The sequence below is a fragment of the Rhodococcus sp. NPDC056506 genome (assembly GCF_042794945.1).
Taxonomy (GTDB): Bacteria; Actinomycetota; Actinomycetes; order Mycobacteriales; family Mycobacteriaceae; genus Rhodococcus_F.
This window is the reverse complement of record NZ_JBHTSW010000009.1, coordinates 1-57,027: the sequence shown is the minus strand read 5'-3', so window position 1 is coordinate 57,027 and position 57,027 is coordinate 1. Positions and strand designations below refer to the sequence as shown.

The 57,027-nt window shown below is 62.6% G+C and carries 54 protein-coding genes; 39 read left to right on the top strand and 15 right to left on the bottom strand.

All coding sequences use genetic code 11. The annotated features are described in order from the left end of the window. The first annotated feature begins 62 nt into the window (after positions 1-62). From ACFQ6H_RS10925 to ACFQ6H_RS10915, 3 genes are all read left to right on the top strand, one after another. Positions 63-1,592, top strand: coding sequence for an LCP family protein (locus ACFQ6H_RS10925; protein ID WP_378546201.1), 1,530 nt, complete (start codon positions 63-65; stop codon positions 1,590-1,592). A 133-nt stretch (positions 1,593-1,725) separates the two neighbouring features. Then, entirely contained in the window at positions 1,726-1,932 is a 207-nt protein-coding gene (locus ACFQ6H_RS10920) for a hypothetical protein (protein WP_124568973.1), read from the top strand. A 46-nt stretch (positions 1,933-1,978) separates the two neighbouring features. After that, the gene (locus ACFQ6H_RS10915; protein ID WP_007727023.1) at positions 1,979-2,809 is read left to right on the top strand and encodes a crotonase/enoyl-CoA hydratase family protein; all 831 of its coding nucleotides are present in this window, start codon (positions 1,979-1,981) and stop codon (positions 2,807-2,809) included. A 90-nt stretch (positions 2,810-2,899) separates the two neighbouring features. Here the strand turns inward: ACFQ6H_RS10915 and ACFQ6H_RS10910 are convergent, their stop codons facing one another. Beyond that, complete coding sequence (locus tag ACFQ6H_RS10910; protein ID WP_378546204.1) at positions 2,900-3,391, bottom strand: inorganic diphosphatase; 492 nt, start codon at positions 3,389-3,391, stop codon at positions 2,900-2,902. A gap of 103 nt (positions 3,392-3,494) precedes the next feature. On the opposite strand from ACFQ6H_RS10910, the gene dacB reads away from it, so the two are divergent. From dacB to ACFQ6H_RS10875, 7 genes are all read left to right on the top strand, one after another. Continuing rightward, positions 3,495-4,904 (top strand): D-alanyl-D-alanine carboxypeptidase/D-alanyl-D-alanine-endopeptidase, encoded by a 1,410-nt coding sequence (gene dacB / locus ACFQ6H_RS10905; RefSeq protein ID WP_378646027.1) that lies wholly within the window; start codon positions 3,495-3,497, stop codon positions 4,902-4,904. Then, positions 4,904-5,977 (top strand): zinc-dependent metalloprotease, encoded by a 1,074-nt coding sequence (locus ACFQ6H_RS10900; protein WP_378639565.1) that lies wholly within the window; start codon positions 4,904-4,906, stop codon positions 5,975-5,977. The genes dacB and ACFQ6H_RS10900 overlap by 1 nt, the downstream gene beginning before the upstream one ends. Beyond that, the gene (gene tilS, locus ACFQ6H_RS10895) at positions 5,978-6,955 is read left to right on the top strand and encodes a tRNA lysidine(34) synthetase TilS (RefSeq protein ID WP_378646025.1); all 978 of its coding nucleotides are present in this window, start codon (positions 5,978-5,980) and stop codon (positions 6,953-6,955) included. A gap of 3 nt (positions 6,956-6,958) precedes the next feature. Then, positions 6,959-7,513, top strand: coding sequence for a hypoxanthine phosphoribosyltransferase (gene hpt / locus ACFQ6H_RS10890; RefSeq protein WP_019746778.1), 555 nt, complete (start codon positions 6,959-6,961; stop codon positions 7,511-7,513). A gap of 123 nt (positions 7,514-7,636) precedes the next feature. Continuing rightward, positions 7,637-8,311 carry a DUF4190 domain-containing protein gene (locus ACFQ6H_RS10885; RefSeq protein WP_378646023.1) on the top strand — a complete coding sequence of 225 codons (675 nt, stop codon included), beginning with the start codon at positions 7,637-7,639 and terminating at the stop codon, positions 8,309-8,311. Positions 8,312-8,333: 22 nt separating this feature from the next. After that, a complete protein-coding gene (locus ACFQ6H_RS10880; protein ID WP_378646021.1) occupies positions 8,334-10,658 on the top strand; it encodes a PQQ-binding-like beta-propeller repeat protein in 2,325 nt (774 codons plus the stop codon). Between the two features lie 46 nt (positions 10,659-10,704). Further along, a complete protein-coding gene (locus ACFQ6H_RS10875; RefSeq protein ID WP_378646019.1) occupies positions 10,705-13,362 on the top strand; it encodes an RDD family protein in 2,658 nt (885 codons plus the stop codon). 32 nt (positions 13,363-13,394) lie between these two features. Here the strand turns inward: ACFQ6H_RS10875 and ACFQ6H_RS10870 are convergent, their stop codons facing one another. Both ACFQ6H_RS10870 and ACFQ6H_RS10865 read right to left on the bottom strand, forming a co-directional pair. Beyond that, positions 13,395-14,804: an acyl-CoA synthetase gene (locus ACFQ6H_RS10870; protein WP_378646017.1), complete on the bottom strand. Its 1,410-nt coding sequence runs from the start codon at positions 14,802-14,804 to the stop codon at positions 13,395-13,397. A gap of 28 nt (positions 14,805-14,832) precedes the next feature. Next, positions 14,833-16,173, bottom strand: a complete 1,341-nt coding sequence (locus ACFQ6H_RS10865; protein WP_054187898.1) for an SLC13 family permease — start codon at positions 16,171-16,173, stop codon at positions 14,833-14,835. Positions 16,174-16,272: 99 nt separating this feature from the next. Between ACFQ6H_RS10865 and ACFQ6H_RS10860 the strand changes: the two genes are divergently transcribed. The 14 genes from ACFQ6H_RS10860 (at position 16,273) to ACFQ6H_RS10795 (ending at position 28,258) form a co-directional block, all read left to right on the top strand. Further along, the gene (locus tag ACFQ6H_RS10860) at positions 16,273-16,920 is read left to right on the top strand and encodes a FadR/GntR family transcriptional regulator (RefSeq protein ID WP_003945418.1); all 648 of its coding nucleotides are present in this window, start codon (positions 16,273-16,275) and stop codon (positions 16,918-16,920) included. Positions 16,921-17,187: 267 nt separating this feature from the next. Next, a complete protein-coding gene (gene ftsH, locus ACFQ6H_RS10855) occupies positions 17,188-19,734 on the top strand; it encodes an ATP-dependent zinc metalloprotease FtsH (protein ID WP_378646014.1) in 2,547 nt (848 codons plus the stop codon). Between the two features lie 59 nt (positions 19,735-19,793). Continuing rightward, positions 19,794-20,411, top strand: a complete 618-nt coding sequence (gene folE / locus ACFQ6H_RS10850) for a GTP cyclohydrolase I FolE (protein WP_019746783.1) — start codon at positions 19,794-19,796, stop codon at positions 20,409-20,411. A 5-nt stretch (positions 20,412-20,416) separates the two neighbouring features. After that, positions 20,417-21,277, top strand: coding sequence for a dihydropteroate synthase (gene folP, locus ACFQ6H_RS10845; protein WP_378646134.1), 861 nt, complete (start codon positions 20,417-20,419; stop codon positions 21,275-21,277). 1 nt (position 21,278) lies between these two features. Beyond that, positions 21,279-21,644, top strand: a complete 366-nt coding sequence (gene folB / locus ACFQ6H_RS10840) for a dihydroneopterin aldolase (RefSeq protein WP_378448165.1) — start codon at positions 21,279-21,281, stop codon at positions 21,642-21,644. Continuing rightward, complete coding sequence (gene folK, locus ACFQ6H_RS10835; protein WP_378639034.1) at positions 21,641-22,144, top strand: 2-amino-4-hydroxy-6-hydroxymethyldihydropteridine diphosphokinase; 504 nt, start codon at positions 21,641-21,643, stop codon at positions 22,142-22,144. The genes folB and folK overlap by 4 nt, the downstream gene beginning before the upstream one ends. Before the next feature lie 17 nt (positions 22,145-22,161). Further along, positions 22,162-22,629, top strand: coding sequence for a DUF3180 domain-containing protein (locus ACFQ6H_RS10830; protein WP_378646132.1), 468 nt, complete (start codon positions 22,162-22,164; stop codon positions 22,627-22,629). Positions 22,630-22,697: 68 nt separating this feature from the next. Then, positions 22,698-23,789, top strand: coding sequence for a DUF6779 domain-containing protein (locus ACFQ6H_RS10825; protein ID WP_378646011.1), 1,092 nt, complete (start codon positions 22,698-22,700; stop codon positions 23,787-23,789). A 110-nt stretch (positions 23,790-23,899) separates the two neighbouring features. Next, positions 23,900-24,841: a Rossmann-like and DUF2520 domain-containing protein gene (locus tag ACFQ6H_RS10820; RefSeq protein ID WP_378534888.1), complete on the top strand. Its 942-nt coding sequence runs from the start codon at positions 23,900-23,902 to the stop codon at positions 24,839-24,841. Then, positions 24,834-25,766 carry a pantoate--beta-alanine ligase gene (gene panC / locus ACFQ6H_RS10815; protein WP_378646009.1) on the top strand — a complete coding sequence of 311 codons (933 nt, stop codon included), beginning with the start codon at positions 24,834-24,836 and terminating at the stop codon, positions 25,764-25,766. Before ACFQ6H_RS10820 ends, panC begins: the two co-directional genes overlap by 8 nt. Positions 25,767-25,793: 27 nt before the next feature. Then, positions 25,794-26,240 carry an aspartate 1-decarboxylase gene (gene panD / locus ACFQ6H_RS10810; RefSeq protein WP_003945761.1) on the top strand — a complete coding sequence of 149 codons (447 nt, stop codon included), beginning with the start codon at positions 25,794-25,796 and terminating at the stop codon, positions 26,238-26,240. 3 nt (positions 26,241-26,243) lie between these two features. Continuing rightward, positions 26,244-27,059: a type III pantothenate kinase gene (locus ACFQ6H_RS10805; protein ID WP_230816726.1), complete on the top strand. Its 816-nt coding sequence runs from the start codon at positions 26,244-26,246 to the stop codon at positions 27,057-27,059. A 219-nt stretch (positions 27,060-27,278) separates the two neighbouring features. Next, entirely contained in the window at positions 27,279-27,839 is a 561-nt protein-coding gene (locus ACFQ6H_RS10800) for a cysteine dioxygenase (protein WP_378536149.1), read from the top strand. Then, entirely contained in the window at positions 27,836-28,258 is a 423-nt protein-coding gene (locus ACFQ6H_RS10795) for a rhodanese-like domain-containing protein (protein ID WP_003945445.1), read from the top strand. Before ACFQ6H_RS10800 ends, ACFQ6H_RS10795 begins: the two co-directional genes overlap by 4 nt. A 21-nt stretch (positions 28,259-28,279) precedes the next feature. Here ACFQ6H_RS10795 and ACFQ6H_RS10790 read toward each other — a convergent pair whose 3' ends face one another. After that, positions 28,280-29,239, bottom strand: coding sequence for an AraC family transcriptional regulator (locus ACFQ6H_RS10790; RefSeq protein ID WP_378646007.1), 960 nt, complete (start codon positions 29,237-29,239; stop codon positions 28,280-28,282). An 80-nt stretch (positions 29,240-29,319) separates the two neighbouring features. On the opposite strand from ACFQ6H_RS10790, the gene ACFQ6H_RS10785 reads away from it, so the two are divergent. The 3 genes from ACFQ6H_RS10785 to lysS are packed head-to-tail and all read left to right on the top strand — an operon-like array spanning position 29,320 to position 32,176. Next, the gene (locus tag ACFQ6H_RS10785) at positions 29,320-30,153 is read left to right on the top strand and encodes an NAD(P)H-binding protein (protein WP_378646005.1); all 834 of its coding nucleotides are present in this window, start codon (positions 29,320-29,322) and stop codon (positions 30,151-30,153) included. Next, positions 30,150-30,653 (top strand): DUF1772 domain-containing protein, encoded by a 504-nt coding sequence (locus ACFQ6H_RS10780; protein WP_378646003.1) that lies wholly within the window; start codon positions 30,150-30,152, stop codon positions 30,651-30,653. Before ACFQ6H_RS10785 ends, ACFQ6H_RS10780 begins: the two co-directional genes overlap by 4 nt. 11 nt (positions 30,654-30,664) lie before the next feature. Next, on the top strand, positions 30,665-32,176 hold the full coding sequence (lysS, locus tag ACFQ6H_RS10775; protein ID WP_116057298.1) for a lysine--tRNA ligase: 1,512 nt from the start codon (positions 30,665-30,667) through the stop codon (positions 32,174-32,176). Between the two features lie 48 nt (positions 32,177-32,224). On the opposite strand, the gene ACFQ6H_RS10770 is transcribed toward lysS, so the two are convergent. From ACFQ6H_RS10770 to ACFQ6H_RS10760, 3 genes are read right to left on the bottom strand one after another with little or no spacing between them, the layout of a single operon-like run. Continuing rightward, positions 32,225-32,602: a hypothetical protein gene (locus ACFQ6H_RS10770; RefSeq protein ID WP_378534900.1), complete on the bottom strand. Its 378-nt coding sequence runs from the start codon at positions 32,600-32,602 to the stop codon at positions 32,225-32,227. Continuing rightward, positions 32,599-33,819, bottom strand: coding sequence for a hypothetical protein (locus ACFQ6H_RS10765; protein WP_378639066.1), 1,221 nt, complete (start codon positions 33,817-33,819; stop codon positions 32,599-32,601). Before ACFQ6H_RS10765 ends, ACFQ6H_RS10770 begins: the two co-directional genes overlap by 4 nt. Then, positions 33,812-34,624 carry a hypothetical protein gene (locus ACFQ6H_RS10760; RefSeq protein WP_378646001.1) on the bottom strand — a complete coding sequence of 271 codons (813 nt, stop codon included), beginning with the start codon at positions 34,622-34,624 and terminating at the stop codon, positions 33,812-33,814. Before ACFQ6H_RS10760 ends, ACFQ6H_RS10765 begins: the two co-directional genes overlap by 8 nt. Positions 34,625-34,810: 186 nt before the next feature. On the opposite strand from ACFQ6H_RS10760, the gene ACFQ6H_RS10755 reads away from it, so the two are divergent. The 5 genes from ACFQ6H_RS10755 to ACFQ6H_RS10735 all read left to right on the top strand — a co-directional run bounded on the left by ACFQ6H_RS10755 (position 34,811) and on the right by ACFQ6H_RS10735 (position 40,490). Then, positions 34,811-35,149, top strand: a complete 339-nt coding sequence (locus tag ACFQ6H_RS10755) for an Lsr2 family protein (protein WP_378546685.1) — start codon at positions 34,811-34,813, stop codon at positions 35,147-35,149. Positions 35,150-35,254: 105 nt separating this feature from the next. Then, a complete protein-coding gene (locus tag ACFQ6H_RS10750) occupies positions 35,255-36,196 on the top strand; it encodes an esterase/lipase family protein (protein ID WP_378645999.1) in 942 nt (313 codons plus the stop codon). Between the two features lie 5 nt (positions 36,197-36,201). After that, complete coding sequence (locus tag ACFQ6H_RS10745; RefSeq protein ID WP_378645997.1) at positions 36,202-37,092, top strand: esterase/lipase family protein; 891 nt, start codon at positions 36,202-36,204, stop codon at positions 37,090-37,092. Between the two features lie 297 nt (positions 37,093-37,389). After that, positions 37,390-39,933 (top strand): ATP-dependent Clp protease ATP-binding subunit, encoded by a 2,544-nt coding sequence (locus tag ACFQ6H_RS10740; protein WP_003945604.1) that lies wholly within the window; start codon positions 37,390-37,392, stop codon positions 39,931-39,933. A gap of 77 nt (positions 39,934-40,010) precedes the next feature. Then, positions 40,011-40,490 carry a nucleoside deaminase gene (locus tag ACFQ6H_RS10735; RefSeq protein ID WP_378534912.1) on the top strand — a complete coding sequence of 160 codons (480 nt, stop codon included), beginning with the start codon at positions 40,011-40,013 and terminating at the stop codon, positions 40,488-40,490. A 55-nt stretch (positions 40,491-40,545) separates the two neighbouring features. On the opposite strand, the gene fadD5 is transcribed toward ACFQ6H_RS10735, so the two are convergent. From fadD5 to ACFQ6H_RS10720, 3 genes are all read right to left on the bottom strand, one after another. Then, complete coding sequence (fadD5, locus tag ACFQ6H_RS10730) at positions 40,546-42,135, bottom strand: fatty-acid--CoA ligase FadD5 (RefSeq protein WP_378534914.1); 1,590 nt, start codon at positions 42,133-42,135, stop codon at positions 40,546-40,548. A gap of 95 nt (positions 42,136-42,230) precedes the next feature. Next, complete coding sequence (locus tag ACFQ6H_RS10725; RefSeq protein WP_378645995.1) at positions 42,231-43,010, bottom strand: enoyl-CoA hydratase; 780 nt, start codon at positions 43,008-43,010, stop codon at positions 42,231-42,233. After that, complete coding sequence (locus tag ACFQ6H_RS10720; RefSeq protein ID WP_378645993.1) at positions 43,007-43,996, bottom strand: NAD(P)H-dependent flavin oxidoreductase; 990 nt, start codon at positions 43,994-43,996, stop codon at positions 43,007-43,009. Before ACFQ6H_RS10720 ends, ACFQ6H_RS10725 begins: the two co-directional genes overlap by 4 nt. Before the next feature lie 340 nt (positions 43,997-44,336). Here ACFQ6H_RS10720 and ACFQ6H_RS10715 point away from each other — a divergent pair, with 340 nt between their 5' ends. Both ACFQ6H_RS10715 and ACFQ6H_RS10710 read left to right on the top strand, forming a co-directional pair. Then, positions 44,337-45,560, top strand: coding sequence for a TetR/AcrR family transcriptional regulator (locus ACFQ6H_RS10715; RefSeq protein ID WP_378645991.1), 1,224 nt, complete (start codon positions 44,337-44,339; stop codon positions 45,558-45,560). A 98-nt stretch (positions 45,561-45,658) separates the two neighbouring features. Then, the gene (locus ACFQ6H_RS10710; protein ID WP_003945839.1) at positions 45,659-46,093 is read left to right on the top strand and encodes an OsmC family protein; all 435 of its coding nucleotides are present in this window, start codon (positions 45,659-45,661) and stop codon (positions 46,091-46,093) included. Here the strand turns inward: ACFQ6H_RS10710 and ACFQ6H_RS10705 are convergent. Next, entirely contained in the window at positions 46,068-46,550 is a 483-nt protein-coding gene (locus tag ACFQ6H_RS10705) for a hypothetical protein (protein ID WP_378534924.1), read from the bottom strand. The two genes, ACFQ6H_RS10710 and ACFQ6H_RS10705, sit on opposite strands and share 26 nt — an antisense overlap. Beyond that, entirely contained in the window at positions 46,547-47,062 is a 516-nt protein-coding gene (locus ACFQ6H_RS10700) for a DUF4352 domain-containing protein (protein WP_378645989.1), read from the bottom strand. Before ACFQ6H_RS10700 ends, ACFQ6H_RS10705 begins: the two co-directional genes overlap by 4 nt. Before the next feature lie 24 nt (positions 47,063-47,086). Here ACFQ6H_RS10700 and ACFQ6H_RS10695 point away from each other — a divergent pair, with 24 nt between their 5' ends. The 3 genes from ACFQ6H_RS10695 to ACFQ6H_RS10685 all read left to right on the top strand — a co-directional run bounded on the left by ACFQ6H_RS10695 (position 47,087) and on the right by ACFQ6H_RS10685 (position 49,843). After that, a complete protein-coding gene (locus tag ACFQ6H_RS10695) occupies positions 47,087-48,442 on the top strand; it encodes a sensor histidine kinase (protein WP_378645987.1) in 1,356 nt (451 codons plus the stop codon). A 47-nt stretch (positions 48,443-48,489) separates the two neighbouring features. After that, a complete protein-coding gene (locus ACFQ6H_RS10690) occupies positions 48,490-49,143 on the top strand; it encodes a response regulator (RefSeq protein ID WP_378645985.1) in 654 nt (217 codons plus the stop codon). A 70-nt stretch (positions 49,144-49,213) separates the two neighbouring features. Then, on the top strand, positions 49,214-49,843 hold the full coding sequence (locus ACFQ6H_RS10685; RefSeq protein ID WP_378645983.1) for a DsbA family protein: 630 nt from the start codon (positions 49,214-49,216) through the stop codon (positions 49,841-49,843). Here ACFQ6H_RS10685 and ACFQ6H_RS10680 read toward each other — a convergent pair. Beyond that, positions 49,822-51,090, bottom strand: coding sequence for a GAF domain-containing protein (locus tag ACFQ6H_RS10680; protein WP_378536151.1), 1,269 nt, complete (start codon positions 51,088-51,090; stop codon positions 49,822-49,824). The genes ACFQ6H_RS10685 and ACFQ6H_RS10680 overlap by 22 nt on opposite strands. Positions 51,091-51,185: 95 nt before the next feature. Beyond that, entirely contained in the window at positions 51,186-51,965 is a 780-nt protein-coding gene (locus tag ACFQ6H_RS10675; RefSeq protein WP_378534928.1) for an acetoin reductase, read from the bottom strand. Between the two features lie 220 nt (positions 51,966-52,185). Between ACFQ6H_RS10675 and ACFQ6H_RS10670 the strand changes: the two genes are divergently transcribed. After that, on the top strand, positions 52,186-53,331 hold the full coding sequence (locus ACFQ6H_RS10670; RefSeq protein ID WP_378645981.1) for a hypothetical protein: 1,146 nt from the start codon (positions 52,186-52,188) through the stop codon (positions 53,329-53,331). A gap of 40 nt (positions 53,332-53,371) precedes the next feature. Here the strand turns inward: ACFQ6H_RS10670 and ACFQ6H_RS10665 are convergent, their stop codons facing one another. Continuing rightward, on the bottom strand, positions 53,372-54,835 hold the full coding sequence (locus ACFQ6H_RS10665; RefSeq protein WP_378645979.1) for an MFS transporter: 1,464 nt from the start codon (positions 54,833-54,835) through the stop codon (positions 53,372-53,374). Between the two features lie 211 nt (positions 54,836-55,046). On the opposite strand from ACFQ6H_RS10665, the gene ACFQ6H_RS10660 reads away from it, so the two are divergent. After that, a complete protein-coding gene (locus ACFQ6H_RS10660) occupies positions 55,047-56,918 on the top strand; it encodes an NAD(P)-binding domain-containing protein (RefSeq protein ID WP_378645977.1) in 1,872 nt (623 codons plus the stop codon). Positions 56,919-57,027 lie beyond the last annotated feature (109 nt).

The following is a 57,027-nucleotide window of genomic DNA, read 5'->3' as shown; positions in this document are numbered from 1 at the left end:
AATGACCAGCCGTCTCCGGTATCGACAGGTTTTACTCAGGAACGGTGGATAGCGTGTCGGCCGTGGAACCGCGACCTCGACACTCGGCAACCAGGCACAGACGTAGGCGTCCACCGCAGCGGTCGACGCTCTCGGTGGGGCGCAAGCTGGCGGCCGCCTCCTTGTCGACGACGATTCTGGTCGGCGTCGGAATCGGGTGGTACGTGCAGTCGGATCTGACGTCGGGGCTGTACCGATCGGACGCGCTCTCCGCCCTCGGTGACGACGCCGGCAGTTCGCTCGACGGGGATACCAACATCCTGTTGATCGGGCTCGACAGTCGCAAGGCGATGGACGGCAGCGACCTGCCGGCAGAGTTCGTCACCGACAAGCTGCACGCGGGGGACAGCGACGTGGGTGGATACAACACGAACACGCTTATCCTGCTCCATGTTCCGGGCGACGGCGGTAAGGCCAGTGCGGTGGCGATCCCACGCGACGATTACGTCGCGGTACCCGGCTACGGAATGGCCAAGATCAAGGAAGCCTACGGAATGGCGAAGGCTGATGCGGACGCCAAACTCGTAGCAGACGGTGTGACGGATCCTGCTGCACGAGAACAACAAGCACGCGAAGTCGGAAGGCGCTCGACGCTGACCACCGTGCAGAATCTGCTCAAGGTCCCGATCGATCACTTTGCCGAAGTGAACCTGATGGGCTTCTACGACGTCGTCTCGGCCATCGGCCCCGTTCAGGTGTGTCTCAACAATCCGGTGCAGGACGACTTCTCGGGTGCCAACTTCCCCGCGGGGGTCCAGACTCTCGATGCGTCACAGGCACTTTCGTTTGTCCGTCAACGCCACGGTCTGGACAACGGGGACTTGGATCGCACGCACCGGCAGCAGGCATTCATCAGCGCGGTGATTGCCAACCTGAAGGGCTCAGGAGTCATCGGCAACATTCCGAAGATGACGGCACTGGCCGACGTGGTGAAGAAGGACGTGGTGATCGATTCTGCCATGGATCCCGTCCGATTCGCTTCTCAGGCAAGCGCTCTCGCGGGTGGCAACATCGATTTCTACACCCTGCCCATCGAGGGTTACGAGACCGTCGATGGTCAGGACGTCAACACTGTCGATCCGGCACGTCTGCGTAGTGAAGTGTCGAGAATCTTCGCGGGAGGTGACTCGGCATCTGCACCTGCGATGGACACCGCGATCTCGACCGGGAACGAAGTTGTGGACATCCGCAACGGAACCGCGACGGACGGGTTGGGCGCCGCGTTGGCGTCGGCGATGAAAGCGTCGGGCGTCGAAGTCGGGGAGGTGAGCACCGCAGCTCCGACGGCAAAGTCGGTGGTCAGCTATGGGGTCGGAGCCAAAGCCGTCGCAGAGGCGCTGGCCGAGCAGTTGGGTGTGGTCGCGGTGTCGAACGAGCAGGCAGCGGCCGAATCAGTGTCTGTACTGATCGGTGAGGACAACGCGAAGACCGCGTTCTCGACCGCTCCGGTGCAACCCGGTCCGTCGGTATCGGCCGGCACGGTTCCCGATACCGGAGCGCAGGGATCACCCATCCGAACCGACTCGAATGGCGGCATCCCCTGTGTGGACTGACTCTCAGGTAATTCGCACGAAACTCACGCTGATTTCTTCGGTCTGCGGGTCTACATTGGAGAAGTCGAACTCAGTCGGGTACTTCACCTTTGGGGTACCTGACTGAGATTGCGTAGTTGAAAGGATCACCGACATGGCTACAACAGCAGCGGTACAGAATCCGACACGCTCACGTGCCAGGACCATGTCCTTGTCCGAGTACGTGGCCGAGCATCCCGCCCAGCGCGTTTTCCCGCCGACCAGTGAGCGGGCGGCCAGGATGGCGATGCTCATCATGTTCGCCCTGATGGCCGTCACCCTCGTCGTACTGGTACTTGACGAGGCAGGAATCTTCGGATGAAGGCAGCGGTCTTCGGCTGAGCCCGACCTTTAGTTACTCTTGAGTAATGACTGAACAGAAGAGCTGGAATGCGTTCACCGTCGAGCGCGAAGACAACATCGCCCAGGTGACGCTGATCGGGCCGAGCAAGGGCAACGCGATGGGGCCGGATTTCTGGAGTGAACTCCCTGAAATCTTCGCCGACCTCGACGCCGACCCTGAGGTGCGTGCAATCGTCATCGCCGGTTCCGGCAAGCACTTCTCGTTCGGACTGGACTTGCCGGCGATGAGCGGTGAATTCGGTGCCGTCCTCGCAGACAAGGCTCAGGCAGGTCCGCGCACCAAATTCCACGACATGATCAAGCGCATGCAGTCGGGCATCAATGCCGTCGCGGACTGCCGCAAGCCCGTCGTCGCAGCTGTGCAGGGTTGGTGCATCGGCGGCGGCGTCGACCTCATCACGGCGGCGGACATCCGCTACGCAAGTGCCGACGCCAAGTTCAGCATCCGCGAGGTCAAGGTCGCGATCGTCGCAGACATGGGCAGCCTCGCGCGACTGCCCGCGATTATCGGCGACGGACACCTGCGTGAATTGGCTCTGACCGGCAAGGACATCGACGCAGCGCGCGCCGAGAAGATCGGTCTCGTCAACGACGTTTTCGAAGATGCCGACGCGGTACTGGCCGCGGCGCGCGCGACCGCCAAGGAGATTGCGCTCAATCCGCCGCTCGTCGTCCACGGCATCAAGGACGTGCTCGATCACACCCGCAGCGCGAGCGTGAACGACAGCCTTCGCTACGTCGCAGCCTGGAACGCGGCGTTCCTGCCTTCGCAGGATCTGACCGAGGCCATCACCGCCGTCTTCCAGAAGCGCCCGCCCGTCTTCCAAGGTGAGTAGAAACTTCCAGGGCGAGTAATAAACAGCACAAAAAATCCCCGCGCATCTTCCGATGTGCGGGGATTTTCGTAAGGCCTGAGAACTTAAAGCTCAGTGCCCGCCGTCGGCGGCGAGACGCTTGATCGAAGCCTCGATCTCGGCCTCTGCCTCGGCGCGGCCGACCCAATTTGCAGCCTCGACGTGCTTGTTCGGCTCCAAGTCCTTGTAGTGGACGAAGAAGTGCTTGATCGCATCGAGCTCGAACTGTGAGATGTCACCCAGGTCCTGGATGTGATCCCAGCGGGGGTCACCGGCCGGAACGCAGAGGACCTTGTCGTCCCCGCCAGCCTCGTCGACCATCTTGAACATCGCGACTGCGCGAGCCTCGACGACGACGCCGGGGAAGACCGACTCGGGGAGCAGGACCATGGCGTCGAGCGGATCGCCGTCCTCACCCAGGGTGTTTTCGATGAAGCCGTAGTCGGCCGGGTAGCCGAAAGCTGTGTAGAGGTAGCGATCGAGTTTGACGCGACCGGTTACGTGGTCGACCTCGTACTTGTTGCGCTGACCCTTGGGGATCTCGATGGTGACGTCGAACTCCACGCCGATTCCTCGCTGTCGTGTCGGTAATGATTCGTCGGAAGGATATCGGGTCAAGGATAAGGTTGCCTGACCACCCAGTAGGCAGAGCACAGACGGAGGGGCGTTGGCGGGCCAAGGAAAGAAGAAGATCGGCTCGTTAGAAGAGAGTCGACGGCGTAACTTCCGCATCCTTCTGGCGGTCGGTGCAGTGGTTGTACTGGCCGTCGCCGGAGTTGTCGTCGTGAAACTCGGTACGTCGAACGACACTGCCGGCAGTGCGACCGTGACTACGTCGCCGCAGCCTGCGCTCGTGACACCGTCACCTCAGGTAGTGCCCGTCCCGACGGACGCACCGATTCCGAGTGCGTCGGGAATCGCCGCGGCGATCGGCCCGGCTGTGGCCAACCCGGATCTGGGGAAGTTCACCGGAGTTGTCGCTGATGCGATCACCGGAAACATTCTGTGGAGCGCAGACCCGTCGACGCCGATGACGCCTGCGTCCACGACGAAGGTGCTCACCGCATCGGCGGCACTGCTGAAGTTGCCGCTCGACCACCGGCTGGCCACGACGGTGGTGCCCGGAGCGAGTCCCGGCCAGGTCGTTCTGGTCGGCGGCGGTGACCCGACGCTGACGGCGACGCCGAAGGGGCAGAGCGGGTACTACGCCAACGCCGCTCACATCGCGGATCTCGTCGACCAGATCAAGGCTGCCGGTACGCCGGTGACCAGCGTCGTGGTGGACTCGAGCTTGTTCAAGGGTGACAACATGGCCACCGGCTGGTTTCCCGCGGACATCGCGGCGGGCTACATCACGCCGATCGAATCGGTGATGATCGAAGGCGGTCGGTACGACGGCACTCAAGACGAGTCACCGCGCTCGGAAACTCCTGCATTGGACGCGGGCAAGGTTCTCGCTCAGGCGCTCGGTGTCGATCCCGCCAACGTGAGTCTCGGCGCGGCGCCTGCCGGTGCCAAGCCGATCGCGACCGTGCAGTCGGCACCGCTGAGCGACCGGTTGCTGCAGATGATGGAACATTCCGACAACGTGCTCGCCGAGACCATCGGGCGTGAGGTTGCGATCGCCTCCGGAATCGAAGCGTCGTTCACCGGAGCAGTCGACGCGACCGGCAAGACCCTGCAGGCCGCCGGGTTCGACTACACCGGAGTTTCGCTGCACGATTCCAGCGGGTTGTCCGTCGACGATCTCATTCCCGCTCAGGTACTCGATCGCGTCATGACCGCTGCGGCCGGTGACGGTGATCCGAAACTGCGTCCCCTGCTGGACTACCTTCCGGTGGCCGGCGGAACAGGAAGTTTGTCCGACCGCTACGCGTCCGGAAACCGAACCGGTGCGGGTTGGGTACGGGCCAAGACGGGAACTCTCTCGACGGCCAGTGCGTTGTCAGGGTTCGTGGTCGATCAGAACGGGCGAGTGCTCACCTTCGCACTGATGTCCAATGACCGGCCGCCAGAAGTGAGCCGTCCTGCCCTGGACGCGATTGCCGGAGCATTGAGGAATTGCGGGTGCCAATAGTGGCCGAAAAGACTCCACAAGATGATGAAGCCTCGGCTCCGCTCGGTGGTGCCGTCGACTGGAGTCTGGCCGCCAAAGCCGGGATAAAGCTGGCGCGTGGCGGCCCCGCGATGTCTCGCTACACGGCCGAGACTGCGACGGCAGAACTCGCCGAAGCGTCCAAGCGTGCAGAACTGCCGGTTCGTGAAGTGACCGGTTTGGCCGACGGTCTACCGGTCCCAGCCGCTGACGTGTTGGACCGGGCTGGATGGATCACGGCAGCCTCGCGGTCGATGGCGCATCTCACCGGCGCCGACCCCGACGGCAGTGGCAATCTCATTGTCGGAAAGCCGGCGGGCCTGCAGGCCGGCGCAATGCTGGCGTACCTGTCTTCGGCGATCCTCGGCCAGTACGACCCATTCACCGGTGAACACGGCACGCTGCTTCTGGTCACACCGAACATCGTCTCCGTCGAACGGTCCCTTCGGCTGAACCCGAGCGACTTCCGGTTGTGGGTCTGCCTGCACGAGGTCACGCACCGGGTCCAGTTCTCGTCCTCGCCGTGGCTCGCGGACTACATGAAGGAATCCGTCGAAACGCTCGGTGCGACGGTGGACGAGTCGATGACCGACGTTGTCGGGCGCCTCGCCGCAGAGCTTCGCTCGCGGAAGGAACCCGACTCCAGTGACGGCGCGACGGCGGGCGGCATCATCGGCCTGCTGCGCGCCTCACAGGCAGAACCCCAGCGTGACGCGCTGGATCGGATGCTCGTACTCGGCACCCTCCTCGAAGGGCATGCAGACCACGTGATGGACGCCGTCGGTCCCGCTGTGGTGCCGTCGGTGTCAACTATCCGCGCGGCCTTCGACAAGCGTCGGCAGCGCAAGTCCAACCCCGTGCAGCGGATCATCAAGATGCTGCTCGGCATGGACGCCAAGATGGCGCAGTACGTACGCGGCAAGGCCTTCGTCGACGCGGTGGTTCTCACGGTCGGCATGGAGCAGTTCAACACCATCTGGACCGGGCCGGAAACCCTGCCGTTGCTCGACGAGATCGACAACCCCGACGCGTGGGTGAAGCGCGTTCTCGGCTAGATGCTGCTGCCCGAGACGCCTGCCCTGCTGGCGCTGCGACAGGCCGTGCGGGCGTGGACAGTCGCATACGAACCACGACGCCGGGTGATCGTCGCCCTGTCCGGGGGAGCCGATTCGCTGGCGCTCACCGCAGCAGCCGTGGCGGAAACCGAATCGGTCGACGCATTGATCGTGGACCATCGCCTGCAAGTCGGTTCCGATGCCGTCGCACGCTCGGCCGCAGACCAGGCGCTGGCGCTGGGTTGCCGGACCGCGACGGTCCTGACCGTCGACGTAGCCGATGGTGGGAGTCTCGAAGCCGCCGCACGTGAGGCTCGGTACAACGCCCTGCGCGGCGCCAGAACTGACCTCCCGGTTCTACTCGGACACACACTCGACGATCAGGCCGAGACCGTGCTTCTCGGACTCTCCCGCGGGTCCGGTGGGCGATCGATTCAAGGTATGACGGCATTCGACGCCCCCTGGGGGCGGCCGCTACTCGGCATCCGTCGATCGGTGACCAGGGCGGCCTGCGTCGACCTGGAAATCACGCCGTGGGAGGACCCGCACAACAACAATCCCGAGTTCACTCGCGTGCGTCTGCGGCACGAGGCGTTGCCGCTGCTCGAAGAAATTCTCGGCGGGGGAGTTCCCGAAGCGTTGGCCCGAACCGCGACGCAGTTGCGTGAGGACGGCGAGGCGCTCGACGAGTACGCCGAGGCCCTACTCCTACGGGTTGTCGTCGACGGGGAAGTGGAAGTGGACACACTTGCCGAAGCGCCTACCGCAATCCGTCGACGCGCTCTGCGCGCCTGGCTGCTGCAGGGCGGCGCAAAAGCATTGACGGACAAACAGTTACGCGCAGTCGACGCCCTGGTGACCGACTGGCGGGGGCAAGGCGGCGTCGCGATCGGCGGCGGAACACCGGAGGCGAGGTTGGTGGCGGCCCGGCGACGTGGCAGGCTGATCCTCGGATTCGAAGACCGACGAAGGGTTTGACGCGTGTACGAGGGCGACATCGCATCGGTACTGATCTCCGAAGAACAGATCCGTGCGCGAACGGCGGAACTGGCTGAGGAAATCGCCAAGCGTTACCCGGCAGGCGCCCCCGAAGGGGATCTCCTGCTGATCGGCGTCCTCAAGGGAGCGGTCTTCTTCATGACCGACTTCGCCCGCGCCCTGCCGATCCCGTCGCAGATGGAATTCATGGCCGTCAGCTCCTACGGATCCTCGACCTCGTCTTCGGGCGTCGTCCGCATCCTCAAGGACCTCGACAAGGACATCGCCGGTCGCCACGTGCTGATCGTCGAAGACATCATCGACTCCGGTCTCACGCTGTCCTGGTTGATGCGCAACCTCAAGACGCGTAACCCCGCTTCGCTCGAGGTCGTCACCCTGCTCCGCAAGCCTGACGCGGTCAAGATCGACGTCGACGTCCGCGACGTGGGCTTCGACATCCCCAACGAGTTCGTCGTCGGTTACGGCCTCGACTACGCCGAGCGGTACCGCGATCTGCCGTACATCGGCACCCTGGACCCCGAGGTTTACGGCGGCTGAGCCTGCTCGCCGGTTAACACTCTTCACACTTCAGCCTCTTCTGCATCAATCCTCCGAACGGACGACAGACAGGTCTGTGAGGCCTCGCTAGATTCACGGAATGCGCTATCGACGGCCTATTCGGTGACTCTTCCGCCACCGCCTCCTCCACCGCCGCCCCCTCCGCCACTGCCGCCCGAGGGCGAGCAGCAGTACTGGAATGCGCAACCGCAAGGCGTTCTGTACCAACCGCCGACCACCAACGGTTTCGCAATTGCAGCCCTGGTTGGGGCGCTCGTACTGGCGCCGGTCGGAATCGTGCTCGGCCACATTTCGCTGGCGCAGATCAAGCGAACCGGTGAGCAGGGGCGAGGACTCGCAATCGCCGGTCTGGTGATCGGCTACATCTTCACCGCACTTCTGGTGTTGTCGATCGTGTGGATGTTTCTCATTGCCAACGCCTTCACCCGTGCGTTCGACGACTACGACAGCGCGTCTTCTCTCTACTACACATCTGAAACGTCGAGTACGACGTATTCGACCTATTCGACCACCACATCCAGGACGGTAGCGCCGACGTACAGCGGAAGCGACACGGCGACGGTCATCGCAAATGCCTCGGTAGGCGACTGCATCGTCCGAAGGCTCGGAGCGGACAAGGGCGACGGGACAAGCGAGACGTATGTCAGTCCGGTCTCGTGCAGCTCGAGCAGCGCCACCCACCGAGTAGTCAGCCGCGGCACGTCCACGTCTGCGTGCGCCGCCGATTGGGTTCGTAAAGAGAGTCCGGTCGTAGTGCTTTGCCTGGCGGACGAATGATCGACAGAGGAAGTCACGGCCGATGACGTTGCCGCCCCCGCCCCCGCCCCCGCCCCCGCCGCCCCCGCCACCGCCAATGCAGGCTCCGGCTACCGGACATCCGCCGGCCGCTCGCTCTCGTGGCCGGGGATGGATTGTTGCCGTTACGGCTCTTACCGCCGTCGCGGCCCTCGCCGCGGGCACCGTCACCGTTGCCACGATTCTCCGGTCGGGAGACTCCGACGGACCGGTGGCAGGCCAGCTGGTCAACACCTACCCCACTCGGCCGACGCCAGGATGGTCGTTGGACGTTGACGATGTTCTGCCGGGCGGAAGATTTCTGTGGCCTGATTCGCTCGGTGCGAGCTATGGAACGGCAAGATTCATCGAGTTGGGACAGACTCTGATCACAACGGTCGGACCACAACAGGGTCAGCAATCCCAACTCGTTGCTGTCGACGCCGAAAGCGGATCCATTCGATGGCAAACGCCGGTCGCCGGCACGGTGTCGTGTGCGACCGCCGCGATCGATGCAGCCCTACCTTGTGTCGTCAGGAATCCTGGTGGAACAGCGCGAGTCGTTTCCTTCTCGCTCGACACGGGGACGATTCGTTCGAGTGTCGACACAGATACAGCCACCCTGGTCGAGGTTTCCGACGGGGCACTCTTCACCGTGGGCGGCAACCAGTCCGGGCAAGTTATTTCGCGCGGAACCCCCACCGACCTCGACGCGGCGTGGACAACGACAACTCCACAGGAAACCGACTGCGTCGGATCCGGCGATTCGCATTCGTTCGAGATCGTGGACGGCATCGTCTACTACTCGAGCATCGGATCGACGGCGCTCAGCGCGGTCGACGGCGCGCTGCTTTCGAATCCGAATCTCGGTGGCTACGAGGCCCTTCCAGGTCAGGGCTTTGCCGGCGTCCTCTGCGCGATGCCATTTCCGTCGGACGGATACTCCAGCATCGTGTCCGACCGTGACGGGACCGAGAGATTTCGAGTTGGCGAAGACAGACCGGCATCGCCGTGGCTTGTCTCGGCATCGAACTCTCGTCCGTACATCGGTTCGCATGGCGCGTACAACATCAGTGACGGCACCGAGTTGTGGTCGGTCACCGGCGGTGATCGCTTCTCGTTACACAGAATTGTCGGCGACATCGTGCTGGGCAACGACTCGGACACACTTTCCGCCTACCGAATCGACACCGGGGAGCAGTTGTGGTCGACCAAGATCGGTGACTACTTCTCTTTCTCGGTCTCGGACGGTGAGCGAATTCTCGTCCATCCCAACGACGGCAGGGTTCTTGCCGTCGAACTCGACGACGGCTCCATCAGTTGGTCACTCGATTCCCACACCAACCACTGGTCGTGGTCGAAGGCCCACGACGGACTCGCCTCGATCTCCAATGACGAGTTCGTCTACTACCCACCGACCGGCGGACCGTCGGGAGCGCCAGGCAAACTGCCCGCTGTCCCTGAAGCAGACGGAGGCGACGAGTACGTCACGAAATGCGGACGGACACCGACCCTGACGCCGGTTGAATACCGCACGCAGGCAGAGGGTCTCGTCGTTCGAATGGAAATGAAAGCATCATGTCCCGGCGGAGACATCGTCTCAACCGACGCGCTTCGGGTGTCGATCACCGACACCGGCCAGAGCGTTGCGTCGGCGGTGTTCGACTTCTCCGAAGCACCGATCTATCTTCCCCGAACCGATGGGACGAACACGACGAACTCGATCCAACGCGAGTTCCTGTACGACCTCGGTAGCTTCTGGAGGCTGCCGAACACTCTCGGTGAGTCTTCGAGTCTGACCAATTCGAGAGCGTCAGGTGCTCAACTCGTCGAATGCGAGGACGAGGGGACGAGTGATACCAGCCTGACATCCGGGCCGGCATCGCGAAGTGACACCAATACGCCGATCCGACCCACACGTAGCGCGCAGCCGACAACGGGCGACGTCGAAACTGCGAGTCTCGACGCCCTCCGGGCTCAGGCCGACGCCGATCGCCCCTTTGTGATCGGTGACCTCGCGAACAGGTGGGTGGCTCAGATCTCCTCCAAGCGGGTCGGACTCGATGCGGCGGATATCAATGGCGCTCCGGTGCATTGGACTGCTGCCCAGATCCTGCGACAGCATCTCGAACTTCGTCTCATGTATCCGGAGGTACGTCTGCTCTGGAGTGACGAATGGCGGACCTTCGATCTCCGTGGTTGGTGGATCACCGTCGCAGGCTTGACGTTTGCCGATGCGGATGCGGCCAACGGGTGGTGCGATTCGAAGCGGATCGCAAACGATCAATGCTTCGCCAAGATCGTCAGTAACGATCGTGATTCGTCGGGAACCACCAAATATCGGCGATAGCGCCTGACCCGTTCGGCGCACTTCCCACATCTGAGGAGCTTGGCGAATGACCGAAGACAACTCGCGTCAACACAGTGAACCGTCGACAAACGGTGTGCCCCAGCCTCATGGCATCTATCCGTCGGCGCAGGGCTATCCACCGCCCCAGAGCTATTCACCGACGCGATCTGCGTTCGAGGATATTCGGATCGGTGACTACACCCGCGACGGCACAGCCGCGGTACTGCTGTTCGTGTCGTTCTTCCTACCGTGGAGTGTCACCGTCGGGATAACCCGCGTCGGTTCGAGTGGTCTTGTCGTGCTTCTGGTTCTGCCGGCACTGCTGTCGCTGGCGTCGCTGTCACTACCGTACGTGGCGCGCCTCGGAATGCTCGGGCCGAATTGGAATGTGGGGCAGATACGGGTGCTGCGTCTGGTGGCCAACGGACCCCTCATTGCCACTGTCGCAGGTCTTGTCGCCTACGACGTCATTCGTGGAATGTTCCGATTCAGTGAGAGTTCGAGTATCTTCACCGGCAACGGGGTCGGCGCCGGAGCGTGGTTCGGGCTTGCCGGCGCCCTGCTCTCCGCTCAACCGCGAGCGGCAGAAATTCGCATCGACCCTCGAACCGCGCCGCGATGGTTGGCGTTGGTGAAGCCGCTTGTGTTTGTGGCTTGGGGGTCGTCAGTGGCCTCGGCGCTACTCGCGCTGATCTACATCCTGGTCTCCGCCAGTCGCTACCGATATTACGACGGGCCGCAGACTTTCGAGAGCCTGATCGTTCTCTTCGTGTCGTCGGCCGTTCCGATCGTCGTGGTGGGTGTTGCGGCAGTCGGTCTCGCCAGACGGTTTGCGTCCTGGCGCCTCACCATCGCCGCGCTCGGCATCGCTCTCCTCGCAGCCGGATTACTCCACTCGATCAGCGAGGGCACAAGTGTCGAGCTGTTCCACACGGTCACGGCTAGTCCGTACTACGGCATCACGTTCTTGATTGCCGCAGCCGCAATTACATTCATTCCATTCGGTGTTGCGTCCGTCGGCGACGGGACGCACCCCGGATACGTCTGGCTCGCAGCGGCACGAAACGGCATGCTGTTGATCGCGGTGTGGAGCTTCGGTGTTGGATTCACTCAGATCGCAATGGCAGCAACACAATTTGGCATCGTGCCGTGGGGAGATGCGTTAGTGCTCGCTGTTCTCGCGATACTCGTCGGGATTCTTGCCGTCGTCGGAGTCAGAGCGCTGTCGCTCCGCTATTCTTCGTCTGATCCTCGCCCGTCGCGCGAGGTTGTTCTCGGAGTCTGTGTCGCGCTGCTCGTTCTGATGATTGCTCGTCTAGTTGTACAGTCGACCATGTACGGCGAAATATATTACAGTGCATGGATATTCGATCTTGCTCTGGCGGTGCTGGTGGTTCTGCTTGCTCGCGCTCTCACAGTCTCACCGGCTGTTCGGAATTTGTATGCGGGGGTGCAACTGTTCGCGTCGGCCACCACGGTTACGGCTGCGGTACCGAGTCTTGGACAGCCCGTTCAGCCTTCGAGGCGTGCTCTCGAGGCTGCGGATCCGCGGACTCCGGCGGCGGTGCTGTTCGAGATTGCGTCGAGTTCGCCGGAGTTGCGGCCGGCGATTGCTGCGAATCCGTCGACGTACGACGATCTTGTGACGTGGCTCGAGGCGTTGGGTGATCCTGCTGTGGATGCGGCGTTGGATCGAAGGGCTGCTGGGCAATTCGGTCTACCCGAGCCTCAGCCTGAGCCTGAACCTGAACCTGAACCGGTGCCCGTGCCCGTGTCGGTGCCTGCGCCGGTGAAGCCTTCATGGCGTGCTCTCGAGGCTGGAGATCCGCGGACCCCGGCGGCGGTGCTGTTCGAGATTGCGTCGAGTTCGCCGGAGTTGCGGCCGGCGATTGCTGCGAATCCGTCGACGTACGACGATCTTGTGACGTGGCTCGGAGCGTTGGGTGATCCTGCTGTGGATGAGGCGTTGGATCGAAGGGCTGCTGGGCAATTCGGTCTACCCGAACCCGAACCCGAACCCGAACCTGCGACCGAGACCTTCATCTCGAACGCACAGGAATCCCGCTCCGGTAGCGACCCCGTGCAACTGGCCGCACCGCCACTGGTCGTGCCGCAACCGAACCCCGGGTATGCGCCGACCGGCGTTCCACTCCGGCCTGGTGGTTTTCGGCCGGCCGGAGCCGGGATACGAGTTGCCGCGCGATTCATCGATTTTGCCATTCTCGCAGTCGTGTCGGTCGTCGGCGGCATGATCTCCACCGCGACGCTCAGAAACGGTTTCGACTTCGATGCCTACCGGACAAGTTCGGGTCTGATCGGCCTCCTGATCGGGATGGGTTCGATCGTGTACTTCGTTTGGGGAGAGTCAGCATTCGGGGTAACCCTGGGCAAACTTGCGCTCGGAATAGGCGTTCGCTCGGTAGGAGGTGCGCGCCCGACCCTGGCGCAGTCCTTCAAACGGAATGCATTCGTGATCCCCATGTACCTCGGATCGGCTGTTTCGGCGTTGGCCATGCTCGGTAGTGGTGACGAGCTCGTCGGCATGCTGAACACGATGTCGTTGGGCAGTATCGCCAGTATCCTGGGTACTGTTGTAACAGTGGGTATTTCGATCGCGATCATTGTCTCGATCAGTGCTGCACCGGATGTACGCGGTTTTCACGATCGGATGGCTGACGCCGTCGTCGTGGTCACCAGACAGTGAGCGAGCGCGCTTCGAGGGAAACACGCATGCCTTCAGGGCGTCAACAGTTTCTTCTGCACCTTGCCCATGGCGTTGCGGGGCAAGCTGTCCACCAGACAAACCTGGCGAGGACGCTTGTGGATCGACAGCGATTCGGCGACGAAGTCCGAAACCACGGTGCAGTCGGCTACGTCGCCGACGATGAACGCGACTATGCGCTGGCCGAGGTCGTCGTCCGGCACGCCGACGACGGCGGCTTCGCGAACACCCGGGTATGCGAGAAGGGCCTGTTCCACCTCGCCGGCACCGATGCGGTATCCACCGGATTTGATCATGTCGACCGACTCGCGACCGACGATGCGGTGGAATCCGCTCTCGTCGATCACCGCGATGTCGCCGGTGCGGAACCAGCCGTCTTCGGTGATGGATTCCGCTGTCTTCGAGGGGTTCCCGAGGTACTCGTCGAAGAGCACGGCTCCCGCGACCTCCAGTTGACCTAGCTGCTCTCCGTCGTGCGCCGACAATTTACCGTTCTCACCGCGCAACCTCGTCCTGACTCCGGGAACGGCGTGCCCGACCCAACCCGGGCGGCGTTCACCGTCGTGCGTCGTGCTGACGGTGATGAGGGTTTCACTCATTCCGTAGCGCTCGACGGGAGCCAACCCCGTCAGCGATTTCATCCGCTCGAACAACGGAACCGGAAGTGGTGCACTGCCGGACACGAGCAAGCGCGCAGACTGCAATGCTGCCGCCGCCGAGGGATCACCGCACACGCGTGACCAGACGGTCGGAACACCGAAGTACAACGAGCCACCCGCTGCGGCATACGAATCCGGGGTCGGTCTGACGGTATGAATCAGCGGCGAACCCACGCGCAAGGCGCCCAACACGCCGAGAATCAACCCGTGGACGTGGAAGAGGGGCAGTCCGTGGACGAGTGTGTCCTCTGGCGTCCAATTCCACACATGAGCGAGCGCGTCGAGATCCGCTGCGATCGATGCTCGCGAGAGGACAACGCCTTTCGGAGCTCCGGTGGTTCCCGAGGTGTACATGATCAGTGCAGTAGCTGCCGCGCTCGGTTCGGGATAGGACGTCGCGGATCGCGCGTGAATATCGATGGGAATCAACGGGATACTCGAATCCGTCGGCCCTTCTCCGAGTATCAGTTCGGCCTTGGAATCGGCGATGATGTGCTGACGTTCGAACGGGCCGGAGTCCGGTGGGATCGGGACCACGGCAACACCGGCGATCAGCGCGCCGGCGACGGCGACCACTGTCTCGAGGCCGGCGGCGGCTTGTACTGCCACTCGCTGTGCACCGTGGATTCGATCGGCGACCGCGGTGGCGGCGGCAAACAAGTCGGCGCGAGAGAGGGTTGCGCCTTCGCCGAAACTGACCGCCGCTCCGTGATCGTCGAAGATGCGGGGGTCGAGGGAGCGCAGAAGTGTGGATTCGCTGTTCATCGCGAGTTCCCTTTCTTTGAGCGAAGATTCAGACGGACCAGGGAACAACGAACAGCAGCCAGGCGAGAATCGGCGTCACCACCATGATGGTCATGCCCCACCGCATCGTCAGCCCGAACACCACGTCGCGTTCTTCCGGAGCGGCGTTCGCGACCACCAGCGCGCCGTTGGTCGAGAACGGACTGCAATCGACCAGAGACGAGGAGATTGCCAGCGCGATGACCAGACCGGTTGCATTGACCTGACCGGTCATGAGGAATGGAATTGCCAAAGGGATGAGTGCGCCGAGGATTCCCGTGGTGGATGCAAACGCCGACACGATCGCGCCGATCAGACAGATCAAGAACGCCGCGAGAAGTGGAATCCCCACGTGTGCAACAGAATCACCGAGCCACTGGACGGTGTTCTGGTTCTGCAGAAGAGCGACGTACGTGACGATTCCGCCGATGAGGAGCACGGTGCCCCAGCTGATCTTGTCGACGGCGCCGCGGGCGGAAGCCGGGAAGATCAGGGTGAGAAGTACCGCGACAGTCAGTGCGGTGAAGCCGACGTCAAGGTCGAAGACCAAGGCGCCGAGTGCAAGCGACGCCAGTCCGAGCAGGGTGAGTCGCCGCTCGAGGTTGAGTGCTCCCTCGTGCGGAGCGGTCCCACCCGAGGACTTGCCGCCACTCTTCGAGTTGTCGCCGGAACCCGAACCGGTGATGGTGTCGCTCCCGCCAGACGCATTGCCGACTGCGTTGACGAGCACGCGTTCGGAGGCGCCGCGCGCAATCAACGCGCGTCCGCCGAACGAGACGTACGCGATGGCAGCAACAACGGCCGCGGCCGCGAAGGTCGAGACGAACAGCAAGGCCGGGCTCGACGGGAGGCCGTTCTGACGCATGACGTCGTTGGTGATCACACCGAAGATTCCGATAGGGGAGAAGCTGCCCGCCGTTGCGCCCTGGACGACCATGAAGCCCATCAGCATGGGGTGGATCCGGTAGCGGGTGGCGAAGCCCATTGCCACGGGCGCGATGATGGCGACGGCAGCGGGACTGACCGCGCCCATGGCGGTGACGGCCGCGCACACCGCGAACATCGCCCACGGCACGAGGGCCACTCGTCCTCTGACCGCGCGGACTGCCGCGTGAATGATCCAGTCGACCGTGCCGTTGTTTCTGGCCAGCGCGAACAGGTAGGTGACGCCGACCAGGATGACGAAGAGGCTGGCCGGGAAGCCGTCGAGGATCTCGCTGGTATCGACGGTGAAGACCAGTGTTCCGACGACAAAGGCAGCCACCAGGGCGAGCGCACCCATGTTCACCGACCTCACGGTGGATATGACGAACACCAGGACAAGTACTGACAGGGCTATGACATTTGCCATCGAACTCTCAATCCGTTCGCGACCAGCTTGTGGTCTGCATCACTTGGAATTGGCCTAGCCTCTCTGCCACTGCTCCATTTGTCAAGTACACTCCGAGGCATGAATTCGACGTCATCGCCCGGCTCGCGCTCGGGCCTGCCCGGACGATTGAAGCGTCCGCGCCTGTACGAGCAGTTGGCCGAGCACATTTCGAATTTCATCGAGGCTCAAGGTCTTTCGCCCGGTGATCGGCTTCCTCCCGAACGCAGCCTGGCTGCCGAACTCGGCGTGAGCCGCGCATCGCTGGCTCAGGCGCTCGTTGCTCTCGAGATCCGGGGCCGAGTCGAAATCCAGCACGGCAACGGTGCAGTGATTCGTGAAGCACCGACGCCCGACGCGGGCCGCTCCGCGGACTCGGGCGTGCGGCTTCAGGATCGGACCGTCGACGAACTGACTGCGGCGCGGGAAGCGATCATGGCCGGGCTGGCTCGGGCGGCGGCGTCGAATCCCAACGCTGCGCTGCGGGTCGCGATGTTGACCGACGACGGGACCGCGAGAAACTTCGCCGAGACGTGGCGTTGTGTCAGGCACCTTGCCGGAGGTGGCTTATTGGCTGATCTCGACGACACGATCGCCCAGCAGGCGGACGTGCCCGAGTCGTCGGCTCGGCTGTCTGCGCGACTCGATCAGCTCGCACACCGCATCATCGACGGTGACCAATCGGGCGCCGCCGACGCTGTTGCGGGAATCCTCTCCGACACGGCCTGACGAATAACGACGGACGAGCGTCGGAAAAGCGCACGATAACCGCTGTGAGCATGTTCGCTCACAGGAAACTGTGCTGCGACGTAGCCCGGGAACCTGATCGGCAATGCGCACGTTGAACACAGTGACGACCGTTCCAACCAAGCGGCACGGCTGCTGGCGGGCATCGATGGGGCCGATCGCGGTAACCTGCAGGTGTCCGGTTGGCAGCCGGAAGGCGACCTGGCAGACCCGCACTCTCGAAAGGACCGGCCACATCGGCCGACCTGTATGAACCGTAAGACTGTGTTCCGTAACGTGCTACTCGTAGCCGTCGTGCTGTTGGTGATCTATGCCTTCAGCTACTTCAGCAACGACACCCGCGACTTCAAGACCGTCGACACGTCGGTCGCGATCTCCCAACTCGACGCCAAGAACGTTGAGTCGGCGCAGATCGACGACCGTGAGCAGCAGGTTCGTCTGTGGCTCAAGAACGGCAACGACGCCACCGACGGTAAGACGCAGATCCTGGCGAAGTACCCCGCGAGTGCGTCGGAGCAGATCTTCGACAAGGTCGAAGGCGCCGGTGCGGACAAGTTCAACACGACGGTCACTCAGGAGAGTTGGCTGACGTCGATCCTTCTGTTCGTGCTGCCGATGATCATTCTGTTCGGCATCTTCTTCTTCGTCATGAACCGGATGCAGGGCGGCGGTGGTCGTGGCGGAGTCATGGGATTCGGTAAGTCGAAGGCCAAGCAGCTCACGAAGGACATGCCGAAAACCACGTTCGCCGACGTCGCCGGTGCGGACGAGGCTGTCGAAGAGTTGTACGAGATCAAGGACTTCCTGCAGAACCCGGCTCGCTACCAGGCGCTCGGCGCCAAGATTCCGCGCGGTGTGCTGCTGTACGGCCCTCCCGGAACCGGTAAGACGCTGCTCGCTCGCGCTGTCGCAGGCGAAGCCGGCGTCCCGTTCTTCACCATCTCCGGCTCGGACTTCGTCGAGATGTTCGTCGGTGTCGGTGCTTCGCGTGTTCGCGACATGTTCGAGCAGGCCAAGCAGAACAGCCCCTGCATCATCTTCGTCGACGAGATCGACGCAGTCGGTCGTCAGCGTGGCGCAGGCCTGGGCGGCGGACACGACGAGCGCGAGCAGACGCTCAACCAGTTGCTCGTCGAGATGGACGGCTTCGGTGATCGCACCGGCATCATCTTGATCGCCGCAACCAACCGCCCCGACATCCTGGACCCAGCACTGCTGCGTCCGGGACGCTTCGATCGCCAGATTCCGGTCGGCGCCCCCGACCTCGCCGGCCGCCGCGCGATCCTGCGCGTGCACTCGCAGGGCAAGCCGATCGATCCCAACGCCGATCTCGAAGGTCTCGCCAAGCGGACCGTCGGAATGTCGGGTGCCGATCTCGCCAACGTCATCAACGAGGCTGCGCTGCTCACCGCACGCGAAAACGGGACCGTCATCACCGAAGCCTCGCTCGAGGAATCGGTGGACCGTGTTGTCGGTGGACCGCGGCGTAAGAGTCGCATCATCAGCGAGCACGAGAAGAAGATCACGGCGTACCACGAGGGCGGCCACACGCTCGCTGCCTGGGCAATGCCTGACATCGAGCCGGTCTACAAGGTCACGATCCTCGCTCGCGGTCGCACCGGCGGTCACGCGATGACCGTGCCCGAGGACGACAAGGGTTTGATGACGCGTTCCGAGATGATCGCTCGTCTCGTCATGGCAATGGGCGGACGCGCCGCCGAAGAGCTGGTGTTCCACGAGCCCACCACCGGAGCGTCGTCGGACATCGACATGGCGACGAAGATCGCCCGCGCGATGGTCACCGAATACGGCATGAGTGCCAAGCTCGGCGCGGTTCGCTACGGCCAGGAGGGCGGGGATCCGTTCCTCGGCCGTTCGATGGGCGTGCAGTCCGACTACTCACACGAGATCGCTCGTGAAATCGACGAAGAGGTGCGCAACCTCATCGAAGCAGCGCACACCGAAGCGTGGGCAATCCTCAACGAGTACCGCGATGCGCTCGACCTCATCGCTACCGAACTGCTCGAGCGTGAGACGTTGACTCGCAAGGACCTCGAGAAGATCCTTGCCGGCGTCGAAAAGCGTCCGCGCATCACGGCTTTCAACGATTTCGGTGGGCGCACGCCTTCGGATCGTCCGCCGGTGAAGACCCCGCGTGAACTCGCGATCGAGCGCGGCGAAACCTGGCCGGAGCCCGCTGCCGCACCAGTTCTCGTCAAGGCCGGCGCAGCCAACAACAGTGTCCCCAACGGCGGTGTCCCCAACAACGGCAACCAGGGACCCTCGAACGGGTATGCACAGCCTTCGTACCCGCAGCCGAGTGCTCCGCAGCAGACTCCGCAACCGGGAACACCCGACTACGGAGCGCCCGCCGGATGGTCGGCACCGGGTTGGCCTCCGCGTGAGAACCAGTCGCCGACGTACCCCGGACAGCAGTCGGGTGGATACACCGGTGGACAGAATCCGAACCCGCCGAACCAGCAGCAGGGCCAGTACGGTCAGCCCCAACACGGTCAGCCCCAGCCCGATCAGGGGCAGTACGGTCAGCCGCATCCGGGACAGCAGGCGTACCCGGAGCAGCCGCACCCCGGCCGCCGCTACCCCGCGCAACCCGACTACCCGGTGCAGTACCCGGACGGTGGACCCTTCGCCGATCCGAACCGGGGAAACCCGACCGGCGAAAACCAGTGGCAGAGCCCCGCACCGGAACAGCCGCAAACTCCTCCGCCGCATCATTCGGCTGAGGACGAGGGACCGAGCACCGTTCGCTGGGACGGACCGGACGGATCTCGCTGACCTTGCGCCACTAGGCTCTGCGGCGGGGGACCTGTGAACAATTCTCGAGGAGAGTTCGGTTGTCGGTGAATGATGTGGCCAGTGAACTGGTGTCGCTCGGAACGGGCCGCCCGTTCGATCAGGCTCGGGCAGAGGCTGCCGTACGGGAATTGTTGATCGCGGTCGGTGAAGATCCCGAGCGCCCAGGCTTGCTCGATACGCCGGCCCGGGTTGCGCGCTCGTACAAGGAGATCTTCGCGGGTCTGTACTCCGAGCCCGACGACGCGTTGAACACGACCTTCGACGAGGGTCACCAGGAATTGGTGCTCGTGCGAGACATTCCGATGTTCTCGACGTGCGAGCACCACCTGGTGTCCTTCCACGGCGTCGCCCACGTTGGCTACATCCCGGGAAAGTCGGGCAAGGTCACCGGTTTGTCGAAGCTGGCGCGTGTTGTCGACCTGTACGCCAAGCGTCCGCAGGTTCAAGAACGCCTGACCAGTCAGATCGCGGATGCTTTGATGCGCAAGCTCGACCCGCGTGGAGCCATCGTCGTCATCGAAGCCGAGCATCTGTGCATGGCGATGCGCGGTATCCGCAAGCCCGGAGCCAGCACGACCACGTCTGCGGTTCGTGGGCTCCTGCAATCCAGCGCGGCCTCACGGTCCGAAGCGCTGGACCTCATCCTTCGTAAGTGAGCGAGATGTCCGCGGCTCCCGTTGCAGACAGCGATCCGGCCCGGATGGTCGTGATGGGGATTCTGAACGTCACCGCCGATTCGTTTTCCGACGGTGGCCAATTCCTCGACCGTGACGCGGCGATCTCTCGTGGGCTCGAGCTGCAACGCATTGGCGTCGACATCGTCGACATCGGCGGCGAGTCGACGCGTCCCGGTGCCACCCGAGTGGACCCGAAACTCGAGGCTGACCGTATTGCCCCGGTGATCGAAGAACTGGTTGCTGCGGGAATCCGCGTCAGCGTCGACACGATGCGTGCTTCTGTCGCCGCAGCCGCGATCGAAGCGGGTGCGGGGATCGTCAACGACGTCTCGGGCGGTCGCGCGGACCCCGACATGGCGTCCGTGGTTGCCGACGCCGGAGTGCCCTGGATCCTCATGCATTGGCGTTCGGCCCGCGACTACGTCCATCGTGGCAGTGCCGATCACTACGACGACGTGGTCCGAGACGTCCGTGACGAACTGCTGTCGCAGGTCGACCTGGCGTTGAAGGCGGGCGTTGATTCGTCGTCGATCATCCTCGATCCCGGCCTCGGGTTCGCGAAGAACGCCGACCACAACTGGGCTCTGTTGCGGGCCCTGCCCGAGTTCAACGCACTCGGATTCCCGGTCCTGGTCGGCGCTTCCCGTAAGCGGTTCCTCGGGTCTCTGCTCAGCGATCCCGAAGGCAATCCGCGCCCGCCGGCCGGCCGTGAGACTGCGACGGCCGTGGTCTCCGCCCTTGCAGCGCGCGAAGGTGCTTGGGGAGTTCGGGTGCACGACGCACAAGCCTCGCTCGACGCCATTGCCGTGGTCGACGCCTGGAACCGTGGACGAGAAAGGGCCTGACATGGGGGACCGAATCGAATTGCGCGGGCTGAAGGTTCGCGGCAATCACGGAGTGTTCGACCACGAGAAGCGTGACGGTCAGGACTTCTTCATCGACATCACGGTGTGGATGGACCTGGCGCCCGCCGCGGCGTCGGACGATCTGACCCAGACCCTGCACTACGGCGAGTTGGCGGAAGCCGCCGCAGCCATCGTCGCCGGCCCTTCGCGCGATCTCATCGAGACCGTCGCTGCCGAGATCGCTGACGGCGTCATGAAGGATTCGCGAGTCGAGAGCGTCGAGGTCGTGGTCCACAAGCCGTCGGCGCCGATTCCGCTGGTCTTCGCGGACGTCGCCGTCGTCGCACATCGGACCAGGTCGGCATGACGCGCGCTGTTCTGTCGATCGGTTCCAACATCGGCGACAGCGTGGCTCACCTGCAGTCCGTTGTCGACGGGCTGGGCAGCGCCGTCGTTGCTGTCTCACCGGTCTACTCGACGGCGCCGTGGGGTGGCGTCGAGCAGCAGGATTTCTACAATGCGGTGGTGGTGGTCGACGACCCCGAGGCTGACAGTGCTGAATGGCTTCGCCGTTCGCAAGCTCTCGAAGAAGCCGCAGATCGGGTGCGCGAACAGCGTTGGGGACCCCGAAGCCTGGACGTGGACGTGGTCGACTGCGAAGGCGTCGTCAGTTCCGATCCCGAACTCACACTTCCGCACCCCCGGGCTCATCTTCGTGCCTTCGTGCTCGTTCCCTGGCTGGACGTCGAGCCTGATGCGACGCTGATCGTCGACGGCCAGAAGTTGTCGGTGGCAGAAATTCTCGGCGGCCTCGATCGCAGCGAACGTGAAGGTGTGCGCACTACCGATGTGGTGCTTGCGCGGTGACCGAACAAGACAAGGGTTTGAAGCCGACCCGGATCAGTGAACTCGCGGTTCTGGCCGCGGTTGCGGCCGTGGCCACCTGGATTCTGATTCGCGTGTTCTACGGTTCGATGCCGCCCATCCCTTTTTATGCGGGAGCGTCGCTGTACTTCGTGGCCGTTGCCGAAGCCGTCTTCGCTTTTGTCATTCGTGCGCGCGTCAAGAATCGTCAGGTCGGCGACGGGCTCAGACAACTCCATCCGATCACTGCCGCCCGCGCGCTGGCATTGGCAAAAGCATCCGCTTTGGTCGGTTCAGCTACCGTGGGTGTCTGGGTTGGAGTGCTGGTGTATCTCATCCCACAGCGCTCGGTTCTGCACGCCGCGGCCTCCGACACGCCGGGCGCGTGGGTGGGGTTGGGCGCCGCAATTGCGCTGGTAGCGGCAGCTCTGTGGCTCGAACATTGTTGCAAGACGCCGGAAGATACACCTGACGAGCCGGCGCACTGACAGCCTGGTCGGCAAATCACCCACCGAGGTACGTGGCGACCCCGGTCTCGGCAAGTACCCTGGCAACCATGACAAATTCTGGTCGATCGAAGTCTGCGCGCCGAAGCAAGCGCAGCGCGAGCCAGATGATCATTGCTGCTCTTCTGGCACTTGCTGTAATTGCTTCGCTGTTCCTGATCTTCAGCAACAGCGTTCAGCTTCTTCGGGTGGGACTGGTCGTCGCTCTGTGGGCAGCCACCCTCGGCGCTATCGCCATGACCAAGTATCGGCGTGAGTCGGCACTGGACAAAGCCAAGGTTGCCGATCTGCAGACAGTGTACGAACTGCAGCTCGAGCGTGAAATTTCTGCTCGACGCGAGTACGAACTGAGCGTCGAAGGTCGCGTGCGACGTGAGGTGACCGCGGATGCGGAGGAACTGGCCGGGCTGCGCGCCGAATTGGTCGCGCTGCGCCGGAACCTCGAAGCGCTTTTCGAAGGTGGACTGTTGCCCGAACAGACCGCGCTCAAGACCGATTCGACGCGAGTACCGGAACTTGGCGGTAGTTCGTACGGTGCGTACCAGCCGGCACCGTCGGGACTGTACGTTCCCGGCGCCGGCCAGAGCGGGCCCAGCCAACCGGCCCCGAATGTCGGCGGGTTGGCTTCGCCCAACGACGATCCGGTGACTGCTGAGACAACCGTCGTGTTCGCGGAGACGTCGTGGCGCGACAGCAGCTTCGTGGCGCCGCGCGTCATACCGACGCAGAAGTCGCAGGAGACGCCGAAGTCGCAGGAGACGCAGAAGCCCCAGGATCAGACCCGGAACCAGGCCCCGAAGAATTCTCCGGTGAGTGCTGTGAGTTCCTCGCCGACACGAACGGCGAAAGATGTTCCGGTGGAGAAGGATCCGGAGCCGGTCGAGCCAGAAATCAAGCCTCCCGCCCAGGCCCCGAACATCGAAGACGCCGTCGTCGAAGAGGCGCCCGAGGTTGTTCCCGAGGTTGTTGCGGAAACAGAACCTGAGCCCGACGCCGAGCCGCGCCGTCGTCGTCGCGCTGCCCCGGAAGATGCCGCGAGTGGTGCTCATTCCAACGGATTGACCGTCGCCGAAATAATGGCAAATCTGAGTTCGGCCAACCCGTCCGAAGGCTCCGGTCGACGCCGTCGCCGAGAGGACTGAGTCGCAGATCACTCGCCCGGCCATGGCATGACGGTTCGGGCGAAGGATATCCTCGGACGCAGAACGTCTGGTACCCGCCGAGCGGGACTGGAACGAACGAGAGGAATCCGGTGACTTCCTTCGGGATCACTAATGGACCTGCACCTGCGCGATTGACGGTAGGAATTGTCTCCGCAGGCCGGGTCGGAACAGCTGTCGGTGCCGCGTTGGAGCGAGCCGGTCATGTTGTCAGCGCTTGCTCCGCAGTCTCCAGTGCCTCGGTCGCCCGCGCTGTGAAGCGGCTTCCCGATACCGAAATACTTCCGGCTGCCGACGTCGCAGCTCGCTCCGAACTGCTGGTTCTCGCTGTTCCGGACGACCAGCTTGCTGATCTCGTTCGAGGGCTCGCGGCCACGAAAGCCGTCAAGCCGGGCACGCTCGTTGCCCACACGTCGGGCGCCAACGGCATTGCGATCCTGGCTCCCCTGACCGAACTGGGCGCACTGCCCTTGGCTATCCATCCGGCGATGACGTTCACCGGTCACGACGAGGACACTGCGCGGCTGTCGTCGGCGTGCTTCGGAATCACGGCCGGCGACGACATCGGATACGCGATCGCGCAGTCTCTCGTCCTCGAGATCGGCGGCGAGCCGGTCCGAGTGCGCGAGGAGAACCGCGCGCTCTACCACGCTGCCCTGGCTCACGGCAGTAATCACCTGGTCACCCTAGTTGTCGACGCTGTCGAGGCGCTGCGAGCGTCGTTGCAGGGTGACGAGCTGCTCGGTCAGCAGTTGATCGACGGCGATCCGGGTGGAGTGGCCGAGCGTGTCCTGCAACCGCTGTTGTCGGCGGCCCTGGACAACGCACTACGACGCGGTCCCTCGGCGTTGACCGGCCCGGTGGCACGCGGCGATGCCGCTGCCGTCGACACACATTTGCGCGTACTGACAGAACTGGATCCGGAGCTCGCTGCCGGCTATCGAGCGATGTCCTTGCGATCGGCCCAGCGGGTGGGCGCCCCCACCGAATTGTTCGACATCTTGACTGAAACGGGAGGTGACCGTCGTGAGTGATTTGCAGGGCGGATACAAGCGCGGCGAACTGACGGTGCACCACGATCCAGACAAGCTTCGGCGCGTCTCGCGGGCACTGCGTGGAGTCGGGCGCCAGGTGGCGCTCGTTCCCACGATGGGTGCGCTGCACGCGGGCCACATCGAACTGGTTCGTCAGGCCAAGGTCACCGGCGCCGTCGTGATCGTTTCCATCTTCGTGAACCCGCTGCAGTTCGGTGCCGGCGAAGACCTGGATGCGTATCCGCGCACTCTCGATGCCGATCTCGACCTGCTTCGCGCCGAGGGCGTCGAATTGGTGTTCGCGCCCAGCGCCAAGACGATGTACCCGCGTGGTCAGCGCACCACCATCGTGCCCGGACCGTTGGGTGGCGAACTCGAAGGCGGCGCACGCCCCACTCACTTCGCGGGAATGCTGACGGTCGTGGCGAAGCTGCTGCAGATCGCGGCACCCAATCACGCGTACTTCGGCGAGAAGGACTATCAGCAGCTGACGCTCATCCGTCAGATGGTGTGGGATCTCAACTTCGACGTACAGATCATCGGAGTTCCGACGGTCCGCGAGTTCGACGGCCTCGCGTTGTCCTCTCGCAATCGCTACCTCGACGAGAGCCAGCGCGCCGCAGCTGTCGCGCTGTCCGCAGCTCTGATCGCCGGCGCACACGCGGCGGCCGGGGGAGCGGAAGCAATTCTGGAAACCGCACGCGCTGTCCTGGCAGCTGTTCCGGAAATCGAGGTCGACTACCTCGAGGTTCGGGGCGTCGATCTGGGCCCCGCTCCCGAGCGGGGTGACGGCCGACTGTTGGTGGCCGCCAAGCTCGGAACCACCCGTCTGATCGACAATGTCGGTGTTGCCGTGGGAACCGGCTTCCTCGAGCGTGACACCGATCCGTCCGCCGACGCCATCGACGGCCTGCTGTCTCACTGAGCACTTTTCACGAGTAAGGACCTGGATATGTTTCGCACAATGATGAAGTCGAAGATCCACCGCGCCACCGTGACTCACGCCGACCTGCACTACGTCGGCTCCGTCACCGTCGATCAGGATCTGATGGACGCCGCCGACCTCCTCGAAGGCGAACAGGTGTGCATCGTCGACATCGACAACGGCGCGCGTCTCGAGACGTACGTCATCGCCGGTGAGCGCGGAACGGGTGTCATCGGAATCAACGGTGCAGCAGCGCATCTGGTCAAGCCGGGCGACCTGGTCATTCTCATCGCCTACGGCGTGATGAACGAGCAGGAAGTCAAGGAGTACTCCCCGCGCGTCGTGTTCGTCGACGCCGACAACAAGCAGATCGAGCTCGGTTCCGACCCGGCTCACGCGCCGGAGGGTTCGGGTCTGATCACCCCGCGCATGCTGTCGACACTCGAGGCCTCGCGCGAATCCAGTCTGGTGTAATCCATGCTGCTCACGGTCGACGTGCGGAACACCAACATCGTTCTCGGTCTGTTTTCCGGAACTGGTGAGCATTCGAAGCTGTTGCAGGACTGGCGAATGCGAACCGACCCTCGGATGACTGCCGACGAGTTGGCGTTGACCTTCCGTGGGCTGTTGGGTACTCATGTCGATCAGATCGCCGGTGTCGCCGCGCTGTCGACGGTGCCATCCGTCTTGCGTGAGATCCGCGTCATGCTCGAGCGGTACTGGGGTCATGTTCCCCATGTCGTGGTCGAGCCGGGCGTGCGCACCGGTGTGCCGCTGCTGGTGGACAACCCCAAAGAAGTCGGAGCCGACCGAATCGTCAACAGCCTTGCCGCGCACCATCTTTACGAGGGACCGTGCATCGTCGTGGACTTCGGCACGTCGACCTGTGTCGACGTCGTTTCCGCCAAGGGTGAGTTCCTGGGTGGCTGTATCGCGCCTGGGCTCGAGATCTCGACCGACGCCTTGGCTTCGCAGTCTGCTGCGTTGCGCAAGGTCGAATTGGTGCGTCCGCGTTCGGTGGTCGGGAAGAACACGGTCGAATGCATGCAGTCCGGCGCGGTATTCGGCTTTGCGGGCCTCGTGGACGGACTGGTCAACCGCGTACGCGACGAACTGCCCGAATTCGGTGGTGACGACGTCTCCGTGATCGCAACCGGGGACAGTGCACCGCTGATCATCCCCGAATCCGACACCATCGATCACTTCGAACGTGACCTCACCCTCGAAGGGCTGAGGTTGGTCTTCGAGCGCAATCAGGCGCGTCGCGGATCCGGTCGACGACCGGTCGCCTGATCGATGGTTTTGTTCCAGCAGTTTCGCGATCGCGAAAGTTATGCCACAATGGTGCTCGTGAATCGCTGCATGGGTGCTCAGGAGTGTTGTCGAGGCTGACCGCTGCCTTGACCAATTCACACTCCTTGGAGCTAGCTCGTGCTATCCACATATTCTGCAGATCTCTCTGTTTTGGCCCCGCCTCTTACTGCTGATCGCACTGTTTCCGCAGGTCGTGGCATCAATCGTGGGCCCTCCGGACGTCGCCCGAGCGGTGCCTCGTTGCCCACCCGCCTTCGCCCGGCCGATTTGCTGCGACTGACCGACGAGGGAGCAAACGGCGTGCTCGACGGCAGTTTCGATCACCTCATCCCCGACGCCTTCCCGACGCTCGACCGTTGGTCCACCCGCCTGCACGCGGACGACGACGTCGATGTGTGGCTCATCAGCTGGGTACCCGAACGCAATACCGAATTGCACGACCACGCAGGCTCGTTCGGCGCATTGACCGTTCTCAGTGGTTCTCTCACCGAATTCCGTTGGGCCGGTGACACCCTGGTGGAACGCCAGCTCGACGCCGGCGATCAGGCTTCGTTCCCCCTCGGATGGGTTCACGATGTCGTACGTTCGACGGATGCTCCCGGTGCTCCGATCGAAATCAGCTCTGATGCACCGACTCTGAGTGTTCACGCCTACTCGCCGCCGCTGACGGCAATGTCCTTCTACGAAGTGACGGATCACCGGACACTTCGTCGCACCCGTACCGAGCTGACCGACCTGCCCGAGGGGGGCACCAAATGACCATCGACCAAATGCTCGACGACGCTCGCGCACAGATCGATCGTATGTACGTCTTCCAGCTCACCGAAGCCTTCCACCGCGGCGCGATCTTCGTCGACATTCGCCCGCAGGCGCAGCGCGCCATCGAGGGAACTCTCCCCGGTGCACTCGCGATCGAGCGGAACGTGCTCGAATGGCGCCTTGACCCCACCAGTAGCGCGCACCTTGCGCTGGCGACCGACCACGACGTCGAGTGGGTGATCGTGTGCTCGGAGGGTTACACCTCGAGCCTCGCCGCAGCGTCGTTGCAGCAGCTTGGCCTGCACAAAGCCACCGATCTGGTGGGCGGGTACCAGGCGATCAAGGCCGCCGGCCTGCTCGGTGCGCTCAGCGGAGTGCGTCATTGCTCCCGCGAGTTGGCGGCTGTTTCGGCTCATTGAGGTATTTGCTGTGCGCCTTTATTAACCGCGGGCGGTTAATAAAGGCGCACAGCGGGTCTGGCGGTACATCTTCGGGCTCACTCCGTGGTGGCGGGTGAACGCGGTTGTGAGGGCAAAAGGGCTCGAGTAGCCGACTTCTCGCGCGATCGACGACACCGTTCGCCCGGGGTCTGCCAGTAGATCCGCGGCCACGGACAGTCGCCACTCGGTCAGGTATCCAACCGGCCCGATTCCCATGAGGTTGGTGAACCGGCGAGCAAAGGCTGCTCGCGAACTTCCGGCTTCCTGAGCCAAACTCGCGACCGTCCAGGAGTGTTCCGGCCGATTGTGTATGAGCCTCAAGGCATGCCCGACGACAGGATCTTCGTATGCCTTGATCCACCGCGGTGATCGATCCGGGTTCTCGGCGAACCACGTTCGGACCGCCGAGATCAGGACCAGGTCCAGGAGCCTGTCCAACAACACCTCCTGCCCTGGCCCGTCGGAGGCGATCTGTTGCTCCAGAAGCGTTGTCATCGGCTCGGTTTCGATACTGCGTCGCACGACCGCGACGGGTGTCAGGCTGTCGAGGATCTGACGGCTGACATAGGAGTCCAAACGGTATGTGCCCGTGAGCATGACGGTCTGGCCACTGGTCGAGTTACCCCATGTGCGAACCCCGAGCACTGACATGTCCTCGAGTGGTGTGCCGTCGACCGCGGCGCAGTTCTGCGCTTCGTCGATGAGTACGTGGACTGGGGTACCGGGCCGATCAGCGACGGTATAGGGATCAGGACCTCTCAGAAGTGTCACGTCGCCGGCTCCGAGATTCTCGGTCTGTCCGGTGTCGGAGACGATGACTGCGCTGCCGCGAACCAGAATCAGCACGGTGACGGGTGCGTGGTCCTCGATACGTAGTGACCACGGTGGATCGAGCAACGAGCGCAATAGAAATGCACCTTCCGCCCGCGACCCGGCCAGCATCATCGACAATGCATCCATAATTCGACGGTAGACGCTGGCGTATGTTTTTGCGACCTTCGGCTATGGATCGTATTGCCGTCGCGCGGTCGAATGAGTTCATGACTTCAACAAGTGAAATTCAATCGGCAGTGGTGATCGGTGGTACCGGCAAGACCGGTGCGCGCGTTGCGCAGAGGCTGACGGCGGTGGGAATCCGTACCCGAATCGCGTCGAGAACATCCGGGACACTTTTCGACTGGAACGATCAGACGACGTGGAGGCCCGCGGTGTCCGGCGCCGAAGTGGCATACGTGACGTATGCGCCAGATCTGGCTGTTCCGGGATCGAGCACACACATCGAGGAGTTTGCGAATCTCGCGGATCGCGAAGGGGTTCGCCGCATGGTGCTCCTGTCCGGGCGCGGTGAACCGGCGGCGCAGAAAGCCGAACAGGTTCTCGCCGACAGCGGTCTGGAATGGGCTGTGGTGCGGGCCAGTTGGTTTGCCCAGAACTTCAGTGAGGGGTATCTGCTCGATCCGATCAGGGGAGGCCACCTGGCACTTCCGGTCGGTGAGGTGGGGGAGCCCTTCATCGACGTCGACGATCTCGCCGACGTGGCGGTGGCCGCATTGACTCGAACCGATCTCCTCGGCCAAGTCCTCGAGGTGACAGGTCCGGAGTTGCTCACTTTTGCGGCAGCAGTGGATGCGATCTCGACGGAGTCGGGTCGCCGCGTGACATTCGAAAGAATTGGACTCCAACAGTTTTCCGATGGCATGGCGGAAGTCGGCGTCCCGAGTGATGTCGTGGAGTTGCTCACCTACTTGTTTGTCGAGGTTCTCGACGGACGAAATCAAAGTGTGACCGGCGTCGTCGAAGGGGTCCTGGAACGACCCGCTCGCGATTTCACCACTTTTGCCGCCGAGGCCGCTCGAACAGGGGTTTGGTCATGAAGAAGTCCGAGATCATTCTGGAGCTGTTGCTCGGCGTGACTGCGCTCGGCGCGCTCGTTGCCGGTGGTGCGTTGTTTGCCTTCTCTTCCTTCGTGATGCCCGCCCTGCGGTCGGTGGATGCACATACCGCGATCACGTCGATGCAGGCGATCAACGTCGAAGCGCCGCGTAGTGCGTTGATGCTGCCGCTGGTCGGATCGGCGCTCACCGCGATCGCCGCTGGAATCTGGGCATCGATCTCCAGACCGGACGGCTGGGTCATTGCCGTTGTCGGATGCGTCGGGGTGCTCGCGTCCTTCGCGGTGACCGCGATCTACCACGTCCCTCGCAACGACGCGTTTGCCTCGGTCAGCGCTACCGACGCAGCCGCATGGGCGTCGTACGAGGCTGGTTGGACTATGTGGAATCACGTCCGGGTCGGGTTGTACTTGCTGTCGGGAATCGTGCTCGCGGTGGCCGCGGTGCTACCAGCAACAAACGCGGTGGACACGGCCCAGTAGTCTTGTACCCCGTGAGTGATGTAGAAGCCCAGCCAGTCGACGACACCCCCGAGCAGCTCCGGATCCGGCGCGAGAAGCGTGAACGGATCCTGGCGCAGGGGCAGGAGGCGTACCCGGTTTCGGTCGATCGCACCCACACGCTCGCGCAGATCCGCGCGGAGTACCCGGAACTCGAGCCGGACACGGCGACTGGTGTGTTGGTCGGAGTCGTCGGCCGCGTCATCTTCATGCGCAACACCGGCAAGCTGTGCTTCGCGACTCTGCAGGAAGGCGACGGCACCCAGTTGCAGGCCATGATCAGCCTCGCCGGCGTCGGCGAAGAGGCACTGGCCGCCTGGAAGTCCGACGTCGACCTCGGCGACTTCGTCTTCATCCACGGTGAGGTCATCAGCTCCCGTCGCGGCGAGCTCAGTGTGATGGCCGACGCCTGGCAGATCGCATCCAAGTCGCTGCGCCCCCTGCCGGTTGCGCACAAGGAGATGAGCGAAGAGTCCCGGGTGCGTCAGCGTTACGCAGACCTGATCGTTCGCCCCGAGGCTCGTGACAACGCCCGCAAGCGTGTCGCTGTTGTCCGTGCGTTGCGCAATGCGCTCGAGAGCCGCGGCTTCCTCGAGGTCGAGACGCCGATGCTGCAGACGCTGCACGGCGGGGCGGCAGCTCGTCCGTTCGTCACGCATTCGAACGCTCTCGACATCGACCTGTACCTGCGTATCGCGCCGGAACTGTTCCTCAAGCGTTGCGTCGTCGGCGGTATCGAGAAGGTCTTCGAGATCAATCGCAACTTCCGCAACGAGGGCGTCGACTCCACCCACTCGCCCGAGTTCGCAATGCTCGAGACGTACGAGGCTTACGGCACGTACGACGATTCCGCGAAGATGATTCGTGAACTCGTCCAGGAAGTTGCGCAGGAAGCATTCGGCACGCAGGTCCTTACTCTCGCCGACGGTTCCGAGTACGACGTCAGTGGCGAGTGGCAGGTCCTCGAGATGTACCCGTCGTTGTCGGCGGCCATCGGCGCCGAGGTCACCCCGGATACGACGGTCGACGAGCTTCTCGCTTTGGCGGAGAAGGTCGGCCTCGAGGTTCCCAAGGACAAGGGTTACGGCCACGGCAAGCTCGTCGAGGAGCTGTGGGAGCACCAGTGCGGCGATCAGCTGTACGTGCCGACGTTTGTTCGTGACTTCCCGGTCGAGACGTCGCCCCTGACCCGCGATCACCGCAGCAAGAAGGGTGTCACCGAGAAGTGGGACCTGTACATCCGCGGATTCGAGTTGGCGACCGGCTACTCCGAACTTGTCGACCCGGTCATCCAGCGTGAGCGCTTTGTCGATCAGGCGCGCCTCGCGTCGGCCGGCGACGACGAAGCGATGGTGCTGGACGAGGAGTTCCTCGCCGCGATGGAACAGGGCATGCCGCCAACAACGGGCACCGGCATGGGAATCGATCGACTGCTGATGGCTTTGACCGGCCTCGGTATTCGCGAGACGATCCTCTTCCCGATCGTCCGTCCTTCCGCTCGCTAGCTTTACTTCGATCAAGGTTCGGCCGCACATGTTGCGGCCGAACCTTTTTCAGTTGGGACGCTCCCAAGGGATTCGGTACGGTTCGTAGTCTTCGTCCCCGTCAGATATCGGCGGTGCGGAGAACCAGATGAATCTGGGTGAGTTCTTCAGCTCGACCAGTTCAGCAGGGAGCGCTCGAAGTTGGGATTCGATTTGTTCCCAACGACATTCGCCTGCCGCCACCCTTGCTGCATAGTGGCGAAGTTCGGCTGAGGCTTCGGGTCTGTCGGCAAGAAAGTTCAGCAAGTGGTCGGTGACGTCGATCCGGGAGTCCCAGTCCCCGTCCGTGACCCGGTCCAACTTGATCGCTGCATCGGCCACCGCGGCCGCTGCTTTCATGATCTTGTCGTAGCTGCTGCGCAGCTCGGGAGGTATCTCGGAGTTCATACGGCATCAGCCCACGGATCGCGACCGGTCCCCGGGTTGTAGCCGGTCTTCGGCGTATTCAACACGCCCTCCGCATCCGCGACACCGGCGATCGACAGGCCGAGTTCGGTCTTCTTCTTCGCGTCGTCGAGTGTGTCGACGACCGGTGCGAGTAACCGTTCGGACATCTCGCTCAGCTTGCCGGATGGTGAGGTGACGAGATCGAGGAACTCCTTCAAACATTCGACCAGGACTCGGATATCGTCGACAATTTCCTGAACTTTCTGTGCGGTCGAGAATGCTGCGCTGACCAGTTCTACCGTGATGATGGATGGTCCGGCATACGGAACTCGGCGAAGAACCCATTTCATCGCCGATGTCCCGTCGGTAATTTGAACCTGATCATCGAGTTTTCGTTCCAAGAATCGAAGGGCTGATTCGACACCGCGTCGGATCTGATCTGAGAGAACGTACAGAATCTCTTTGACGACTCGACCGTGTGGGCCTTCCCATTTCAACGCTTCCGACAGTTTGCGTGAGTATCCGTCGAACGACTGGGCGGCAAGGCCGTCCCAGCTCTCGCCGACTCGCTTCGTTCCGTCTTCGAGATTCAAGCCGCATTTTTCGATGCCGTCGCCGCCGGTTTTGTATGCGTCGCCGATCCGTTTGAGCTCGTTCCAATTACCGCTCAGCGGTGCGATCAGTCGTTCCAGCGGGCTCCATCCGGTCACAATCTTGAATCCGTTGTCGACGTCTCCCACCCACCCCGCAGATTCCGCGATGACCTTTCGGATGTCGTCGGTCGCAGACTGGGGTGGTGGAAAGTCGACGGCGTTTGCCGGCTTGAACTCTGCTGGACTGTCGTACGGCACGGCGGGGCCAGATATTGGATTCTCGGAATTGTAGGGCGACATGTCCACAATTGACATTTCACTGTGCGCGTTCAGCGCATCGTAGTTTCGCTTCTCTTGATCGTGGTACATCCACGCAGCACGATTGAGATGCATGCCGGTAGTAGCGCAATCGGATGCCAAGTTGGCATAGCGGCGGTAGGTGACATCGGTGTACGTCTGGAGTGGCGTTGAGAGTAGTCGCATCAACTCGCCATCAAAATCTCCGAACGGAGCGGTGTGGTGCAATACCAAGCGGCAGCCGACGCCAGCGTCCTCGCCGATCTGAGTAGCAAGTTTCGACAGCCCGGCGATTTCGCTCGAATCGGCGGTAAAGGATTCATCCATGCGCGGTCGCCTGAGTTTCGGACTTTCGTATTGTTGCGATGATTTGGTCGATCGTGCTCTGGTTGAGTGTGTCAGGTAGTCCCTGATCTGACTGGACAAGGAAGACCATGACCTCGGCTGTGGAGTAACCGGGTGTGGTGACGACATCGAATTGTGCTGAGGGCGGATCGCATTCGTTGTCCGCCGAGATATTGGTGGCGATTGCGGTGTATCGGATCGCAGGGCGTCCGGAGATGGTGAAATTCGTGGGTCCGCTGTAAGCGATGCTGGCGCGAGTGCCGTTCTTGGCGGCGAAGATTGCCTCGGCTTTGTGGACCCATTCTTGTGCTGCGGTGTCGATGTCGACGCCGTTGCGCCCTGTGGCCCCAGTCAGGGCGAGGGTGCTGCCATCAACGGCCGAGCAATAGTTTCTTCTGTACTGGCCGAGCGCACCAAATGTAACCGGACCCCATTTCGTATTCCAACCAGCGACTGAGGTTGCGGCGTTCTTCCAGTCGGCCGGGATGTCGTATGTGAGGCCGAATTTGGTGGCTATGGGTTGGGGTTGGCCGGGTTCGACCTCGATTTTGGGTGGTGGTCGATCCAGTGATGGGAATCCCGGTGGCAGTGGTGGGGGCGGCGTTGTGCTTGTGGTGTTGACGGGTGGGGCGAGTGCGGTTGCGAGTGATTCCGCTGGTGGGAGTTCGTCGGTGTGTGCGTTGCTGATGTGTCCCATGATGAAAAAGAATGCGTAGAGTCCGGCGATGGCTCCGCCGATTCGGAGTAGCGCTCGGTGGAGGTCTTTTCTCGAGCCGTCTTCTGTCATGATTCCCCCCGTCTGGATGCATCCCCCGATGCGTCGCGAAGAGTGTATCGGCACTGTCCTTGTCGCAAGACAAGTCAATCGGCATACCCGGTGGTGAGTAGTCCCAATCATCCGGATCAGCCGAGACAGGACGTTTGTCCAGGTGCTATTGTCGCTGCTTATCGAAGGATCCGGGGAGGAATGGTCGTGGTGAAAAAGGTTGTTGTCACGATGGTTGACGATCTGGACAAGAAATCGCCCGCTGACGAAACTGTCGAGTTTTCCGTCGACGGAGTTGCATACGAAATCGATCTGACCGCCGCCAACGCCGCGGAACTGCGTGATGCACTGAAAAAGTGGATTCCCCATGCAAGAAAGTCGAATTCAGCCAAATCGGTCAACGGGTCGGTGGCCAAATCGCGCCCGGTTGCCGACCGCGATCAGAGTGCCGCCATCCGTGAATGGGCCAAGGGAGCGGGTTTCGAGATCTCGGCCCGAGGACGTATTTCCACCGAGGTGCGCCGAGCCTACGAAAAGGCCGTCTGAAATGGATCGCGAATGGATTCGGGCGCATTTTCCCGAAACAGATTGGTAACGCGTTCTAGTTTGTTAGCGTCTGCACGGTTCGCATCTCTCGCAGAGGAGTCGGTCGTGCACAGAATCAGGTTGTTCGGGGGCGTGGTTCTTGCCGCTCTGATGCTCGTCGGGTTCACGTCCGTGGCTTCGGCTCAGGCTCCGTTGCCCGTGCCCAACGCATTCCTCGCAGGAGTTCCTCAGGAGTTGGGAAATCCTGGCGGTTCAGCTCCTGGATCCAATGACTTTTCATGCAAACCGACTGCCGAACATCCCAATCCGGTTGTGCTCGTTCACGGAACCGGTGGAAACAGGCAGACCAACTGGGCCACCTATGCGCCGTTGCTCGCCAACGAGGGCTACTGCGTCTTCGCGCTGACGTACGGCAACTTCCCCGAGCAGCCGTGGCCGTTGTCAGCCATCGGCGGAATGCAGGAAATTCCCTCCAGCGCAGCACAATTGTCGAATTTCGTCGATCAAGTTCTCGGCGCTACCGGCGCAACGTCGGTGGATCTCATCGGACATTCGCAAGGCACGATCATCAACGGGTACTACGCGAAGTTCCTCGGCGGTGCTGACAAAGTGGACAACATCGTCTCGGTGGCATCGCTGTGGAAGGGAACCCTCGGAAACGAGCAGGCAAGTATCGGCCGCAGCCTTCGCGAACTAGGGGTATCCGAGGCAGCACAGGCCGGATTCCCGATCTGCAAGGCGTGTCTGAACATGGGAGCCGGTTCGGAGTTCATCGAAAACCTCCGTGCGGGAGGCGTTTACGCGCCGGGCGTTCACTACACGAACATCACGACTCGCTACGACGAACTGGTGCTGCCGTATACAAATGGTCTCGAGTCCGGGCCGAACGCCACCAACATCGTCGTTCAGGACGGTTGTGAACAAGACATCTCCGATCACCTCGCCATCGCGGCATCGCTGCGCGCCGCGACTTTTGCTCTCAATGCACTCGACCCCGCGCATCAGCGGCCGGTACCGTGCAACTCGGTATTGCCCGTCGTGGGTTGAGCAATATGCGGAGGCCTTCGGTGGGGATCAGAACATGTGTGGGCGCTCTCTTCCTAGCGGCGGCCGTGGCTGCGACCGCCGCGCCTCTTGCGTCGGCGAACGAACCTCTCCCCGTTCCGTCGGGCTTCTTCAGCGGAATCGCCCTCGAAGCGACTAACCCGGGTGGATCGGCTCCCGGTACCAACGATTTCTCATGCATGCCTTCCGCTGCTCATCCTGATCCGGTAGTCCTCGTGCACGGGACGGCAGCCAACCGTCAGACAAATTGGGGCGTACTCGCGCCCGTACTGGCCAACGAGGGGTACTGCGTTTTCGCGCTCACCTTCGGGAATCGAACGGACCAGCCGTGGCCGATTTCCGCGGCCGGTGGTCTCGCGCCGCTCGGAGACAGCGCAGGGCAACTGTCGGAATTCGTCGACGACGTCCTCTCGTCGACGGGTGCCTCGAAGGTCGACCTGATCGGACACTCTCAGGGAACGACGGTCAGTGCGTACTACGCCAAGTTCCTCGGCGGCGACGCGAAGGTTTCCACGATCGTCTCCATCGCTCCGTTGTGGGACGGCTCGGAGGTCGGCCCGCCCGAAGGCGTCGGGGGACCGGATTTCGACAACGCCACCTTCGTGACCGAACTGCGCGACGCCGGCGTTTACTCCGACGACGTCGAGTACACCAACATCGTGACTCGGTTCGACCAAGTGGTCGTTCCGTACAGCAGCGGAATACTCGCCGCGTCGAACGCGTCGAACATAGTTGTTCAGGACGGTTGCGAACAGGACCTGTCGGATCACATCGCGCTGGTGGCGTCGCAACGAACAGCGACTCTGACGCTCAACGCGCTGGATCCGTCGAATCCGCGTGAGGTGCCGTGCGCTCGGGTACTCCCGATATTCGGCTGATCAGGCGTCGAAAATCGCTGTTCGCTTCAGGCGTACAGGAACCGGGAAACGATTCCCTCAGCTGCGACGTTGTGAACGGTAAGCAGTCCGGCTTCCGCCGCCAATCGGGTGGAGGAGCAGCAGGTGGACTTCGCGCCCTCTAGAGTAATAAGTGGGGTCGTGCAACCTTTGTCGATTCGTGGACGTCAGTCCGCTGACCGGCGAGGCGATCAGTCTGTAGTGCCGGAGCGAAACGCGGCGACCAGGGACGAGACATCCGGTCTCGAACCTGCCCGCCGGAGAGTGTGAGGGAGAGCGATGTTCGAGAGGTTCACCGATCGCGCGCGGCGCGTTGTTGTCCTGGCTCAAGAAGAAGCCAGGATGCTCAACCACAACTACATCGGCACGGAGCACATCCTTCTCGGCCTCATTCACGAGGGCGAAGGTGTTGCAGCCAAGTCGTTGGAGTCGTTGGGTATCTCCCTCGAGGGAGTCCGCAGCCAGGTCGAGGAGATCATCGGCCAGGGCCAGCAGGCTCCGTCCGGTCACATCCCCTTCACACCGCGCGCCAAGAAAGTCCTCGAGCTGAGTCTGCGCGAAGCGCTGCAGCTCGGACACAACTACATCGGTACGGAGCACATCCTGCTCGGTCTCATCCGCGAGGGTGAGGGCGTAGCAGCCCAGGTTCTGGTCAAGCTCGGTGCCGATCTCAACCGCGTCCGCCAGCAGGTCATCCAGCTGCTGTCGGGCTACCAGGGCAAGGAGCCCACCGAAACCGGTGGCACCCGCGGAGAGGCCGGCACGCCGTCCACCTCGCTCGTGCTCGACCAGTTCGGTCGCAACCTGACGCAAGCTGCCCTCGAAGGCAAGCTGGACCCGGTCATCGGCCGCTCGAAGGAAATCGAGCGTGTCATGCAGGTTCTCTCGCGTCGTACCAAGAACAACCCGGTTCTCATCGGTGAACCCGGTGTCGGTAAGACCGCTGTGGTCGAGGGCCTGGCTCAGGCAATCGTCAACGGTGAGGTCCCCGAGACCCTCAAGGACAAGCAGCTGTACACGCTCGACCTCGGGTCGCTCGTGGCCGGCAGCCGTTACCGCGGTGACTTCGAAGAGCGCCTGAAGAAGGTTCTCAAGGAGATCAACACCCGCGGCGACATCATCCTGTTCATCGACGAGCTGCACACCCTCGTGGGTGCGGGCGCGGCCGAGGGCGCTATCGACGCGGCCTCCATCCTCAAGCCCAAGCTTGCCCGCGGTGAGCTGCAGACCATCGGTGCCACCACTCTCGACGAGTACCGCAAGTACATCGAGAAGGATGCCGCTCTCGAGCGTCGTTTCCAGCCCGTCCAGGTGGGCGAGCCGACCGTCGAGCACACCATCGAGATCCTCAAGGGTCTTCGTGACCGCTACGAGGCTCACCACCGTGTTTCCATCACGGACGGTGCGCTCGTGGCAGCTGCGACGCTGGCCGACCGCTACATCAACGACCGCTTCTTGCCGGACAAGGCGATCGACCTCATCGACGAGGCGGGCGCGCGAATGCGCATCCGTCGGATGACTGCACCGCCGGACCTGCGCGAATTCGACGATCGCATCGCCGACGCGCGTCGCGAGAAGGAGTCCGCGATCGACGCGCAGGACTTCGAGAAGGCCGCGAACCTGCGTGACAAGGAGAAGACCCTCGTCGCTCAGCGCGCCGAGCGTGAGAAGCAGTGGCGTGCGGGCGACCTCGACGTCATCGCCGAGGTCGACGACGAGCAGATCGCCGAGGTTCTGGGCAACTGGACCGGCATCCCCGTCTTCAAGCTCACCGAGGAGGAGACCACTCGTCTGCTCCGGATGGAAGAGGAACTGCACAAGCGGATCATCGGCCAGGAAGAGGCAGTCAAGTCCGTCTCGAAGGCGATCCGTCGTACGCGTGCAGGTCTGAAGGATCCCAAGCGTCCCTCGGGCTCGTTCATCTTCGCCGGCCCGTCCGGTGTCGGTAAGACCGAGCTCGCGAAGTCGCTCGCCAACTTCCTGTTCGGCGACGACGACGCTCTGATCCAGATCGACATGGGCGAGTTCCACGACCGCTTCACCGCTTCGCGTCTGTTCGGTGCCCCTCCCGGGTACGTCGGATACGAAGAGGGCGGCCAGCTCACCGAGAAGGTGCGCCGCAAGCCGTTCAGCGTTGTGCTGTTCGACGAGATCGAGAAGGCACACCAGGAGATCTACAACACCCTCCTGCAGGTGCTCGAGGACGGCCGTCTCACAGACGGTCAGGGACGTACCGTCGACTTCAAGAACACGGTGCTGATCTTCACGTCCAACCTCGGTACTTCGGACATCTCCAAGGCAGTCGGCCTGGGCTTCAGCTCGGGAACGGGCACGGAGTCGAACTACGAGCGCATGAAGCTCAAGGTTCACGACGAGCTGAAGAAGCACTTCCGTCCCGAGTTCTTGAACCGTATCGACGACATCGTCGTCTTCCATCAGCTCACGAACGAGCAGATCGTTCAGATGGTCGACCTGATGCTCGCTCGCGTCGAGGCGGCTCTCAAGAACAAGGACATGGCCATGGAGGTCACCGACAAGGCCAAGTCGCTTCTGGCCAAGCGCGGATTCGATCCGGTACTGGGTGCACGACCGCTGCGTCGTACCATCCAGCGCGAGATCGAGGACCAGATGTCCGAGAAGATCCTTTTCGGAGAGATCGGACCGGGTCACATCGTGCTCGTCGACGTCGAGAACTGGGACGGAGAAGGCTCGGGCGAGGACGCGAAGTTCACGTTCACGCCTACCAAGAAGCCGATCGACGTGCCGGACGCACCGCCGATCGAGTTGACCAAGGCCGGCGAAAGCGAAAGCGCAGCAGAGTAGTACAGCAGAGTAAGTAACGAACGGGCGGCACCTCACCGGTGCCGCCCGTTTCGTGTATCACGGGAGAGGATGTGCACATGAACGACATCGAACTGGGTCATCTGCGCCGTTGCGTCGAATTGGCTTCGGAGGCATTGGATGCCGGTGACGAACCTTTCGGTTCCGTCCTGGCAGCGGCCGACGGAACCTTTCTGGCGGAGGATCGAAACAGGATTGCGGGCGGCGACAACACTCGCCACCCCGAGTTCGAGCTGGCGCGGTGGGCGGCTCAGTACCTGACGCCGGAAGAGCGCTCCACAGCAACGGTGTTCACCTCGGGCGAGCACTGCGCGATGTGTTCGGCAGCGCACGCATGGGTGGGACTGGGACGTATCGTCTACATCTGTTCTTCGGCCCAACTAGGCGACTGGCTCGAGGAGTGGGGTGTGGCTCCGGCGCCGGTGAAGTCTTTGTCCGTCAACGAGGTAGCGCCGAACATCCCGGTCGAAGGCCCGGTATCGGAGTTGGTTCCGCAGGTGCGAGAGCTGCATCGGAAGTTGCATTCGCAGAGCGCTTGACGGGCACACAAACGGGCGGCACCTCGCTGGAGGTGCCGCCCGTTTGCGTGTGGAGTCAGGAAACTGCGTCGACTGCTCGAACCTTCTCTCGCAGTTCACCCTTGACGACCTTGCCGCTTGCATTACGCGGCAGCGCTTCCACGACGACGATGTCCTTCGGGTGCTTGTAGCGCGCGAGCCGATCATTGAGGAAGATGCTCAGCTCCTCGATGGTCAGGTCTACGGCTGAACCTGGCGCCATCGCGACGATTGCGACCGGCACCTCGCCCCACTTGGCGTCGGGACGACCGACTACGGCGGCTTCGACGATCAATTCGTGTTCGTAGAGGACGTTTTCGACCTCGGCGCAGTAAATGTTCTCTCCACCGGAGATGATCATGTCCTTCTTGCGGTCGACGACGTACACAAAGCCTTCATCGTCGACGCGAACGAGATCGCCCGAGTGGAACCAGCCACCGTGGAAGGCGTCAGCGGTGGCGGTGGGGTTGTTCCAGTACTCGCTCATCATCGTGGGCCCGCGGTAGACGATTTCGCCGATCTCACCGGGCGTCACGTCGTCCATGTTCTCGTCGACGACCCTGGCCGAGATGGTCGGGATGACCCGACCGACGGATCCGAGCTTACGAATCGCATCCTCGCCGTCGAGAACGCAAGTGATGGGCGACATCTCGGTCTGACCGAAGACTGCGACATTGAACGCGTCGGGGAAGGTTTCGGCCATTGCCCGCAGGATCGTGTCGGACGACGGTGCGGCACCCCACGAGATGTTCTTCAGTGACAGTGCTCGAGGTTGCGCCTTCTGCACTGCGCACACGGCCTGCCATTGCACGGGCACGAGGAACAAACTGGTGACCTTCTCGGCTTCCAGAATGTCGAGCAACTGACCCGGGTCGAACGCGCCGACCGGGTGGATCACCGTGGTAGTGCCGAGTTGCAGGCTCGGTGCGATGGAACCGAGGGCCGCGATGTGGAACATGGGCGAGGCGCAGAAGCCGATGGAATCGGCATTGAACAAGTGGAAGGCCCTGATGCAGGTCAATGCTTGCGAAGACAGGTTCGAGTGGGAAAGCACCGAACCCTTGGGGCGACCGGTGGTTCCCGAGGTGTACATGATGAGAGCCGGAGTGTCGTCCGGGATGTCGACGAACGCGTGCTTCTCGCCGTCTTCGCTGATCAAGTCCTCGTAATTCAGGCTGTCACCCTCGGCGGGGGCGCCCACGGTGATGGAGATGTCGATCCCCTCGGACGCGGCGCGCGCAGCTCCGGCCAGCGGAGCCAACGGTCCCTCGGCGACAATGACTTTGGAGCCGGAGTCGTTTACCAGGTAAGCGACTTCGGGTGGTGTCAGACGGAAGTTCACCGGAACAGCGATCGCGCCCAGTGCGTTGGTCGCGAGCACGACCTCGAGGTATTCGGGGCGGTTGAGCATCAGGATGAGCACGCGGTCGCCGAAGCTGACGCCGCGTCGGGCTAGGGCGTCTGCCAACTTCTCGACGCGTGCGTCGAGGGTGCTCCAGGTGATGGAATCCCCCAGGAATCGCAGTGCGGTGCGATCGGGAATCATCTGCGCATGCCTGGCGATCTGATTGTTCCAGTTGGTGCGGCGTGAACGCTGCGCCTCGGAGACTGCATCGGTGGAGGCCATCGATGGGTTCCTCTCATGCGTGGGTGATTGTGTGACTCAGGCTACAGTGAGCCGTCGAAGTGCACAGTGGTTTTGTTAACGAAAATTCGCAGCGGTCACTTGAAGTGCGGTGCACGCTTCTGGAGCATCGCCATCGCGCCTTCTTTGAAGTCCTCGCCAGTGAGAAGTTCTGCCTGACCGGTATTTTCGAGCTCCAGGGCGGCGTCGAGGCGGTCCAACGTAGCCGCATTGAGTGCGCGTTTGGTGAGTTCGAGGGCGCGTCGAGGAGCCTTCGACGTGCGATCGGCGATCGACTGGATGTGTGCGTCGAACGCGTCGTCGGAGACGGTGCGAGACACGAGCCCGAAACGCTCGGCGTCCTCGGCAGAAACCCGCCCGCCCAGCAACGCCATCTCGGCGGCGCGGGCGCGTCCGATCGCCGCCGGTACCAGCGCGCTGGCGCCGCCGTCCGGCATCAGACCGATGTTGACGAACGAGAGAAGGAAGTAGGCGCTCGATGCTGCGTACGTCAGGTCCGCGGCTAGAGCGATGGATACACCGACGCCGGCGGCCGGGCCGTTGACCGCGGCGATCACCGGGACGGGGGCGCCGGTGATGGCGCGAATCAGAGAAGTTGCCGCTTCCATGACGACTTTCGGGTCTGCGGGGTTGACGGCCGCTGCGGCGAGGTCGGCGCCGGTACAGAATGCTCGACCGGCGCCGGTGATGACGATGGTACGAACTGCCGGGTCTGTGCCGCCGTCGTGGACGGCGGCAGCGAAAGCGTTCATCGTGGGCAGATCGATCGCGTTCATGCGCTTGGGGCGGTCGAAAGTCAATCGCAGTACACCGTCGGTGATTTCGGAGCGGAAGCCCGCCTCGGCGGTGGCTGTCATGCCGCGCTCACCTCCGTCACGAATCCGGAAAGCCGTGAGGTGATGATGTGTTCGGCCTCCGACACCATACGGTCGATCATGTCGGCGACGGTCGGGATGTCGTTGATCAATCCCTGGCTTTGGCCGGCCGACCAGATGCCTGCATCGAGATCGCCGTCTTCGAAAACCTTGCGCCCGCGTGCTCCGGCGACCAGATGCTGAATGTCGCTGAACTCTGCGCCGCCGCGTGCCTCGATGTCGACGACCTCTGCGCTGATCGCATTCGCGGCCACGCGTGCCGTGTTGTGAAGGGTCCGGAAGATCAGCTTGGTATCACGCTCGGTGTTTGCGACAATCTGCCTTTTAACCGATTGCGCTACAGGGGATTCCACGGTGCACATGAATCGAGTTCCCATGTTGACGCCGTCCGCTCCGAGAGCAAGCGCCGCAACGAGTCCTCTGGAATCTGCGATTCCGCCCGAAGCGATCACGGGAATCGTGAGTTGCTGCGTGGCCGCCGGAATCAGAATCAGCCCTGGTATGTCGTCCTCGCCTGGGTGCCCGGCGCATTCGAAGCCGTCGATGCTGACGGCGTCGACGCCCAGTCTCTCGGCTTTGACCGCATGTCGAACTGCAGTGCACTTGTGGATAACTTTCACGCCCGCGTCCTTGAAATGCGGAAGATGATCGATCGGATTGGAACCGGCGGTTTCGACGATCTTGATCCCGGATTCGATGATCGCCTGGCGGTATTCGGCGTACGGCGGCGGCGTGATCGACGGCAGAATAGTGAGATTGACGCCGAAAGGCTTGTCGGTGAGATCGCGGGTTCGAGCAATTTCCTTGACGAGGTCTTCCGGTGTGGGTTGAGTGAGGCCCGTCAAGAACCCGAGGGCGCCGGAATTTGCCGTGGCCGCAACAAGTTCTGCTCGTCCCACCCACATCATGCCCCCCTGCACGATGGGATGGTCAACGCCGAACATTTCGGTGAAGCGAGTGCGAATCATCTGCTCACAACTACTTTCTTACGGTCGGTCATTCGGCATCGAACCCTCTTGCAGGCGAAGAAAACCTCACGCCGCAGGGAACGAGCCCGCTAGCGGACTTCGTGCGAGGTTATGCGAATCGTCACTAACATAACACCGCTGAGAGAGCGGGTGTCAAGACTCTTTTTGCGGAATCCGTCCGTCGCAACACCTGCGTTGTAGGGTTTCGGGTGAAGCTGTACCGGGCGCGAATTGCGACTTTCGTGACGGTTACCATGATCCGTTCGGGCTCGCGCCTGTGAAAGAGCGGTGCAGCGGACGAAGGAAGTAGAAGAGGAAAGTAACGGAAGTGGAGGGTTTGGTGCCCGGACAGACGCGCGTCTCCGTGCGCGGCAGTGAACCTGCACCACGGACGCGTCCGAAGAATCGGAAGGCGCAAATCGCGGCCGCTGCCGCGGAGGCGTTCAGCGAACGTGGCTACCACGCGGTCGGTATCGACGAGATCGCAGCGAAGGTCGGAATCTCCGGGCCGGCCCTCTACCGTCATTTCCCCACGAAATACGCGCTGTTCGTCTACACGGTGAACAACCTGACGCAGGCGTTGTTGGATGCCAGCGATCCAGCGGTGCACCGAAACGAAGATCCACGCGAGCAGTTGAACTCCACGATGGTGGGTGTCATCCGCGCAACGATCGAGAATCGGCGCAGGGGAGGGCTCTACCGTTGGGAGGGGCGCTACCTGGTCGACGAGGATCGTGAGCAATTGCGGGTGGGAATGCGCACGCTCAATCTTCGGATCGCCGAACCGCTTGCCGCAGTGCGTCCCGAACTCGATCCGGCCGATGTAGAGCTGATCGCACCGGCCGTGCTCAGTGTGATCGCCAGTATCACCGGACACCGATCGGCGTTGTCCGCCAAGCAGATCGAAGCGCTGATTCTTGCGGCATGCTGGTCTGTCATCGGCGTCGAATTGCCCGTTGGTGAGGAGGATGGCGCGAGGGTAGTGGCGTCCGAACGCAAACCCGGCCTCGCCCGGACGTCGAAACGTGAAGTGCTGCTTCAGGAAGCAGTTTTGCTGTTCTATCAGCGCGGCTACCACGACGTGAGCATCGAGGAGATCGGTGCCGCGGCGGGTATCAATGCGTCGAGCGTGTATCGGCACTTCGCGAGCAAGGCCGACCTACTTGCTGCTGCATTCCACCGGGCGTCCGATCGTCTGACGATGACGTTGGGTTCGGCCTTGGCGGAGTCGGAGACTCCTCTCGCGGCCGTCGAGACGTTGGCGAAGTTGTACGTCGAGGTTTCATTCGGGACCAGCGAACTGTTGGCCGTGTACTTTGCCGAGATCGGCAGCTTGCCGGATCGATCACGGACCGAGTTGCGCAACATTCAGCGGCTCAATGTCGAGGAGTGGGCGCACCTGTGCGTCGAGGCACGGCCGGAGTTGACGATCGTCCAAGCGCGGTTCCTCGTCCATGCGGCGCTCGGACTGGTCTTCGACATCGGCCGTATCGTTCACTTTTCCTCCGAGAACTCCGCGCAGGCGCGCGTCGAGAAACTGCTGTCTGCGACGCTCCTCGGGTAGAGCAGTCCGAAACAGTAGGTGTGACTTCACGTATCGCGGGTAGGTTCGTGATCGCAAGGCGTTCACCGAATCATGTGAAGACGGAAGTAGGGACAGCAATGCCAACTCGTACCGCACGCACCGCCTGGAACGGCACCCTCGAGGCCGGATCGGGACAGGTGGAACTCACCAGCTCGGGCGTCGCCACCTTCGATGTGTCGTTCCCCAAGCGCGCAGCTGAGGAGGCCGGTGGAACCACCAGCCCCGAGGAACTCATCGCCGCGGCGCATTCGTCCTGCTACGCGATGCAGTTGTCGGCCCTGATCGCCGAGGCCGGCGGAACCCCGCAGAGCCTCGACATCACCGCGGACGTGTCACTCGGCCCCGACACGGTCGGCTTCAAGCTCACCGGAATCAAGCTCACCGTTCGCGCCGAGGTCGACGGCCTCGACGCCGACGGTTTTGCCAAGGTTGCCCAGGCGGCAAAGGAAACCTGCCCGATCAGCAAGGCACTGACCGGCGTCGACATCACGTTGGACGCGGCCCTGGACTGATCATCTCGTGCTCGGGCGCCCCCTCCGGCGCCCGAGTGCGGTGGTGTGTGACGACCAGGTAGCTCGCGAACAGTATCGGGAGCACCCACAGATCCGAGGGATCGCGAAAGACCACGATCGGCAAGAGATCTCCGCGGAATCCTCCTGCGGTCAGGCGGAGAAACCCGATCACCCACTCGTACGCGTCGCCGATCGGCGGTACCACCTTCACGGCGGCGAAGCCGATTCCCGTGACTGCGATGGACCAGGCGATCGCTGCTCGCCCCACCAGGCTTCGCCTGAGCACCTCGAGAACCGAGAGAAGAAGCAGGGGAAACAGGAACACACCGGCGACGTCGGACAGCTTGCCCGTCATCGTGTTCCCGAAGGCTCCTTTGAGTACGTGGTCGTTGACCAAGATGACGGCCACCGAGACCAGCGCCCACGGACTCAGCAGCAGATCGCCCGGACGGTTCACGACAGGTTGATCGTTGCCGAGCCGGACGAGAACAGATCGCACTTGAACTGAAGGCGCAGACTGGCGGCGGCTTCGGGGACCTCGTACGCCAATTCGCCTCGCTTGGCAGCGCCCGGCGCAAGTTCTCCGTCGACACTCGACGTGCTGCTGTCGGTGAACGTGATGTTGTACGACTTGTTTGCCGAGTCCTGCAGTTCGAAGCACATCATCGACGAGACCGTCGACGGCTTGTCGCTGTTGTTGGTGACCTCGGTGTCGACGACGACGTAGCGGTTTCCGGGATCCGCGGTGATGAACTGATTGGTCGAGACGTAAGGATCGACAACGCCGTGTACCTGGACGCGCCAGTCGCCCAGTTCGACGACGTCACCGATACCGAACGCAGTTGCAGGTGCGGCGGACGAACCGTTGTCGTCGACCTTCTTCGCTTCGTCTGTTTCGCCCGAGGCGATGGTGGCGAACAGGGCTGCGCCGACGGCGAGGAGGGCGAGGGGAGTGCGGAGTGATCGCATGATGTGCGCCTTTCGAGAGTTGGTATGGCACAAGTCAACGATGTGGGGACCGCTCACCGCTTCAGTCGAAAGATCGGGGCGCCTCATCCTTTCGGTCGGAGCTTGACTGTTCGTCCACCCGTTCGGCTGATTCGAGGCGTCGGTGGCGGTCGATACGCTTGCTCGGTGATCACCACCAAAGGAACTGTTGTGCGACGACGCGTGTGGACTACCGCCGCCGTCGCGTTCAGCATCTTCTGTTCGATCATGACGGTGGGCATCGCCGGCGCGTCGGGCAACATGCCACCGGTATTGGTCGGGATCGGGTTCGTCCTGGGTGTGGCCGGTGGGATATCGCTTGTCTGGCGACATCAACATCCTTGGGTGGTTCTGGCGATCACGCTTGTCGGCCCGCTGTTCTTCCCCACCGATGCGACGGCGGCGCTCATCGCGTTGTTCGCCGTTGCTCGGATCGCGCGTGGGCCTAGGCTTGCAGCCGCTGCGGCAGCTGTCTTCGTCGTCTGCGGAATTTCGTTGACCTACGACGCTTTTCGAAATCGTGAGTACTCCGTTCTCACGATGGGCACCGCGAAACCCAAGGACGGTTCGGCGGTCGTTCAATATGACATCGCCATCTGGATCCCGTGGCTCGTCGCAGCCGTCATGGTCGGCATCGTCGTGGCGCTCTCGCTCCTGATTCGGACCAGAACCGAGCTTGTCGAGGCCGAGCACGTACGGGATCTGGCCACTGAGAAAACAGACGTGATGCGCGACGAGATGATTCGCACCGAAGAGCGAACGCGGATCGCTCGCGACATGCACGACACGATCGCGGCCAGTCTGAGTCGGATTTCGTTGTTCGCCGGTGGGTTACAGGTCAGCGCGGCAGACAATCCCGAGAAGGTCGTCAACACCGCTGCGATGATCAGAACCACCGCGCACGAGGCTTTGGACGAATTGAAGGGAATCGTCGGAGTGCTCAGGGGAAGCGGTGACCGTCGCGAACACGGCGGGCATCAGGGGATCGACGCGATCGGTGATCTGGTCAACAGCGCACGCGCGGCAGGCATTCACTGCCGTCTCGAATCGGAGTTGCTCCCGGGTGATGTCGGAATGTTGGCGGGGCACGTCTGTTATCGCGTCGTGCAGGAGTCGTTGACCAATGTCCAGAAGTACGCGAGCGACCAGATGCTCGTCATTTCGGTCACCGGGTCGCCGCACGACGGAATTCGCATTCTTGCACGCAACAAGCTCAGCGAGCTTGCACCCATGACGTCGATCGGTTCGCGATCAGGTCTACGAGGGTTGGCCGAACAGGCGCGAGAGATCGGCGGCAAGGTCGAGGCAGGCGCGCTGGGGGACGATTTCCTCGTCAGTTGCTGGGTGCCCTGGTCGTCGTAGCCCGCCTAGCTCTAACTGTCGGGGTCACTGGGTAATCTGAGCGCACTATGGACGCTGACTCGCGCATCACAGTTTTGATCGTCGACAACGACGCCTGGGTTCGGCGCGGGATGAAGGACATCCTGGAAGCAGCGTCGGACATCGTGGTGGTTGCCGAGGCCGAGGACGGCGATCAGGTCGCAGCCAAGGTCACTCGTTTTCGTCCACATGTGGTGTTGATGGATCTGAAAATGGCACGGGTGGGCGGCTTGGCGGCCACCCGAGAACTGATGACCATGAGCAATCCGCCGAAGGTCATCGCGATGACGGCCTTCGATGTCGACGACATGGTCGTGCAGGCAGTCGAGGCGGGCGCGCACAGTTTCCTGAGCAAGGATGCGGCGCCGGAGGCGTTCCAGCAGGCAGTACGGGTGGTTGCGTCGGACCACTCGTTGTTCAGCTCCGATTCTCTACGCGCCATCGTGGCCTCGTCGCCGCGTCGGCAAGCACCCGACCTCACTCCGCTCGCTTCGCTCACCGACCGCGAGCGTGAAGTGCTGACAATCCTGGCGACGGGCGCTGCCAACAGCGTCATCGCGGAACGGCTGTACCTCGGTGAGACCACCGTCAAGACGCATATCTCTTCGCTGTTCGCCAAGCTCGGCGTGCCCAACCGGGTGAGTGCGTCGTTGATCGCGTTCCGGTGTGGCCTGGTCACGTGACTCGGGACTAATCCCGCCCCTGTTTGTTGTTGCACCTTCGGTGACTGATCAAATCTTGATTGACCAAGACGTGACCATCGAAGTGTGGTCGGACGTTGCTTGTCCGTGGTGCTACATCGGAAAGACCAGGTTCCTCTCGGCTCTGGATCGTTTCGAGAACAAGGACCGCGTCAACGTCATCTGGCGTTCGTACCAGCTCGCTCCGGAGACTCCGGTGGGAGAGGGACGCACCGAACTCGACGCCCTGGTCGAGATGAAGGGTATGGCGCCTGATCAGGTACGTCAGATGTTCGCCCACGTCAGCGCGACGGCGGCCGAGGTCGGGTTGACCTTGGACTTCGACACCGTGATCGCCGCCAATACCTTTGACGCGCACAGGTTGCTGCATCTTGCGGGCGATCGGCAGAACGAACTCCTCGAAGCGCTGTTCAAGGCTCACTTCAGCGACGGCAAGGTGATCGACGACCGTGAGGTGCTGGTCGAGCTGGCCGTGAGCGTCGGCCTCGACGCCGATGTCGTGCGCGAGCAACTCGACTCCGATGCCGCAGCGGAGGCGGTACGCGAGGATCTCTCCATGGCGCGCCAACTCCAGGTCAGCGGCGTCCCGTTCTTCGTCGCCAACCGTGCGGTCGCAGTATCCGGCGCTCAGCCCGAAGAGGTGTTCTTGCAGTTGCTTACTCAGGCCTCCGAACCGGCCTGAGTACGGCGAGCGGCACGAACTGCCGGCGCGTTCGAGAACGGCAACAGATGTGCGCCGTCGTCAGGGCAGGAAAGCGTGACCTGTGCTGCATCGACGAACCGGTACGGCTGCGCCGCAACAACTCCGGCAAGGTTCTTTCGCAGACGCGACATCTCGGCCCGCGCGGTCACCGTGCGGGCCGGATCCCCGAACAGATCCTGCGCCAACCGAGATGCCGTCAGTCCGCGCCTCTCGGATCCGAGGAGGAACAAAATCTCCGCATGCCGCTGGGTCGGGGAGTACGCCCATTCGCCCAACCCCGACGTGACGGTCACCGACATGTTCTCGGAATCGCGCAGATCGATATGCACCGTGGGGGCGGTGATTTTCTCGCCGGTGGTGATCGGCCGAACCAGCCACCCGCCGGGAAGCGGATCCAGTTCGCACAGGCCCAGGGCGGGGAACCACGTCCTGCCGGGAGCCAAAGCTGCGGGGAGCAGCACGCGCGAGCGGTGGGGTAGCGCGTCGACCGCCGCTACCCAGCCATGGGTATCGATCACCAATGCAGGTGATCCGCTCCGTGCAAGCATCGGTCCTGCAACAGAACGTAATTGATCGAGATTGTCCCGATGCTTGTCGCGCAGGTGTGATTGGGCAAGACGTGCGACGGCGTCGACCAGAGCCAGTGTGGTGGGGTGGACGGTCTTGGCGGGACCACTGATGTCGACTACGCCGATGACCCGGTCGTCCCGCGGATCGCGGATGGGTGCCCCAGCACAGGTCCACGGATGATGGCTGCGCGCATAGTGTTCCGCCGAGAAGATCTGAACCGCCTGACGTGACACCAGTGCCGTTCCGATGGCATTGGTGCCGACGCTGTCCTCGGCCCAGTTCGCCCCTTCGACAAATCCCAGCCTCGCGGCCTGGTCCAGTACACGATGGGACCCGCTGCGCCACAGCACAGTTCCGCGAAGATCCGCGACGACCATGATGTTCTCACCGCTCGCGGTGACCGATTCGAGTCCGCGCGTGACGTCGTCGAGCACGTCGTACAGTCCGGACTCACGGCGGCGAAGATCGAGTTCGGCCACGTCCATGGACGGTTCGACCCGGTTGTGCTCGGGGTCGATACCGAGTTCACGCAGGCGCTGCCACGATTGGCGCACCACGTCCCGGGGGCGGGCCGGTGCGCGGTCTCCGGCCATCGTCGCGTCGTACACCGCGGCGAGGGTCCTCGCGTAGTCGCGAGGATCCTCACCGGGCGGCATCGCGGGCTCGGGCAACCGCTTTTTTGGCGAAGGCGCCGTTTTCAGTGAAGACACCGTTTTCAGTGAAGACACCGTTTTCAGTGAAGGCACCGCGGTCAGCGATAAACGAGGCCGCCGTCGATGAGACCGGCCTGCCCGGTCATGTAGTCGGAGTCGGGCCCGGCCAGGTACGAGACGAATCCTGCTACGTCGTCCGGGGTTTCAGCGCGCCCCAGAGCAATTCCGCCGACGAACTTCTCGTAGGTGGCGCCCTCCGGCGCACCGGTCAACTCGGCGAATCTCTTGTCGATTGTCACCCACATGTCGGTACCCACAACGCCGGGGCAGTACGCGTTGACGGTGATTCCGTCCGATGCGTATTCCTTGGCCGCAGCCTGTGTGAGTGCTCGGACCGCGAATTTTGTTGCGCTGTAAACACCTAACATGGCGAACCCGTCGTGGCCGGCGATGGACGACGCGTTGATTATCTTTCCGCGCTGACCGAGCGCCTGGAACTTTGCCGCTGCGGCCTGAATTCCCCACAGGACGCCGTCGACGTTAACGCTCCAGATTTTGGAAACCTCTTCCGGCGTCGCGTCGGAGATCGGGCCGACGAGAGCTATTCCCGCGTTGTTGACGATGACGTCGAATCCGCCCAATTCCTGGTGTGCGTGTTCGACGGCTGCGTTGACCTGCGCTCGATCGCTGACGTCGGCGACAAACGTGGTTGTGCGACGCCCGATCCGTCGAATCTCGTCGGCAACCGCATCCAGTTTGGTCTGGTCGAGGTCGACCAACGCGATGTCGGCGCCGTCGTGGGCGAGGCGGAGTGCGATTCCGCGTCCGATGCCTTGGCCGGCGCCGGTGACCAGTACTACCTTGCCCGTGATGCTCATGCAGTTTCTCCTCGTAAGCAGTGAACCGGTTGCCTGGGAACCGATGAGTGATTTGTATGTGACGGCGACCACAATGCGGAAGGGTTGCACCGTGTTGCAATTCCGGAAAATCGGACGGCGCTTGCAACCCTCGGCAACCCTCCCGGTGCCCCGCGCGACAGCTTCATAGTTGCGCCACCACTTCGCGAATCATCTTGCGAGACAATCTGGGAGAGGGAACATGACCGCTACAGTCGACACACCCACAGAACCGGCGACGCCGAGTCGGCAGCCGTCACGCCGCTGGATCGGGTTCGGGATCGCCAACCTCGTGATCGTTCTCGTGCTGGCCGTGGCGAGTTGGTACCTTCTGGCCGATCCGACCACCAGTCCGTGGAATTTCTACCCATTGCCGTTCAATGCGGCGCTTTTCTGGGCGATCCTCTTTGTGGTGTTCATCGGCTTCAACTGCGAGTTCGCCGGCTTCGATCGACTTCCGCAGCCGGTGAAGGGCCTGGCGATCATGGTCGCGACCGCGGTCTTCGCCGTCGTGGTGACGTGGCTCCTGGCAAACGGCTTGGGGAGCCTGTACCCGGATTTCGCGGCCGATCGTGAGGGCGGCCTCGGATATTTCGCGGGTGCGCTGTTCGTGCTCTTCGGCTTCGGGACCTGGGTGATGGTGGTCCTGAACTGGCAGCATTGGCCGTGGACTTCCCTGGGGATGAAGCAACCGCTGGTGGGGTTGTGTGAGATCGCGTTTGTCGCCGTCCCGACGTTGGCGCTCTACTTCGTGTTCGGCCTGCCGTCCGTGTCGCTCTCCGCCACCGATCCGTTGATGACCGTCGACACCGTACTCGGGTGGTTCTACTGTGTCGTGGTGGTCGTGATCTTGACCGGCCAGACGCTCGACAACTGGCCGTGGAGACTGTTCGGCGGCGGCGGAAAGACGGCACTCGCAGCCACCGTCGGCAACTTCGCCTTGGGAACAGGCTTGTACTTCGTGGCCATTCCGGTCGTGAAGGCGCTGTTGGGAAGCGATGCCGTTGCCGAATTGGGCGGCGTGGTGCATCAGTTCCCGGCGCAGCTCGGTGTGTGCTGGGCCTTCTGGATGATCTTCTGGGCCAACGCCTTCGGTAACAAGCCGACGGGTTTTGCGGACGGGGTCAACTTGGCGATCCGCGCGGTGCTCACGTTTGCGCTGGCGGTGGTGACCTTCTTGTTCTACTACCGTTTTGCGGCAGAGCACATTCTTCACGAACCGGCAGTCGCCGACGGATTGCACGGCAATGCACTGGGTTTCGTGGACTGGGCCGTGCTGTGGACGTTGTTCTACGTCGTCGGATTTCAGTCGCTGGGACTCGGCAAACTGAAGCCTGCCGAGGGGTGACCCGGTTGCCCGCACGACAGTGCGGGCAACCCGACTGCGGTCAGCTCGCCGCGGCAGACGCAGGCTCTGCGGGTATTTCGATCCGGGAAGACATCTTTCGAAACGGAATCGACAACGCGATCGCTGCGGCGATCAATGCGGCCCCACAACTGATCAGCAGGCAGATCCGGAATCCGGCTTCCGACGGCAGAGTGTGGTCACCCACCTGGACGGTCATCTGCGCGAGAACTACACCGATGACAGCGGCGCACATCGACGTGCCGATCGAGCGCATCAAACTGTTGAATCCGTTGGCGGCGGCAGTGGCAGACGGCGGTACCGCGCCCATGATGAGGGCAGGCATGGCGCCGTACGCAAGACTGATGCCGGCGTTGGCAATACAGGCGACGATCAGCAGTCCCCATGTCGAGCCCATCAGCAGCATCGAAGACCCGTACCCGAGGGCGACCACGAGGATGCCCGTGAGGAGTGTGAACTTCGGTCCGCGCAGTGCGGAGAGCCGTGCGCCGAGCGGTGACACCGCCATCATCACGAATCCGGGCGGAGCCATCCACAATCCCATGGCCAACATCGACTGTCCCATGCCGTATCCCGTGGACTCGGGCAGTTGCAGGAGTTGCGGGATGATCAAGAACTGTCCGTACATCGCGAATCCGGCTGCAACGGAGGCGAGATTGGTCAGTAGCACCTGTGGCCTCGCAGTGACACGTAGATCGACGAGAGGCTCGTCGGTGCGTCGTTCGAACCAGATCCAGGCGACAAGAACGATGATCGTTGTGGCGAACAAGCCCACGGTGGTGACGCTTGTCCAACCCCAGGTGCCGCCCTTCGATACGGCCAGGAGGAGGGAAACCAGGCCGACTCCGAGCCCGACCCCGCCGACCAGGTCGAACCGTCCGCCGGCCTCGTGTACCGGAGTTGTCGGAACGAAGAACCAGGTCAGGATCAGAATCAGCACACTGAGCACCGCAGATCCCCAGAAGAGAGCCCGCCAGCTTGCATTCTCGGCTACCACCGCGGCGATCGGCATACCGAGTGCACTGCCGATTCCCATCGACGAACTCATCAGTGCGATCGCAGAATTTACCCTTTTCGGCGGAAGCAGATCGCGCAGCGCGCTGATACCGAGCGGGATCAGGCTGGCGCAGGTGCCTTGCAATCCGCGACCGATCACCATCGGAACGACCGAATTGGCGGTTGCGCAAATGATCGATCCGGCAATGAGCGGGATTGTGAAGATCAGAATCATCTGTCGCTTGCCGTACAGATCGCCGAGTCGACCGGCTATCGGAGTGGCGACGGCGCCCGCCAGCAGAGTTGCGGTGACGACCCACGACGCGTTCGATGCCGTCGTGTTCAGCAGTTTGGGTAGATCTGCGATCAACGGGACGACAAGCGTCTGCATGAGTGCGGCGACGATGCCGACGAAAGCCAGGACGACGACGAGTCCACCAGGTCGGACGCCGGGTGCTGACCGCTCGGCGGTAGCGCTCACACTTGGCATGCGTGTCTCCTGTGCGGGTCGAGGGTGGTTGGCGATGCGAAGGATTCGCATCATCGAAGCGGTTTGAATCGTACATACCGTTGCATACTTCAACTAGTTTTGTGATCGAGGGATTGGTCACAGTGGTTCGGATTGCAACAGGCTGCAACGCTTGTGACCGGGGCCACTTATGCGATGTGCTGTGTGTCACATTCACAAACAAGGAGAAGTGATGACGCAAACCATCGATTCCGCAGTCGCCCCAGAGGTGAAGGCGACGGCGGTGACACCTCAGGAGCGCGTCGACGCCTGGCTGGCGGATTTCGAATCGGCACTCGCCGCTCGTGACATCGAGCGTGTTGCAGGCAAATTCGCGCTCGACAGCTTCTGGCGAGACTTGGTGTCGTTCACCTGGAACATCAAGACTGTCGAAGGTCGCGAGCAGATCGCCGACATGCTCTCCGAACGTCTGGACGACACCGATCCTTCAGGATTTCGGACCACCGAGACACCCGACGAAGCCGACGGCGTCACGTCTGCCTGGATCGAATTCGAGACTGCTACCGGGCGTGCGCACGGGCACCTTCGTTTGAAGGTAGATGATCGGCGGGCAGGAGCGGAGCGACCCGGGGAATATGTCGCTTGGACTCTGCTTACGTCGCTGCAAGAATTGAAGGGGCACGAAGAAGGCAAGGGCACTCGCCGGCCGCGGGGAGCGAAGCACGGTGCAGATCCGAACCGCGTCACGTGGGCCGAGCAGAAGGAGATCGAGGACCGCGAACTCGGTTACACCACACAGCCTTACGTCGTGATCGTCGGCGGCGGCCAGGGCGGTATCGCGCTCGGCGCCCGGATGCGTCAGCTCGGAGTTCCGGCCATCGTGATCGACAGCCACGAGCGACCCGGCGATCAGTGGCGTGGACGTTACAAGTCCCTGTGCCTGCACGATCCGGTCTGGTACGACCATCTGCCTTACATGCCGTTCCCGGACAACTGGCCGGTGTTCGCGCCGAAGGACAAGATCGGTGACTGGCTCGAGATGTACACGAAGGTCATGGAGGTGCCGTACTGGAGTTCCACGACCTGCACGTCGGCGTCGTTCGACGAGAAGGCCCAGGAATGGACCGTCGAGGTCAATCGAAACGGCGAGAAGCTGACCTTGCGTCCCAAGCAGTTGGTGATGGCGACCGGTATGTCCGGCAAGGCCAACGTTCCGACGTTCCCCGGCCAGGACAAGTTCCTCGGCGATCAGCACCACTCGAGCAAGCACCCCGGACCGGATCAGTACGTGGGCAAGAAGGTCGTCGTGATCGGGGCCAACAATTCCTCGCACGACATCTGCGGCGCTCTGTGGGAGAACGGCATCGACGTCACGATGGTGCAGCGCAGCTCGACGCACATCGTGAAGTCGGATTCGCTGATGGATCTGGGCTTGGGTGATCTGTATTCGGAGCGCGCCCTCGCTGCCGGAATGACGACGCACAAGGCCGATCTCACGTTCGGTTCGCTGCCGTACCGGATCATGCACGAGTTCCAGATCCCGGTGTACGACGCAATCCGTGAGCGCGACAAAGACTTCTACGATCGCCTCGAGAAGGCGGGCTTCGAGCACGACTGGGGCGACGACGGTTCGGGCCTGTTCATGAAGTACCTACGACGTGGCTCGGGTTACTACATCGACGTCGGCGCTGCAGAACTGGTTGCCAACGGGGACATCAAGCTCGCGCACGGCAACATTCGTGAGCTGACCGAGAACAGCGTGATCCTCGAAGACGGTACGGAATTGCCTGCCGACGTCGTGGTCTACGCGACCGGCTACGGCTCGATGAACGGCTGGGTGGCGGATCTGATCGGTCAGGACACCGCTGACAAGGTCGGCAAGGTGTGGGGCCTCGGTTCGAACACGACCAAGGACCCGGGGCCGTGGGAAGGCGAGCAGCGCAACATGTGGAAGCCGACGCAGCAGGAAGCGCTCTGGTTCCACGGCGGCAATCTGCATCAGTCGCGGCATTACTCGCTGTACCTCGCGCTGCAGTTGAAGGCGCGCTACGAGGGCATTCCGACGCCGGTGTACGGGCTGCAGGAAGTGCATCATCTGAGTTGAAAACTATTGCTGTGCGCCTTTATTAACCGCGGGAGGTTAATAAAGGCGCACAGCAGGTTCAGCGAAGGGGGGACTTATTTTACACCGAGGCGGGGTTGGTGTGTGTAGT

What these genes read in the sequence shown, in the direction of transcription:
- ACFQ6H_RS10920 (WP_124568973.1), top strand. Translation starts at nt 1,726, where the DNA reads ATGGCTACAACAGCAGCGGTACAGAATCCGACACGCTCACGTGCCAGG.
- ACFQ6H_RS10915 (WP_007727023.1), top strand. Translation starts at nt 1,979, where the DNA reads ATGACTGAACAGAAGAGCTGGAATGCGTTCACCGTCGAGCGCGAAGAC.
- tilS (WP_378646025.1), top strand. Translation starts at nt 5,978, where the DNA reads ATGCTGCTGCCCGAGACGCCTGCCCTGCTGGCGCTGCGACAGGCCGTG.
- ACFQ6H_RS10880 (WP_378646021.1), top strand. Translation starts at nt 8,334, where the DNA reads ATGACGTTGCCGCCCCCGCCCCCGCCCCCGCCCCCGCCGCCCCCGCCA.
- ACFQ6H_RS10875 (WP_378646019.1), top strand. Translation starts at nt 10,705, where the DNA reads ATGACCGAAGACAACTCGCGTCAACACAGTGAACCGTCGACAAACGGT.
- ACFQ6H_RS10870 (WP_378646017.1), bottom strand. Translation starts at nt 14,804, where the DNA reads ATGAACAGCGAATCCACACTTCTGCGCTCCCTCGACCCCCGCATCTTC.
- ACFQ6H_RS10865 (WP_054187898.1), bottom strand. Translation starts at nt 16,173, where the DNA reads ATGGCAAATGTCATAGCCCTGTCAGTACTTGTCCTGGTGTTCGTCATA.
- ACFQ6H_RS10860 (WP_003945418.1), top strand. Translation starts at nt 16,273, where the DNA reads ATGAATTCGACGTCATCGCCCGGCTCGCGCTCGGGCCTGCCCGGACGA.
- ftsH (WP_378646014.1), top strand. Translation starts at nt 17,188, where the DNA reads ATGAACCGTAAGACTGTGTTCCGTAACGTGCTACTCGTAGCCGTCGTG.
- folP (WP_378646134.1), top strand. Translation starts at nt 20,417, where the DNA reads ATGTCCGCGGCTCCCGTTGCAGACAGCGATCCGGCCCGGATGGTCGTG.
- folB (WP_378448165.1), top strand. Translation starts at nt 21,279, where the DNA reads ATGGGGGACCGAATCGAATTGCGCGGGCTGAAGGTTCGCGGCAATCAC.
- folK (WP_378639034.1), top strand. Translation starts at nt 21,641, where the DNA reads ATGACGCGCGCTGTTCTGTCGATCGGTTCCAACATCGGCGACAGCGTG.
- ACFQ6H_RS10825 (WP_378646011.1), top strand. Translation starts at nt 22,698, where the DNA reads ATGACAAATTCTGGTCGATCGAAGTCTGCGCGCCGAAGCAAGCGCAGC.
- panD (WP_003945761.1), top strand. Translation starts at nt 25,794, where the DNA reads ATGTTTCGCACAATGATGAAGTCGAAGATCCACCGCGCCACCGTGACT.
- ACFQ6H_RS10805 (WP_230816726.1), top strand. Translation starts at nt 26,244, where the DNA reads ATGCTGCTCACGGTCGACGTGCGGAACACCAACATCGTTCTCGGTCTG.
- ACFQ6H_RS10795 (WP_003945445.1), top strand. Translation starts at nt 27,836, where the DNA reads ATGACCATCGACCAAATGCTCGACGACGCTCGCGCACAGATCGATCGT.
- ACFQ6H_RS10790 (WP_378646007.1), bottom strand. Translation starts at nt 29,239, where the DNA reads ATGGATGCATTGTCGATGATGCTGGCCGGGTCGCGGGCGGAAGGTGCA.
- ACFQ6H_RS10785 (WP_378646005.1), top strand. Translation starts at nt 29,320, where the DNA reads ATGACTTCAACAAGTGAAATTCAATCGGCAGTGGTGATCGGTGGTACC.
- ACFQ6H_RS10780 (WP_378646003.1), top strand. Translation starts at nt 30,150, where the DNA reads ATGAAGAAGTCCGAGATCATTCTGGAGCTGTTGCTCGGCGTGACTGCG.
- ACFQ6H_RS10770 (WP_378534900.1), bottom strand. Translation starts at nt 32,602, where the DNA reads ATGAACTCCGAGATACCTCCCGAGCTGCGCAGCAGCTACGACAAGATC.
- ACFQ6H_RS10765 (WP_378639066.1), bottom strand. Translation starts at nt 33,819, where the DNA reads ATGGATGAATCCTTTACCGCCGATTCGAGCGAAATCGCCGGGCTGTCG.
- ACFQ6H_RS10760 (WP_378646001.1), bottom strand. Translation starts at nt 34,624, where the DNA reads ATGACAGAAGACGGCTCGAGAAAAGACCTCCACCGAGCGCTACTCCGA.
- ACFQ6H_RS10745 (WP_378645997.1), top strand. Translation starts at nt 36,202, where the DNA reads ATGCGGAGGCCTTCGGTGGGGATCAGAACATGTGTGGGCGCTCTCTTC.
- ACFQ6H_RS10740 (WP_003945604.1), top strand. Translation starts at nt 37,390, where the DNA reads ATGTTCGAGAGGTTCACCGATCGCGCGCGGCGCGTTGTTGTCCTGGCT.
- ACFQ6H_RS10735 (WP_378534912.1), top strand. Translation starts at nt 40,011, where the DNA reads ATGAACGACATCGAACTGGGTCATCTGCGCCGTTGCGTCGAATTGGCT.
- fadD5 (WP_378534914.1), bottom strand. Translation starts at nt 42,135, where the DNA reads ATGGCCTCCACCGATGCAGTCTCCGAGGCGCAGCGTTCACGCCGCACC.
- ACFQ6H_RS10725 (WP_378645995.1), bottom strand. Translation starts at nt 43,010, where the DNA reads ATGACAGCCACCGCCGAGGCGGGCTTCCGCTCCGAAATCACCGACGGT.
- ACFQ6H_RS10720 (WP_378645993.1), bottom strand. Translation starts at nt 43,996, where the DNA reads ATGATTCGCACTCGCTTCACCGAAATGTTCGGCGTTGACCATCCCATC.
- ACFQ6H_RS10710 (WP_003945839.1), top strand. Translation starts at nt 45,659, where the DNA reads ATGCCAACTCGTACCGCACGCACCGCCTGGAACGGCACCCTCGAGGCC.
- ACFQ6H_RS10700 (WP_378645989.1), bottom strand. Translation starts at nt 47,062, where the DNA reads ATGCGATCACTCCGCACTCCCCTCGCCCTCCTCGCCGTCGGCGCAGCC.
- ACFQ6H_RS10695 (WP_378645987.1), top strand. Translation starts at nt 47,087, where the DNA reads ATGGCACAAGTCAACGATGTGGGGACCGCTCACCGCTTCAGTCGAAAG.
- ACFQ6H_RS10690 (WP_378645985.1), top strand. Translation starts at nt 48,490, where the DNA reads ATGGACGCTGACTCGCGCATCACAGTTTTGATCGTCGACAACGACGCC.
- ACFQ6H_RS10680 (WP_378536151.1), bottom strand. Translation starts at nt 51,090, where the DNA reads ATGCCGCCCGGTGAGGATCCTCGCGACTACGCGAGGACCCTCGCCGCG.
- ACFQ6H_RS10675 (WP_378534928.1), bottom strand. Translation starts at nt 51,965, where the DNA reads ATGAGCATCACGGGCAAGGTAGTACTGGTCACCGGCGCCGGCCAAGGC.
- ACFQ6H_RS10670 (WP_378645981.1), top strand. Translation starts at nt 52,186, where the DNA reads ATGACCGCTACAGTCGACACACCCACAGAACCGGCGACGCCGAGTCGG.
- ACFQ6H_RS10665 (WP_378645979.1), bottom strand. Translation starts at nt 54,835, where the DNA reads ATGCCAAGTGTGAGCGCTACCGCCGAGCGGTCAGCACCCGGCGTCCGA.
- ACFQ6H_RS10660 (WP_378645977.1), top strand. Translation starts at nt 55,047, where the DNA reads ATGACGCAAACCATCGATTCCGCAGTCGCCCCAGAGGTGAAGGCGACG.